The following is a 55,272-nucleotide window of genomic DNA, read 5'->3' as shown; positions in this document are numbered from 1 at the left end:
TGATGATGCTCGGCAGCCAGAAGGTGGCGGCGTAGATGGTCAGCTGGATGCAGAAGTAGATCAGGCAGAACAGCAGGATCTGGCGGTCCTTGAGCAGGCGCCAGGTCGATGGCTTGACCACGCCGACCGCTTCACGCTCAAGCTGCTCGCGATCGATGGTGGCCACCAGTGCGTCCTGCTCGGCCTGGCTCAGCCACTTGGCGTCCTGCGGCCTGGAGTCGAGCCAGAAGAACACGAAGAAGCACAACGTCACCGAGGCCATGCCTTCGATGAACAGCATCCATTGCCAGCCATGCATGCCCAGGCCCTGGATCTGCATCAGCGCACCGGCCAACGGCCCGGAAATCAGCGATGCCAGCGCCGAGCCGCTGAGGAAGATGGCAATCGCCTTGCCGCGCTCGGCGGCCGGCAGCCAGCGGGTGAAGTAGTAGATCACCCCGGGGAAGAAGCCCGCTTCGGCAACGCCCAGCAGAAAGCGCAGCACGTAGAACTGGGTTTCGTTCTGCACGAAGGCCATGGCCGTGGCCACCAGCCCCCAGGTGAACATGATGCGGGTCAGCCACAGCCGTGCGCCGACCTTCTGCAGCAGCATGTTCGAGGGCACTTCGAACAACGCGTAGCCAATGAAGAACAGGCCGGCGCCAAAGCCATAGGCCGCAGCGCTGATGCCCAGGTCGCTTTCCAGATGCGGGCGGACGAAGCCGATGTTGACGCGGTCCAGGTAGTTGACGATGAACATGATGACGAACAGCGGCAGGACGTGGCGCTTGACCTTGGCCACGGCGCTGGCCAGGGCGTCGCCTTCATTCCGGGCAGACGGAGCGAGGGTGTCGTTCACTTGCGGATCTCCCACTAATTGTTTTTGTGCGGGTCGAGGTTGTCTGACATGGCAGTGGGGAAGAGCATATGCGCAGCACAGTTGTACGACAAGGTCGCCAACATCGGCAAAATTACAAAATACAAGCTATCAAAATGCTTATTAGCGTCGATCTTGCATAATACACCAGGCTATTCGCTGACTTGAGCACAGGAAAAAACGGCAAAAAATATTTTTATCCGTTAACTTGTCGTACAAGTACAACAACAATTGGACTACACCATGGCCACCGAGCAAGCCCACAAACGCGGCCACAGCCGCGCCCATGACCTGGTCTCCAGGCTGACGCAACAGATCTTGCTGGGCACCTTCAAGCCAGGCGACAAGTTGCCCTCGGAAAACAGCCTGGTACGCGAGCATGGGGTCAGCCGCACCGTGGTCCGCGAGGCCCTGTCGAAATTGCAGGCCTCGGGGCTGGTGGAGCCACGCCACGGTATCGGTACGTTCGTGATGGAGCGCCAGGGCCAGGCCGGTCTGCGCATAGCTGCGGAAAGCGCGGCGAATGTGCGCGACCTGCTGGAGTTGCGCATCGGCCTTGAAGGCCAGGCCGCAGCCCTGGCCGCGCTACGCCGTGACGAGGGACACCTGACGCGCATGCGCCAAGCGCTGGATGATTACCAGGACCTGGCCGCCGCCGGCGACAGCTGCATCGAGGCCGACCGGCGCTTTCACCTGCTGATTGCCGAGGCCACTGGCAACCTGTACTTCACTGAAATGCTGTTGCAGCTGGGCAACGGCCTGATCCCGCGCAACCGAATGGCCCTGGCCGAACGCAGCGGGGCGAAGCTGGCCCGGCAGGCGTACCTGGCCAACCTCGAGCATGAGGCGATCCTCAATGCCATCCGCCGGCAGGACCCGGACGCGGCCCGGGCAGCGGTGTGCCTGCACCTGTCCAATAGCCGCGACCGGCTACTGCCCGAACAGGCCTGACACGATCCCCTGTAGGAGCGGCCTTGTGGCGCGAAGGGCTGCACAGCAGCCCCTGGATTTCAGCTACAGAATTGCAGGCCGGGGGCCGCTTTGCGGCCCTTTCGCGACACAAGGCCGCTCCTACAAAGAGAACCGCGTCGGGCCCTGCTACCAGGTCAGGCAGATCTTGCCGAAATGCCGGTTGCTCTCCTGATAACGGAACGCCTCGACGATCTGCTCCAGCTCGAAATGCTTGTCCACCACTGGCCGCAGGCCATTGGCATCGATTGCTCGCACCATCGCCTGTTGCTGGGCGCGGCTGCCCACCAGCACGCCTTGCAGGCGAATCTGCCGCACCAGCGCCTGCACCAGTGGCAACTGGCCGGCCACGCCGGTGAGGATACCGATCAACGACACATGCCCGCCAATGCGCGCGGCAATCATCGATTGCTCCAGCGTCGCCGGGCCACCCACTTCGATCACATGGTCGACGCCGCGGTTGCCGGTCAGCTCGCGCACTTTCTCACCCCACGCCGGGGTGCTTTTGTAGTTGATCAGGTGGTCGGCACCCAGGGCCTTCAGTCGCTCCAGCTTGGCGTCGCTGGACGAGGTGGCGATCACCGTCGCGCCAGCCAGCTTGGCAAATTGCAGGGCGAAGATAGACACGCCGCCGGTACCCTGCACCAGCACCGTATCGCCAGGCTTGAGGTGATCGTCGCTCGTCAGTGCACGCCAGGCCGTGAGACCGGCCGTGGTCAGCGTGGCAGCTTCAGCATGGCTGAAGCCCCTGGGCGCCAGGGTGAAGGAGGTGGCGCGAGCGGTGACCTGCTCACGGGCGTAACCATCGATACCATCGCCGGGCACCCTGGCGAAGCCTTCCACATTGGCCTGGCCGTCGAGCCAGTCTGGGAAGAAGGTACTGACCACATTGTCGCCGACCTGGAACTCGGTGACGCCGCTACCCACCGCGACCACTTCGCCAGCGCCATCGGCCATGGGGATGCGCCGCTCGCTCGGGCCCCACATGCCGCTGACCACGGCGAAATCGTGGTAGTTGAGAGAGCTGGCGTGCAGGCGCACGGTGATTTCGCCGGCCTGGGGTGCGAGAGCCTCGCTGGTACCGACCTCAACCTTGTCGTAGCCGCCGCCGGGTTGTACGTAGATGGCCTTGCTGGTCATGGATAGGTCTCCGTTCAGGGAATAGATTGGGGTTCAGCATAGACAGGTCCGGCCCTATCGCCGGCAAGCCAGCTCCCACAGGTATTGCACAGGTCTCAGCTCTAGTGGTGTCCCTGTGGGAGCTGGCTTGCCGGCGATAGGGCCTACATTGCCAACACAAGATTCAGCCCAGCATCACCTTAAGCGCCCGGCAATCGGCCGCATGCCAATCCACCAGCTCCGGCCACGGATTGTCCGGCAGGTTCACCAGAACCGTGCGCGCCCCTGCGGCGCGCCCACAGTCCAGGTCAAACCGGTAATCCCCCACCATCACCAACTCACCCGGTGCCACACCCCAGGCATTGGCAATCTTCAGCAGCCCATCCGGGCTTGGCTTGGGCGCCGCTTCGTCACGCCCCAGAATGTGCTCCACCGGGAAGCAGTCCGCCAGACCGATGGCCTCCAGTGTCACATGCGCCAACTCACGGGCGTTGCGGGTGAGAATGCCCAGCCGGCAACCACGCTCGGCCAGTTCGCGCACCAGTTCCACCGCCCCGGTGGCCGCCGTGGAAGCAATCGCCAGGTCGCGCTCGTGCTCCAGCAGCCAGGCATGCTTGGCTGCCGCTTCGTCCGCCGGCAAGGCCGCCAGGTGGGTGAGGATGTCGTGCTCGGCCGGGATATCCAGCGCCAGGCGGATAGCGGCAAAATCGTGCACAGCCACCGTCAGGGTGCCGTCCATGTCGAACACCCAGTTGCGCACCTCGCCCAGGCTCATGCCCAGTCCTTGCGGTGGCGAATCAAGCCTTCCTGGCAGGACGACGCCACCAGTTGCCCGGCCTGGTTGAAGATGCTGCCTCGGCAGAAGCCGCGGGCATTGCCTGCCCAAGGGCTGTCGGTGGCGTACAGCAGCCACTCGTCGGCACGCAGGTTGCCATGGAACCACAGCGAATGATCGAGGCTGGCAATCTGCATGTCACGCTGCCACACCGATTTGCCGTGGGGCAGCAACGCAGTGGTCAGCAGGCCGAAGTCCGAGGCGTAGGCCAGCATGTATTTGTGCAAGGCCGGGATATCGGGCAGGTTGCCGTCCGCGCGAAACCAGGCGTACTTCACCGGGTCGCCAGGCTTGGGGTTGAACGGGTCGCGCTCGGTGACCGGGCGGATCTCGATCGGCTTGGCGCACAGCACCTTGTCGCGAATTCGCTCGGGCAACTGGTCGGCCATGGCCCGGGCCAGCTCTACTTCAGTGGGCAAGTTTTCCGGGCCGACCACCTCGGGCATCTGCGCCTGGTGCTCGAACCCTTCCTCGTCGTACTGGAACGAGGCGCTGCAGGTGAAGATCGGCTGGCCCTTCTGAATCGCCGTCACCCTCCGGGTGCTGAAGCTGCCGCCATCGCGCACGCGGTCCACCGAATACACCACCGGCAGGCTGGCATCGCCAGGGCGCAGGAAGTAGCCATGCAACGAATGCACATGGCGTGCATCCTCGACCGTCTGGCTGGCCGCCGACAATGATTGGCCCAATACCTGCCCGCCGTACAACTGGCGGAAGCCCAGGTCCTGGCTGCGTCCACGGAACAGGTTCTCCTCGATGGACTCGAGGCTCAACAGGTCGACCAGGTCGTCCAACACATGACTCATCGGGGGTTCTCCTAGCAAGGCAACATGTCTCTACAGCACTCTCATGAAGGCAAATGATACAGGGTTTGTCATTCGCGCCGGGCATGGCCATGAATTCAGGCGTGCAGGGTACGCTCCCAGTGAGCGCGGTCGATGCGATACAGCACATGCGGGCGCAGCGGATGGCCCACGGGCAGGCGGGGGTGTTCGAAACTGCCGTTCAGATCCTGCTGCATACCGATGGCCTGCATGACCTTCTGCGACGGCAGGTTGCTCTCGCTAGTGAACGACACCACCTCTTCCAGGCGCAATTGGGCGAAAGCACAGCGCAGGCAGGTCCACGCCGCCTCGCTGGCGAAACCCAGGCCCCAATGGCGGCGTGCCAGGCGCCAACCGATCTCCACCGCCGGCGCAAAATCGGCATCGAAGGCCACGTGCAGCAACCCGGTCATGCCGATGAAGGCACCGCTGTCCTTGCGCTCCAGGGCCCAAAGGCCAAAGCCATACTCATTGAAATGCCCGCGCACGCGGCCGATCAACGCGGCTGCCTCCAGGCGCGTCAGTGGCGCCGGGAAGTAGCGCATCACCTGCGGGTCGGCACACAAGGCGGCGAATTCGCGCAGGTCGTCGTCGTGCCACTGGCGCAGCACCAGCCGCGCGCTTTCCAGTTGCAGGATAGGGGTCATCGTGCGTGCTCCGGTTTTAGCGTCTTGCAGTTTACAGCGTAGGCGCGGGTGCAGGTTTCACCCAGCCGGCGCGCCCGAATGCAATTTTCACACGCCCTTCACCGCCCCCCGACAGGCCTGTTGGCAGGATGCCAGCCAATACCGCCGCGCCAGCCGCGACCATGCCAACGGAGCAACGCATGCTATCGAGCAACACCCTGGGGCACCCTGCCATCCACGCCCGGCGCAAGCGACGCCTGACCCGCAAAGCCCTTGGTGCCGCTCTTGGCCTGTGCATGGTCGTGGCGGCGTTGAGCACCTGGTTGGCGACGAGGACGCACATCGTGGACCTTGGCAACGAACGGCAATTGAGTAACAGCGGCCTGCTGCAAGACTGGGCCGACGGTACGGTGATCGTGATGATCCGCCACGCCGAGCGCTGTGACAGCGCCCCTGGCCCGTGCCTGGACGACCCCACCGGCATCACCGTGGGCGGCAGCCAGGCCGCGGCTCGCGTTGGCCAAGGACTGCACCAGTTGGGTCTGGACAACGCCGATATGCTCAGCAGCCCGAAACTGCGCACACGGCAAACCGCGCATTTAATCCTTGGCCAGGCGGTGGCCAGCGAGGACTGGCTGGAAAGCTGTGACAGCCGGTTCGCCAGCGAAGCGCTGGCACACAAACGACCGGGGCATAACCTGGTGCTGGTGACCCACAACGGCTGCATCGACCATTTTGCCCGTCAGCAGAACGTTGCGGGGGGCGAGCGTGAGAGCGGCTATGCCAGTGCGCTGTTCGTTTCGGTGGATGGCAATGGCAGGACGCGCATCCTTGGCCGCCTGAACGAGCCGGACTGGCAACGGGTGCTGGCCAGTACCACGAAACAGCACTGACGCCGCTCCTGCCTGCCAGGGCAACTGCCTTTCACTGCCTTTTCTGGCCTCATCGCCGGCAAGCCAGCTCCCACAGGTATCCCATAGCCTTTTAGCCTTGTGCAGTAACTGTGGGAGCTGGCTTGCCGGCGATTGGGCAGCAAAGCTGCCCCAGCCATGGCAAGATCAGCACTGACCCCGATTGCGACCCCACCCATGCCGTTGCCGCTGATCTACCACGAAGACTACAGCCCGGAGTTCCCTGCCGAACACCGCTTCCCCATGGACAAGTTTCGCCTGCTGCACGACCACTTGATCGACAGCGGGCTGACCACCGACCAGGCCCTGCTGCGCCCGGACATCTGCCCCAACGACATCCTCGCCCTGGCCCACGACCGCAGCTACATCGAGCGCTACATGAACGGTGACCTGTCACGCGAGGACCAGCGCCGCCTCGGCCTGCCCTGGAGCGAGGCCCTGGCCCGGCGTACCGTGCGCGCCGTAGGCGGCTCGCTGCTGAGCGCCGAGATGGCGCTGCAGCACGGCATCGCCTGCCACCTTGCCGGCGGCACCCACCACGCCCATTACGAACACCCTGCCGGCTTCTGCATCTTCAACGACCTGGCCGTGATCAGCCGCTACCTGCTGGAGGCCGGCCGGGTACACCGGGTGCTGATCTTCGACTGCGACGTGCATCAGGGTGACGGCACCGCGCGCATCCTGCACGAGACACCAGACGCCATCACGGTATCGCTGCATTGCGAACAGAACTTCCCGGCGCGCAAGGCACAAAGCGATTGGGACATTCCCCTGCCCCGGGGCATGGGCGACATGGCCTACCTGAAAGTGGTGGACGACGCCCTCAACTACCTGCTGCCACTCTATCGACCCGACCTGGTGCTGTATGACGCCGGTGTCGATGTGCACAAGGACGACGCCCTGGGCTATCTGCAACTGACCGATGCAGGCGTTGCCGCCCGTGACGAAGCAGTGCTGCGCCACTGCATGGGCCGCGATATCCCGGTGGTGGGCGTGATCGGCGGTGGATACAGCAAGGACCGTGCAGCCCTGGCCAGGCGCCATGGCATCCTTCATCACAGCGCGGCACGCGTCATCGGTTGTTCACAATGACTGTGGAGCCGCTTGTGGATAACCTGCGGGAAAGGCGCTGCAGCCCTTTACAGGCAAGGCCTGCAAAGCTCTGATCATTTTTTGAGCAGTGCTTCCACAGACCGCGCTGCGCTAGAATGCGCCTCTTTTCCACAGCCTGCTGCCCACCATGCCTGATCTGAGCCCCGCCTCCCCTCCCCTCGCTGTCGTCATCGGCGGCGGCCCAGCCGGCCTGATGGCCGCCGAAGCACTGGCCCAGGCGGGCCTGGCGGTCGAGGTTTTCGATGCCATGCCTTCGGTGGGCCGCAAGTTCCTGCTGGCGGGTGTCGGCGGCATGAACATCACCCATTCCGAGCCCTACCCGGCATTCGTCAGCCGGTACGCCGAGCGCCAGGGCGAAATCGCCGCGCTGCTGCAGGACTTCGATGCCGACGCCTTGCGCCAGTGGATTCACGGCCTGGGCATCGAAACCTTCGTTGGTACCTCGGGCCGGGTATTTCCCACCGACATGAAAGCCGCGCCCCTGCTGCGCGCCTGGCTCAAGCGCCTGCGCGACAGCGGGGTAGTTATCCACACCCGTCACCGCTGGCTGGGCTGGAATGCCGAAGGTGCATTGCGGATTGCTTATCCACAAGGCGAGCGGCTGGTGAAGGCTGCCGTGGTGGTGCTGGCGCTGGGTGGCGGAAGCTGGGCGCGACTGGGCTCGGACGGTAGCTGGCAGCCACTGCTGGCCGCACGCGCTGTGGATATCTCGCCCTTGCGGCCCAGCAACTGCGGTTTTGAAGTGGCAGGCTGGAGCACGCTGCTCAAGGACAGGTTCGCTGGGGCGCCGTTGAAGAACATTGCGCTCAGCGTTCCCGGCAGCGCGCCGCGCAAGGGTGAGTTCATCCTCACCGCACAGGGTGTGGAAGGCAGCCTGGTGTATGCCTGGTCAGCACTGGTGCGCGAGGCTATCAACCGCGACGGCCACGGGGTGTTGCTGCTCGACCTGTTGCCGGAAAAGCCTGTGGACAAGATTGCCCAGGCGCTGGCCAAGCCACGGGGTTCGCGCTCCATGGCCAAGCACCTGCACAGCCAGCTGGGTATTGATGGGGTCAAGGCTGCGCTGTTGCGCGAGCTGACCGATCAGGCGACGTTTGCCGACCCTGGTGCCTTGGCGAGGGCGATCAAGGCATTGCCGATCACGTTGGTGCGTACGCGGCCGCTGGATGAGGCGATCAGCAGCGCGGGCGGGGTGCGTTTCGAGGGGCTGGATGAGGGCTTGATGGTCAAGGGCATGCCAGGGGTGTTCTGTGCCGGCGAGATGCTGGACTGGGAGGCCCCGACCGGGGGGTATCTGCTGACGGCGTGCTTTGCCAGCGGCTTGCGCGCCGGGCGGGCGGCGGCAAGCTGGCTGAAATCCTGACACATACTCGATCCACTGTGGGAGCGGGCGTGCCCGCGAACACGGGCGAAGCCCGTGCCATGCACCGCGGTGCCTGCTTCGCGGGCACGCCCGCTCCCACAGGTGCCAAGCTTCCCCAGGCTACGGCTTACGCTTGCGCGCCCCACCATTGAAGCTCGGCACCTTGCGCACCGCCTTCACCGCCGGCTCGGCACTACCTGATTCAGCGCTGTCCATCCAGCGCCCCAACCCGCGCTTGGCGCTGTTTTCCTTCGGCTTCTTGGGCTTCTTCGGCTTCTTGATCACCTGGCCACTGGCGTCGGTCATCGGCACCCGGTGGTCAGGGATGAAGTCCGGCTCTTCATGACGCGGCAGGGTCTGCCGGGTCAGCACTTCGATTGCCGCCAGCAGCTGTACTTCATCGGCACACACCAGCGAAATCGCCTCGCCCTTGTTGCCCGCCCGCCCGGTACGCCCGATGCGGTGCACGTAATCCTCGGCAACGATCGGCAGGTCAAGGTTGACCACCAGCGGCAGGTCATCGATATCCAGGCCGCGGGCCGCCACATCGGTCGCCACAAGCACCTGGATTTCGCGGGCCTTGAAGCTGTCCAGCGCGCGCTGGCGGGTAGCTTGCGGGCGGTCACCGTGGATGCCGTCGGCATTCACACCCTCGGCCAGCAAACGCTCTACCAGTTGATCGACGCCGTTGCGGGTCTTGGCGAACACCAGCACCTGCTTCCAGCGCTGCTTGCGCAGCAGGTGGCAGAACAGGTCCACCTTGCGTTTTTTATCCACAGGCACCAGCCACTGCTTGACGCTGGTGGCCGTGGCATTGCGAGGGCTGACTTCGATGCTCAGCGGGTCATTCAGGGCCAGCCCCGCCAGCATGCGGATCTGGTCGGAGAAAGTGGCAGAGAACAGCAACGTCTGGCGCTTGCGTGGCAGCGCGGCGTACACCGACTGCAGTTCTTCGGCAAAGCCCAGGTCGAGCATGCGGTCGGCTTCGTCCAGCACCAGGGTCTGCACCTGATTGAACTTCACGGCGTTCTGCCGAAACAGATCGAGCAAGCGCCCCGGGGTGGCCACCAGCAGGTCGACACCACGGCGCAGGCGCATCATCTGCGGGTTGATGCTGACCCCGCCATACACCGCGTAGGTGCTCAGCGGCAGGTTCTCGGCATACTCGCGCACATTGTTGTGCACCTGCTCGGCCAGCTCACGAGTGGGCACCAGCACCAGTGCGCGGATCGAGTTGCTGGCCACCTTCTCGCCTTCCAGCGCCAGGCGCTGAAGCACAGGCAGAGCAAAGCCCGCGGTCTTGCCGGTGCCGGTCTGGGCCGCGGCCATCAGGTCGCGGCCGGCCAGCACGGCGGGGATGGCCTTGGCCTGCACCGGGGTCGGGGTGGTGTAGTCCAGTTGCTGCAGGGTGCGCAGCAGCGGTTCGATCAGGCCGAGTTTGGCGAAATTCATGGCAATACCGTCAGGGGGGTTCAGCGAAGGCGGCAAGTTTACCGCATCACCCCCACCTACTTGCAGATTTCGCCTTTCAATGGCTGCGCCGGCTCTGGTGCCTTGCGCCACTGCGGTAGGCCGATCAGCACCACTGCACCGATGATCACCGCCATGGCCACACATTCTTCTGCACCAATCTGCTCACCGGCAAAGACAATACCCAGCAGAACGGCCACTGCCGGGTTGACGTAGGCATAGCTGGTGGCAGCTGCCGGGCGCACGTGCTTGAGCAGGTACATGTAGGCACTGAACGCCAGGATCGAACCGAAGAATACCAGGTAGGCCAGTGCCCCCCAGCCGGCAGCGGTCGGCATCTGCGTCATGCGCTCGCCAGACAGCACGCTGCCGAGCAGCAGCACGGCGCCACCGACCAGCATTTCCGCAGCGCTGGCCATAGGCCCCTGAGGCAGCGGCAAGGTCTTGCTCCATACCGAGCCGAATGCCCACGACGCTGCCGCAAAGATGATCAGCGCCGCGCCAATCGGGCTTGCCTGCAGGTTGGAGCCCAGGTTCAGCAGGCCGATACCCACCAACCCGAGGGCGATCCCCGCCCACTCCAGCTTCGAATTGCGGTGCCCGAACAGCAGGCCGAACAGCAAGGTGAACAGCGGCACGGTCGCCACCGCCAGCGCCGCCACGCCCGAGGCCACGCCGGCATGCTCGGCCACGGTCACGCCACCGTTGCCACAGCTGAGCAGCAGGAAACCGATCGCCCCCGCAGCCCGCCACTGCGGCCAGGTCGGTGCCGGTACACCGCGCCAGCGCAAGAAACCATACAGCAGGCCCCCGGCAATCAGGAAGCGCACCCCGGCCATGAGCATCGGTGGCCAGCTCTCGACGCCAATGCGAATGAACAGGTAGGTAGAGCCCCAGACCAGGTACAAGGCCAGGAAAGCGCCAATGAGCAACAACGGGAAGCGACGGGAGGCAGGCATGGGAAACACTCGAAATCCGTTTACGGGTGGCTTAGTTTAGAAAGGCCACTGTGTAAACTTAAGTTACAAAGCAGCTTTAAATGACCCGAACACTTTGCATTGCATGGTTATTCGGATGCTTTTCAATCGAATCGAAACCAGGCAGGGAAATTCCATGGACAAGTACGACCGCATGCTGCTCGCCGCCCTGCTCGACAACGGCCGCGCCACCTTCGCCCAACTGGCGCGCCAGGTGAACCTGTCGGCGCCGGCGGTGGCCGAGCGTGTGGCCAAGCTCGAGGCCAGCGGAGTAATTACCGGCTACCAGGCCAAGGTCGACATGAGCAAGATTGGCCTGCCGATCCAGTGCGTGATCGAACTGCGCCTGGCCAGCCACGGCAACCAGCAGGCCTACGAAGCGTTGACCCAGATACCCCAATTGACCGAATGCCATCGGGTAACCGGCGACCCCTGCGTCATCATGCAGGCAGCGGTGGGTTCGATGCCGGAGCTGGAAGAACTGATCAACCGGGTCGCGCAATTCGGCTTCAGCAAGACCTCGATCATTCTCTCCAGCGCAGTGGAGCGACGGGTGCCGCTGGGGCAACTGGAGAAGAAGCCCTAACAGAACCTGGCCAGGGTTTCACGAACCTTCGCGGCAGGTGTTTTCTGCAGGCGGCAGAGCAGGTCGTGCGAGAGTTGCTGTACACCATGGCCCTGGCGCAGCACGCCAGCCAGGTGTTGCAGCAGGTTGGCGGCCATTTCGGCATCGGCCATGGCCCGGTGCGCGGTACCGGTATCCGGCAGCCCGGCCCAGCGGGTCAAGGTGCCCAGCTTGTGGTTCGGCGCCGCCGGCAACAAACGCCGTGACAGCAGCAAGGAGCAGGCGAAGGCCTGGGTGCGGCTACGGCCGATGCGGCCCAGTTCGTAGTCCCAGAACTTCTGGTCGAAGGCGGCATTGTGTGCCAGCAGCGGGGTGCCACCAACGAACTCGGCCACTTCGTTCATCACCTTCTCCACCGGCGGCGCACTGCGCAGCATGGCGGTGGTGATGCCAGTGAGCCCGGCGACGAAGGCCGGTACCGGCACACCCGCGTTCATCAGGCTCTGGTAGCGCTCGACGATGCACCCGCCCTCCAGCATCACCACCGCCACCTCAGTGGCGCGGCAGCCGGCACCGGGGCTGATGCCGGTAGTTTCAAAGTCGATGACAGCGATACGTTCCATGAAAAATCTCAGTGTTTTAGCAACAGCGCACCCTCGATGGGCACATAGCGGGTGGCGGCACGGATCAGCGAGAGTGCGGTAAGCCCGGGCACACCATACACCACTGCTTCGGTGCCATGGCGCTGTCTCACCCGCTCCAGCAGCAGATCGAAATCGCCATCGCCAGAGGCCAGTACCACTTGGTCGACGCGGCTGGCGGCGTCGATCACATCCAGGGTAATGCCCACATCCCAATCACCTTTGGCCGAGCCATCGCTGCGCTGGATGAAGGGCTTTAGGCGCACATCGAAACCGAGGTTGCGCAGGATCTGCTGGAACTGCTGTTGTTTGCTGTCGCCACGGTCGATGGCATAGGCCACGGCCTCGACGATCTGGCCTTCGCGGCTGACGTCGGCCCACAGGGCGGTGTAGTTGAAATGGCAGCCGTGGGCCTGGCGCACGGTGTAATAGAGGTTCTGCACATCGGCGAACAACGCGATCTTTTTCACCTTGGAACCCCTTGGTCGGCCTGGAGTGCTGGGGGCAGCTGTGCAGCCCTTTCGCGACACAAGGCCGCTCCCACAGGGGTTCGCGTACCCTTGTAGGAGCGGCCTTGTGTCGCGAAAGGGGCGCAAAGCGCCCCCAGAATCGCCAGCAGTATGCCAGACCTGTCAGACGTACGAATCGTCGTCCGAGAAGAACCCACCATCATCGCTGCCATAATCGCTGTCGGCATAACCACCCTGGTCGCTGCCCCAGCCACCGTTGTCAGCTACCTGCTGCTGCGCCCCCGAGTCGTTCCAGCCACCGTTGTCACTGGCCGGCGCCGGCTCTTCCTTGATCACCTCGACCACCTCCTCCGGCTGCGAGTTGTGGTTGAACAGGCTGCTGATGCCCTGCGCCAGCAACACGCCACCCGCCACACCGGCTGCAGTCTGCATCGCGCCGCCAAGGAAGCTGCTGGCACCACTGCGTGCCGGTGCAGCGCCAAAGCCAGGCTGCTGCGCTTGTGGCTGGGAAAAGCCCGGCGCCGATGGCTCACGCCAGCCACCGCCAGATGTCACGGGTGCTGCAGCGGGACGCTGCGGTTGCGCGGCCGGGGCCGCATTGCGCCCAGCCGAACCAAAGATGCTGGACAGGAAACCACCACCGCCATTACTCGGCGCACTGCTGGCGCGGGCGGCCTCGGCCTGGGCACGGGCCTGCTTCAGTTCGGCTTCCAGTTGCTTGTTCTGCTCGTCGAGGCGCTTGATCGCTGCCTCCTGCACCAGAATCGCCTGGGCCATGTAATAAGGCGCCGCCGGCTGCTGACGTACATGTTCCTCGATGCATGCCTGGGCCTGCGCATCACGTGGCTGGCTCGGATCCTCGGCTTGCTTGAGGCGGCCGAACAGGCCATCGATCAGGGTTTGTTCTTCAGTATTCATGGGGCGACCTCGTGGGGTAGCGGACAACGGACAGCGTCAAAGATGGGGCGTACAGGCGTGGGATTCAATCACCGGCGGCGTGAAACTTTTTTCAGCAAGTGACAGCCCCAAGCCTGCTTTGGGCTAAAGTTAAGCCCCTGTTTTTACTGCCATGCGATCTTGACTGATGAATCCGCTGAGCGTCCTGCGCGACTCCCTGTACTTCTTCCGCCGTCACCTGCCAAACATTCTCCAGCTGTGCCTGCCGCTGGTGGTGCTGGAAGCCTTGCTCACCCAGTTGCTGTACCGGCAGATGGGCGACCAGGCATCACCAGCCTACGGCATGCTGATCAGCCTGCTGTTCTACCCGCTGTACAGCGCCGCGCTGATCCTGTACCTGGACACCCGCAGCAACGGTCGGGACATCGCCAAGCGCGACCTGTTCGCCCGTGCCCTGCAACTGTGGCCGCAACTGGCCCTGCTGATCCTGATCAGCTCGCTGCTGATCATGGCCGGCCTTGCGCTGTTCATCTTCCCGGGCGTGTGGATCATGATCAATCTGGTGTTCGCCGAATACCTGCTGGTACTGCGCGGCCGCCCGGTGGTGCAGTCGATGCGCGACAGCGCCAGCATGACCACTGGGCATTTCATGCGCATCATGATCTGTGTCGTAGGTGTGCTGGCGCCGATCTGGTTGATCGACGGGCTGCTGCTGATGGCCTTCCCCGAACCCGCACCGGGTGTCGAACTGGCCATGGACAGCCTGAGCGGCTTCCTGCAGCTGTTCAGCACCGTGGTGCTGTATCGCCTGTTCATGCTGCTGGAAAGTGAGGCCGGGGCCTGAGGCATCCGGGAAAGTCTTCGTTCTGCTCGCACGCCCGACGGTGGCATTAAACCAGATAGCCGAAGTCACCGATCACTGGCAGACCGAACCCTTATACCAAGACGGTGACGAGCTGTTTTGCCACCTGCTCGACCAGAGAGGTAATAAGGCAAAGGTCTGAACTATGCACCCAGCTACTGGAATTACCAACAGCCACCGGCCCCGCTGAACGTCTGGGAAGGCGAAGTCGCTACCTTCGCGCTTGAGCTGAGGTCCTGATGCAAAAGTTCAAGGCACGAAGCTCTGTACGATTGGCCTTGATACTCGGTGATGCTGCGTTGAAGTCAGCCTCGGAATGCTCATTTACAACCCGTCTGACGGCTGTATAGCCTCGACGCGCTGGAGGAAGCCATTAAGCCTCCCATCTGGCACACCCGATCCACACGGTGACTGCATTACCACATCAGCCTCTCTGGCAATGCAAATCCAGTACCTGCTGAACACGAAAGAAGGCGAAACACTCACCTTCCTGCTTAAGCAAGATAGCTGAACACTGCCGCTCAGGTGCCGCGCGGCTTCGCCCGTGCGGTAGCCTCAGCCACCAATGGATCATCCGGCCAATAGTGCTTGGGGTATCTGCCCTTCAGATCCTTCTTCACTTCGGCATAAGTCGTACGCCAGAAGTTGGCAAGATCCTGGGTCACCTGCACTGGCCGCCGGGCCGGTGACAACAGATGCAACTTCACCTGCTGACGACCATTGGCGATGCGCGGGGTGTCGGCCAGGCCGAACAGCTCTTGCAAGCGCACGGCAAGGATCGGCGGGTTCTCGCTGTAGTCCAGGCGAATGCTCGAGCCGGAAGGCACCGCCAGATGCGTCGGCGCCCATTCATCCAGGCGCTGTGGCAATGGCCAGGGCAGCAGATTGCGCAAGATCGACGGAAGGTCCAAGGCAGCGAAATGACTCAGCCGCGAGACTTTGCCAAGATAGGGTTGCAGCCAATCTTCCAGGCTGGCCAACAGGGCTTCATCACCCAGGTCGGGCCATTCGCTTTGCCCATCCTTGAGCAGATCCAGCTGACGCAAAAGTGCTATCCGCGCCTGCCACTGACGCAGCTCCGGGGTCCAGCTCAGCAGGTTCAAGCCTTTGCGCCGCACCAGGCCAACCAGTGCCTTCGCGCGGGCTTCATCATTCAGGCCAGGCAATGGTTCGCGGCTCAGCACCAGCTCGCCGACCTTGACTTGGCGCTCGGCGCGCAGCACCTGCTCGCGCTCGTCCCAATCGAGGATATCCACCCGCTCGACCTGCTCGGCCAGCACACCCTCGAGCAGCGCCGGATCGAACTCGGCGGCCAGGTAGATACGCTCTTCGCGCTGGCCCTGCCGGCTGCCCAGGTCGGCAATCACGAGCCACGGGCACTTCATCAGTGCATCGACTTCGGCAAACAGCGCCGCTCGGCCGTTGGCCAGCCGGTATTCCGCACCGCCTTCGCGGCGCTGCTGGGCGACGCGGTCGGGGTAGGCCAGCGCCAGCAGCGCGCCCAGCCAGCGCGGGTGATCGGGGTCCACGACCGGCGCGCGTGGTTTGCCACGCAACAGGCCACGGTACTGGCGAGCCAGTTGGCGCGCACGCTGCACGCCGCCGTGGCTGCCACGGGCAGCCTTGCTTTCACCACTGACCAGCGCCAGCCGGCTGTGCAAATCAGCACCACCGCCGCGCTGGATATCCCGCTCGCCCAGCAGCGCAGCCACATCACAGGCCATCTGCGCCAGGCCAAGGTCCTGGCCGCGCAACAGCAGATGCGCGATACGTGGATGCGCCGGCAACTCGGCCATGGCCTGGCCGTGTTCGCTGAGGTTGTCACGGCTTCCGGGCTTGAAGGCATTGAGCCGTGCCAGCAGGTCCTGGGCCTGAGCGAAGGCGGCAGTGGGGGGCTGGTCGAGCCAGCGCAACTGCTCGGGCGTCACGCCCCAGCGTGCCAGTTGCAGGGCCAGGCCGGCCAGGTCGGCCTGCAGGATCTCGGCGCTGCCGTGTGCGGCCAGCTGTTCATGCTGGGCCTCGGACCACAGGCGGTAACACACGCCGGGCTCCAGGCGGCCGGCACGGCCGGCGCGCTGGGTAGCACTGGCGCGGGAGATGCGCTGGGTGTCCAGGCGGGTCATGCCGCTGCCGGGGTCGAAGCGCGGTACCCGGGCCAGGCCTGCGTCGATCACCACGCGCACGCCGTCGATGGTCAGGCTGGTCTCGGCGATATTGGTGGCCAGCACTACCTTGCGCAGCCCCTCGGGCGCCGGGTCGATGGCTGCACGCTGGGCGTCGAGATCGAGCTCGCCATGCAGCGGGCAAAGCAGGACCTCGGGGCGCTCGCCCAGCGCTTCCTGCAGGCTCTGGTGCACCCGGCGAATCTCGGCTTGACCCGGCAGGAATACCAGCACACTGCCGGTCTGGTCAGCCAGTGCCTGCAACACGCTGTCCACTACCCGTGGCTCGATGAACTCACCCGGTTGGAAAGGCCGCCCCCAACGGATGTCGACAGGGTGCATGCGGCCTTCGCTGCTGACCACCGGGGCATCATCCAGCAGCCGCGAAAGGCGCTCGCCCTCCAAGGTCGCGGACATCAGCAGAATCTTCAGTGGCGGGTCGTCTCGCAGCAATTCCCGGCCATTCAGGCTCAATGCCAGGGCCAGGTCAGCATCGAGGCTGCGCTCGTGAAACTCGTCAAAGATCACCAGCCCCACGCCCTCAAGCGCCGGGTCGGCCTGCAGGCGGCGGGTGAGGATGCCTTCGGTCACTACTTCGATGCGGGTTTTCGGCCCGACCTTGCTGTCCAGGCGGATGCGATAGCCCACGGTTTCGCCGACCTTTTCGCCCAGTTCGCTGGCCAGCCGCTCGGCCGCAGCCCGCGCTGCCAGACGCCGGGGCTCGAGCATGAGAATGTTCTGCCCGGCCAGCCACGGCTCGTTGAGCAGCGCCAGCGGTACTCGGGTGGTCTTGCCGGCGCCAGGCGGCGCCTCCAGCACCGCTTCGTCACGGTTTTCCAGGGCCTGGCGCAGGGCCGGCAAGACAGCATCGATCGGTAATGAAATCATGGTGGTCCTCGAACAGTCTGGCGAGTATAACGGCGAACCCAAGCTGCCCTATCATGGTCTTAGCTTCAGGTGCAGGCGTTTCGCTTGCCCTGCTGAATACCTTTTCGGAGTTTTTACATGCGCATCCCATCCCGCGTCATCGGTGGCGCCCTCATCGTCACCTTGCTGACCCAACTGACGGCCTGCGGCACCATTCTGTACCCGGAACGTCGTGGCCAGATCGGCGGCAAGATCGACCCAGTGGTTGCCGCAATGGATGCCATCGGCATCCTGTTCTATGTGATCCCGGGGCTGATCGCCTTCGGTATCGACTTCGCCACGGGCGCCATCTATTACCCAGGCGGGCGATCCGCCCAGGTCGACCCAGTCAAACTGCGCGAAGCCGTGAGCCCCGATGGCAAGGTCGACAACCTGAAGTTGCAGGCCATTCTGGAAAGCGAATTGGGCCAGCGCCTGCCGCTGAACGACCCACGGCTGATCCAGCATCGCGGCAGCATCGAGCAGTTGGCCAGCCTGGGCCTGGTGCCTGCTGCCTGAAGCACAAGGACGCTACCCACGGATGATGACCACCCCGGCTGAACACCAGCGCCTGCTACGCCTGGCCACTCGCGCATCGCTGGCGGTGGCCAGCATCCTGGTCCTGAGCAAGGCGCTGGCCTGGTGGCTGAGCGGGTCGGTCAGCCTGCTGGCCGGGCTGACCGACTCGGCACTGGACGCTGTTGCCTCGTTCCTGAACCTGCTGGCCGTGCACTACGCCCTGCGGCCAGCCGACAACGACCACCGGTTCGGCCATGGCAAGGCCGAAGCCCTGGCCGGTATGGCGCAGGCGCTGTTCATCGGGGTCAGTGCGGTGCTGATCGGGGTGCAAGCGGTTGACCGCCTGCACAGTCCGCAACCCTTGGGCGATACCGCCGTCGGTATCGGGGTGATGCTGCTGTCGCTGGTGCTGACCCTTGCCCTGCTGGCACTGCAACACAAGGTCATCCGCCTGACCGGCTCCACGGCGGTGCGGGCCGACTCCCTGCACTACCGCTCGGACCTGCTGCTCAACGGCAGCATCCTGCTGGCCCTGCTGCTGGCACGCTTTGGCTGGCCGCAGTTGGATGCGCTGTTCGGCTTGGGTATCGCTGTCTATATCCTCTGGAGCGCGCTGCAGATCGCGCGGGAGAGTACGGCCATCCTGATGGACCAGGAACTGCCCGGCGATGTTGGTGAAGACATGGCTGCGCTGGTGCTGGCCATTCCCGGGGTTGAAGGCGTGCACGACCTGCGCACGCGGGTGTCGGGCAACCAGTGGTTCGTGCAGCTGCATCTGGAGATGCCGGGGCAATTGCCGCTGCATGATGCGCATGCCTTGTGCGAGGAGGCCTCGAAGGTGATCCGCCAGCGTTATCCACAGGCGGATGTGATGGTGCATGCGGATCCGGTGTGAACCTGCAAGGGCCCTATCGCCGGCAAGCCAGCTCCCACAGGCACTAAACATGGCTTCAGGCCGGCGCGGTTACTGTGGGAGCTGGCTTGCCGGCGATAGGGCCGGGACAGGCAGCACATCTGGATCAGTTGATGCTGTAGCCTCGGCCGCTGAAACAAGCGCCCAGCGCCCGCCGGTAGTTGTCCGCCACATTGGCCGGCGGTGCATAAGTCGCCGTCGCCGGGTCGAAGCCTGATTGGTTCACCGCCCAGCGGTGGCACTGGTAACGGTCCTGGTCCTGCTGTTCCTGCCCTTGCCCATACATCGGATAGGCCACCACGTCATACCCACCGCCTACAGGTACCGGCGCCGCAACCGGCGGGTTGACCACCACATACTCGCGGCTGTCGGCCAGGTATTGGTAATAGGTATCGGCCACCAGGAAGAACAGCGCCCCGCCCAGCCAGACTTCCCGCGCATAGGGCGGCAGATAGTCGACTCGCACGCCAAGGGGCGGGGTCACTACCACATAACGGCCACCATGGGGGCGATACCAGTAACCGCCGGAGTAGAAGTAGTCATCGCCACGGTAGGGCACTTTCCAGTAGCGGTCCGGGAAATGATCGATGGTGTGACCCGGGCGATACTGCGGCCCCGGCCCCCAGCCATTGCCATGACCATCCGGGCGCCCCTGCCAGTCACCGCCAGGCCGTTGCCCCGGGCCACCGGCTTCCCAGTGGTGGTTATCGCCATGGCGGCGGGGAATGTCCTGGTAATAGCCTTGGCGTGGCGGCTGGGTCTGCTGCACTTCGTCACGCGAATTGAGCGAGCGGCCCGGCGCCCCTTCGCCCGGCCCTTCGGCCATGGCCCCGAGGCTGATGCTCAACCCCAACACACCAACACCTGCCAACTGCCAGATGCGCGACTTCATGCTGTTCCTCTCGGTAGAAAATACGGCAACCACAGCCAGTCTACCGCGCCTGTCATGCAGGCCAATTAAATTTCCGGACATGAAAAAAGGGAGGCCGCTGGGCCTCCCTTCAGGAATTGTCGTCCGTGCTCGGCACTTGTGGCGCCGGCTCACCTCACACCGTCTTCTGGAAGGTGTGTAGCCCGGGGGCCTGCAGATCCTGTTGGATGGCTGGCCGCGACCGCCCGCCTAGGGCGCGTCGCCGTGGACTGATGTCCGGGCAGTGATTCTGTGGATAAAGATACCGGACAGGCTGCGGCAGATGATTGCGAAGATTGCTTGGATAAATAGCACTTGCGCAATTTTTCACCCTGGATTGATAATTCACCGCAATCCGAACAGAAAAGGCATAACCCATGAGCAAACTTGACCGCTACGACCTGAGCATCCTCGCCGAATTGCAGCGCGATGCGCGCATTTCCAACCAGGAACTGGCCGAACGCATCGGCCTGTCGCCTTCGCCATGCTCGCGTCGGGTCAAGCAACTGGAGGACGATGGCTACATCTCGCGCCAGGTGGCCCTGCTCGACCGCAAGAAGCTGGGCCTGAGCCTGACTGCCTATGTGCTGATCGGCATGGACCGACACACCCCGGAGCGTTTCGAAACCTTCGAGGCGGCCATCCGCAACCTGCCACAGGTGCTTGAATGCAGCCTGGTCACCGGCATGGATGCCGACTACCAGCTGAAAGTGGTGGTGCCAGACATGGACCATTACCAGAAACTGCTGCTAGGCAGCCTGACCCGCATTGAAGGCGTCACCAGCGTGCGTTCGAGCTTCGTGCTGAACCAGGTGCTGGCCAGCACCGAGCTGCCCTTGACCCACCTGCGTTAGTGCCTGCGCCAGCAGGCGTATAATCGGACGCTCAAACCGCCTGGAGAACACCGATGGATCCCGCCGTATTCGAAGAGTGGATGATGATCATCCTGGTCACCGTGTTGATCGGTTTCATGGGTTTCATCGTCTGGGACCTGGCGAAAAAGTCCAAGGCCGGGCGGTTCGGGACCCTGATCCTGTTCTTCGTGCTGGGGCTGGGGGTGTTGGCCTTCATCATCAAGAGCGTGGTGGTGGGGTTTCTCGAAGGGGTGTAAGGCTCAAGAAAGCCGGGAGCGCTTTGCGCTCCTTTCGCGACACAAGGCCGCTCCTACAGGGATCGCACAATGCCTGAGTTTGCGCTGCACCTGTAGGAGCGGCCTTGTGTCGCGATGGGCCGCAAAGCGGCCCCCGCTAGCGCTGCAACTTCGCCGCCACTTCGCGCCAGCACCCCTGCTCCAACCCATCCAGCGCCCAGTCGCCAATCCGCACCCGCACCAGGCGCAAGGTCGGCAACCCCACCGCCGCCGTCATCCGCCGCACCTGGCGGTTACGCCCTTCGCGAATAACCAGCTCCAGCCAGCTGGTCGGCACGCTCTTGCGAAAACGCACCGGCGGGTTGCGCGGCCACAGCTCGGGCTCGTCCAGGCGCCGCGCCTCGGCCGGCAAGGTCGGCCCATCGTTCAGTTCCACGCCATCGCGCAAGCGCTGCAACTGCTCCTCGCTCGGCTCCCCCTCCACCTGAACCCAGTATGTCTTGGCCAGTTTGTGCTTCGGGTCGGCAATGCGCGCCTGCAGGCCGCCATCGTTGGTCAGCAGCAACAGGCCTTCACTGTCACGGTCCAGCCGCCCGGCCGGGTACACGCCGGGGATGTCGATGAAGTCCTTGAGCGTCGCGCGCCCGTCGCCGTCGCTGAACTGGGTCAGCACGTCGAACGGTTTGTTGAACAGGATCAGGCGCGGCTCGGCCGGTGGCGCCTTGGGCTGGCGACGCGGGCCGGTGGCAGGCCGCGCCTGGGGACGGCGCGGCTTGGAACGGGGTGGCAGTGACATGGATCCTCAGCGGAACGGCGGCTCATCGAAACTGCGCAGTTTACGCGAGTGCAGCGAGTTGAGCTCGGTGCGCAGCAGGTCGAGGGCGGCAATGCCGATCTTCAGATGCTGGCTGACCGCCCGGTTGTAGAAGGCGTTGGCCGAACCCGGCAGCTTGATCTCGCTGTGCAGCGGTTTGTCGGACACACACAGCAAGGTGCCGTACGGCACGCGCAAGCGGTAACCCTGGGCGGCAATGGTACCGCTTTCCATGTCCACCGCCACGGCACGCGACAGGTTGATCAGCGGCCGCTCCTGGGCCCAGCGCAGCTCCCAGTTGCGGTCGTCGTAGGTCAGCACGGTGCCGGTGCGCAGGCGCTTCTTCAGCTGTTCGCCACGCTCGCCGGTGACCTGCGCGGCGGCTTCCTGCAAGGCCAGCTGCACTTCGGCCAGGGCCGGAATCGGGATGTTCGGCGGCACCACCCGGTCGAGAATGCCGTCACGGCGCATGTAGGCGTGTGCCAGCACATAATCGCCGATGGTCTGCGACTGCCGCAGGCCGCCGCAGTGGCCGATCATCAGCCAGCAGTGCGGGCGCAGCACGGCCAGGTGGTCGGTGATGTTCTTGGCATTGGACGGGCCGACGCCGATGTTGACCAGCGTGACGCCGTCGCCATCAGCGGCGATCAGGTGATACGCCGGCATCTGGTAGCGGTGCCAGATCACGCTGGCCACCAGGGCCTGGGTTTCACCGTGGTCCATGCCCTTTTCGATCACCACGTTGCCCGGCAGCACCATGCGCACGAAGCGCGGGTCGTCACGCAACTGGTCGAGGCCGTGGCTGATGAACTGGTCGACATAGCGGTGATAGTTGGTCAGCAGGATCCACGGCTGCACATGGCGCCAGTCGCTGCCGGTGTAGTGCACCAGGCGACGCAGCGAGAAGTCGACCCGAGCGGCATCGAACAGCGCCAGCGGCAGGGTTTCGGCACCGCCCCAGTCATACAGCCCGTCGGCGATGTTGTCGGTGGCAGCCGACAGGTCGGTGCTGGGGAACACCCGCGCCAGCTGCGCGGCGGTGATGCCGCTGCCGGCCAGTTCGTCGCCCTGGTCGACCACGTAGGGGTAAGGGATGTTCTGTTCGCTGACGCCGACCTCTACCGTGACAGTGTAGTCGTGCATCAGCGGGCGCAGTTGCTCCAGCAGGTAGCCACGGAAGGCAGCCGGCTGGGTGATGGTGACGCTGTAGGTACCGGCCACCTGGACCTTGGCGTAGGCCCGCGTGGTGGCGGCGACTTCACCGTGACTGTAATAGGTCAGGCGCAGCGCCGGGTAGCGGAACAGGTCGCGCTCTTCGACGCCCGGCTCGGTACGGTCCTTCAGGTAACGCTTGAGGGCCTGGCTAAGGGCCCCGGTGGCCTGTTCATGCAGGGCCGCCAGACGGTCGACGGCCTGCTCGGGGGTATCAACGACTACAAAAGCTTGGCTCACACTGTGCTTCCTGTCTGGACATGCATGTGAACCATCTTGCCTGCCTTCTTGGCTAAATACACCCCCATTGATCGGTGTTGCATCCATTCGCGGGCACGCCCGCTCCCACAGGATCTTCACTGCCCTCAAGTACGACGCAGTACCTGTGGGAGCGGGCGTGCCCGCGAAGAAGCCAGCTCAGTTTGCCCAGGCTGGCGTCGCCCTGGTCACCAATGCCGCCACATCCACACCCCGCGGCAACGCCCCGTACACGCGCCCGCCCCCCGTCAAGCGGCTGTCGATAAACGCATCACTGACCACCGCATTGCCCGCCTCCAGCAACAGCTTGGCCTGCAGCGCCAGGGCAATATCCTCGGTCAGTTGCCGCGCGCGGTACTGCATGTCACCAGTGTCGGCAAACGCCCCCTTGAGGTTGCCGATGTGCGCCGCCAGACGCGGGTCCCCGTGCCCATCGCCCAGCTCGGCGAACAGCGCATCCAGCACGCCCGGCTCCTTGGACAAGGCCCGCAGCACATCCAGACACTGCACATTGCCCGAGCCTTCCCAGGTCGAGTTGACCGGCGCTTCGCGGTACAGCCGTGGCAGGATGCTGTCTTCCACATAACCTGCCCCGCCCAGGCACTCGGCGGCCTCGTTGATCATGGCCGGCGCGCGCTTGCAGATCCAGTACTTGCCCACCGCCGTGACCAGCCGGGCGAAATGCGCCTGCTGCGGGTCTTCCAGCTGTTCCAGCGCCTGCCCCATGCGCAGGCTCAAGGCCAGCGCGGCCTCGCTTTCCAACGCCAGGTCGGCCAGCACGTTCTGCATCAACGGCTGCTCGCTCAGCAGCCGCCCGCCGACCTTGCGGTGCGCGCAATGGTGGGTCGCCTGGGTCAGCGCCTGGCGCATCAGGGCGCTGGAGCCGACCATGCAGTCGAAGCGGGTCATGGCCACCATTTCGATGATGGTCGGCACGCCCCGCCCTTCTTCCCCGACCATCCACGCCAGGGCACCGCGGAATTCCACCTCGCTGGAGGCGTTGGAACTGTTGCCCAGCTTGTTCTTCAGGCGCTGGATATAGAACTGGTTGCGGCTGTCATCCGGGCGGTGACGCGGCAGCAGGAAGCAGCTCAGGCCTTTTTCGGTCTGGGCCAGGGTCAGAAAGGCATCGCACATCGGCGCCGAGCAGAACCACTTGTGCCCGACCAGTTCGTAGGGCTGCCCCGGGCCCGCGGCACCGACCGGATAAGCCCGGGTGGTGTTGGCGCGTACATCGGTGCCGCCCTGCTTCTCGGTCATGGCCATGCCCAGGGTGACCCCGGCCTTGTGACGGTCACCGACGTTACGCGGGTCGTACTCGCAGGCGAGGATTTTCGGCAGCCAGTATTCGGCCAGTTCGGGTTGCAGCCGCAGCGCTGGCACGGCAGCGAAGGTCATGGTCAGCGGGCAGCCGGTACCGGCCTCGGCCTGGCTGTGCAGGTAGGTCATCGAAGCCCGCGCCACATGGGCGCCTGGGCGGGGTTCGGCCCATGGCAGCGACGGCAGGCCGTGCTCGACGGCGGTGCGCATCAGTTCGTGGTAGGCGGGGTGGAACTCGACCAGGTCTATGCGATGGCCGTAGCGGTCGTGGCTGCTGAACTCCGGCTTGTGTGCATTGGCCAGGAAGCCCGCCTGCATCAGCGGGCCGCCGGCCAGTGCCCCGTAGGCATCGATCCGCGATTCGGCCCAACCCGCACCGAAACGCCGAGACCATTCCTGTAGCGGCAGGTCAAGGCGGTAAAGGTTGGCACCGTCGAGGGGCGGTGGCTGGTTGGTGACTTCGTGGGTTTCAGCGTACTGGTGCAGGTTCATCTGGGGCTCCTGGATCCGGGTAGGCTTGAGAGACCCAGTGAAGCACTCCCTGGGAGTCAGTCAAAGTGACATTAATGACTAAAGAGCGTGAAACGCGGTCAGTTGCAGGTGCTGCTTGTGTCGCGAAAGGGCCGCAGAGCAGCAAGAAGACTGATGCACCCTTAGCGCCGGTCAGCGATAAATCGCGTGCGTAGCACAGCCTGCGAAAACCTTTAAAGCGACCGTCGCGCCTGCAGAACATTCGATGCCATCTGCACCTGCGCAATAGCCATGTTCAAACTCAACTCGAACCGGCTCCCCAACCCCCGCGTCGATTCATGCGACAACCGTGCCCCCAGCAATTCCCCCATCTGCCGGCAGATCGACAAACCAATCCCCAGCCCGCCATAACGCCGGGTCATCGAGCCATCGACCTGGAAGAAGCGCTGGTACAGGGTCGCCTGGTCGAGGTCATCGAAGCCGATACCGCTGTCGCTGACCATGAAGGTCAGCGACAGGTCGTCAGGCCCCACCCGGCGCCCGCGCACCTGGATCATCACCCCGCCCTGGTGGGTGAACTTCAAACCGTTGTCCACCAGGCACCCCAGGCAGCGTGCCAGCTTCTGAGCATCGCCCAGCAACCCGTCCGGCACATCGGCCGGGATGTCCAGGCTCAGGTACAAGCCTTTGCCCAAAGCCTGCCCGGCATAACCGGCACGCACGCCCTGCAGCAGATCACGCAGGCTGAACGGCGCCGGCTGCGCACGCAGGCGGCCGGCCTGCAGTTCGGACAGGGTAAGAATGGCATCAACCATATCCATCATGCCCTGGGCCGACCCCACCGCCGTGCGGTGGTACTGGGCCATCTCGGCCTCCATCGGCAGGGTATGCATCAGCTCCAGCGAACCGATCACGCCATTCATCGGCGTGCGCAGTTCATGGGTCACGCTGGCAAGGAATTCGTCTTTCAGCCGGTTGCTCCTGGCCAGTTGCAGGTTCAGTTGCTCCAGTGTGCGCCCGGTGTCACGCAAGGTCTGCGCCTGCTGCTCGCGCAGGCTGTTGATGCGGTCGGCCAGCGCCAGCGACAGTAAAGCCACCTCCAGCGCCGAGCCCAGCTGGCTGGCATACATGGTGATGAACAGGTTCGGAAGGTAGCCCAGCACCATCAGGGTGTTGACCAGGCCACCGAGCAGGAACGCCGTCCAGGCGATGATGAACCAGCGAGCCACGCGCAAACCACGCCACCAGGCGTATAGCCCGGCCGCGAAGATGCTCACGGTAAACAGCAATGCCAGCACCGTAGCCATGCGCAGCGCGACGCCGTAGGGCATGCTCACCGCCAGCACCATGACCAGCGCGCCACCCAGCATCAGCAGCTGCAGCAGCCGGTCGAAACCACGGCTGATGCTGCCCAGTTGCAGGAAATGCCGGGCGAACTGGCAGCCGAACAGGCCAGCGGCACCGATGAACAACGGCGTCGAAGCATTCGCCCACCACGGGCTGTCCGGCCAGAAGTAGGCCACACCGGCGCCATTCACCGACACCTGGTAAAAGCCGAACGAGGCGATATAGAGGATGTAATAGAGGTAGCTGACGTCGCGCACGCTGAGGTAGATGAACAGGTTGTACACCAGCATCACCAGCAGCACGCCGTAGATCATCCCCAGTACATACAGGCGCGTGGGCTGCTCCTCCATGTAGGCCTGGGCGGACCACAGTGCCAGCGGCGCCTGCACCGAGCCCTGGCTGTGCAGCCGCAGGTAGGCAGTGGTCACCTGGCCAGGCGGCAGCTGCAGTTCGAACAGGTAGTTGTTCTGCAGGATCTGCCGGCTTTGGTAGGGCAAGGCGTCGCCGGTGCGCCGGGCCAGGCGGTAACTGCCACTGCTGTCGGGCAGGTACAACTCGAGGTGGTCCAACGGTGGATAGGCCAGCTCCAGCAGCCATTGCCGTGGGGCGGCGCCGGCCGCGGCGACAGGCCGCAGTTCGACCTTGAGCCAGAACACCGAAGTGGAGTAACCGGCGTTCAACACGTCTTCGTGATGGGGGCGAAAATGCTTGGCGAACCCAGGGGCACTGACCTGGTTGATGCTGGCACTGCCATCGGGGTCTTCATAAACCTGCATGGCCTTGCCCAGCGGAAGATGCCGGGTAGCTGCGTCGAAATCGACTGCCCCGGCCAGCACGGGCAGCAAGCCCAAAAGCACAATCAGCAAATAGCGCATACAGCCCCAGCATGGCCTGTCCAGTCGAGTCGCGGTTGCCTCCCATCCGTTTGAGACGACACGATCCGGCAGAACCCGTTTGTAGAGTTATCCGAGCACTCTAGCATAGCTTCGCAACCTGGCAATCGACCATATCCAATCACAAAGAAAAGGCTCTAAATCAATGCTTTCAGAAATTAAACAGGCAAAAACCTGACCTTATGATCAACAAAACTCGTTTGTAGGACGATCCGCCCAAACAGGATTGGTGGTAAGCTCGCCGACCATGAATACCTACAGCTCCCGCCCCGTTGTCCTCTGTCTATCCGGCCACGACCCCAGTGGCGGCGCCGGCCTGCAGGCAGATATCGAAGCCCTGATCGCCCAAGGCTGTCACGCCGCACCCGCGGTGACCGCCCTGACCGTGCAGGATACCGTCAACGTTTCCGACTTCCGCGTGCTCGACCGCGAGTGGGTGCTGGCCCAGGCCAACGCCGTGCTGGCCGACTCTACGGTGGCCGCCGTCAAGCTGGGCATGCTCGGTTCGATCGAAATGGTCGACACTGTCGCCGAACTGCTGGCCGCCCACCCGCACCTGCCGCTGGTCTGCGACCCGGTGCTGCGTGCCGGTGGTGGTGGCCGCCTGGGCAAGGACGAAGTGGGCTACGCCCTGCGCGAACGCCTGCTGCCTCTGGCGACCATCGCCACGCCGAACCTGCCCGAAGCCCGCATACTTGCCGAACTGCCCGAAGGCACCGCCGACGAGTGTGCCGAGAAACTGTTGCCGTTCTGTAGACACCTGCTGATTACCGGCGGTCACGGCGACGAAGACGAAATTCACAACCGCCTGTACAGCCGCGACGGCCAGCGCCACACCTGGACCTGCCAGCGCCTGCCGGGCAGCTACCACGGCTCGGGCTGCACCCTGGCCAGCGCCCTGGCCGGCCGCCTGGCCCTCGGCGAGCAGCTGGAAAGCGCCGTCCGCAGCGCTCTGGACTACACCTGGCGCACCCTGCGTGACGCCGAACAACTGGGCAAGGGCCAATTCGTGCCACGCCGCCTGCCGCTGGATTACTGCTCCTGACACGAGGCCTCCAATGAAGCTACGCGGTCTGTACGCCATCACCGACAGCCAGCTGCTCGCTGGCCGTTTTCTGTCCCATGTCGAGGCGGCACTGGAAGGCGGCGTGTGCCTGCTGCAGTACCGCGACAAAAGTGACGACGCGGCGCGCCGCCTGCGTGAAGCCGAAGGGCTGCTGAAGCTCTGCGAGCGCTACGGCACCCAGCTGCTCATCAACGACGACGCCGAACTGGCCGCGCGCCTGGGCGTCGGCGTGCACCTGGGCCAGACCGACGGCCCGCTGACCCCGGCCCGCGCCCTGCTCGGCCGCCAGGCGATCATCGGCTCCACCTGCCACGCCAGCCTCGAACTGGCCACCCAGGCTGCCAACGAAGGCGCCAGCTACGTGGCCTTTGGCCGCTTCTTCAATTCCGTCACCAAGCCGGGTGCCCCCGCTGCCAACATCGAACTGCTGGAGCAGGCCCGCGCCCAGGTGAAACTGCCGATCGCGGTGATCGGCGGCATTACCCTCGACAACGCCGCCCCGCTGGTCGCCCATGGCGCCGACCTGCTGGCGGTGATCCACGGCCTGTTCGGTGCCGACAGCGCGCAGGAAGTCACCCGCCGCGCCCGCGCCTTCAACGCCTTGTTCGCATCCTGATTCGAGAGAACCCCCATGTCCCGTTCCGAAGCCCTGTTCGCCCAAGCCCAGAAGCACATTCCCGGTGGCGTCAACTCGCCGGTCCGCGCTTTCAAGAGCGTTGGCGGCACGCCGCTGTTCTTCAAGCATGCCGAAGGCGCCTACGTCGTTGACGAGGATGACAAGCGCTACGTCGACTACGTCGGCTCCTGGGGCCCGATGATCCTCGGCCACGGCCACCCAGAGGTACTGGACTCGGTACGCAGGCAGCTGGAGCACGGCCTGTCCTATGGCGCCCCGACCGCCATGGAAACCGAGATGGCCGACCTGGTCTGCTCGCTGGTGCCGTCCATGGAGATGGTGCGCATGGTCAGCTCGGGCACCGAAGCCACCATGAGCGCCATCCGCCTGGCCCGTGGCTACACCGGCCGTGACGCCATCATCAAGTTCGAAGGCTGCTACCACGGCCACTCCGACAGCCTGCTGGTTAAAGCCGGCTCCGGTCTGCTGACCCAGGGCGTGCCAAGTTCGGCGGGCGTGCCGGCGGACTTCGCCAAGCACACCCTGACCCTGCCGTTCAACGACATCGTCGCCGTCGAGAAAACCCTGGCCGAAGTCGGCCAGACCGTTGCCTGCATCATCGTCGAACCGGTCGCCGGCAACATGAACTGCGTACCGCCGGCGCCAGGCTTCCTCGAAGGCCTGCGCGAGCAGTGCGACAAGCACGGCGTGGTGTTGATCTTCGACGAAGTGATGACCGGTTTCCGCGTTTCGCTCGGCGGCGCCCAGGGCCATTACGGCATCAAGCCGGACCTGTCGACCTTCGGCAAGATCGTCGGTGGCGGCATGCCGGTCGGCTGCTTCGGCGGCAAGCGTGAAATCATGGGCTGCATCGCCCCGCTCGGCCCGGTCTACCAGGCCGGTACCCTGTCGGGTAACCCGCTGGCCATGGCCGCCGGCCTGACCACCCTTAAGCTGATCAGCCGCCCGGGCTTCCACGCCGAACTGACCGACTACACCAGCCGCATGCTCGACGGCCTGCAACAGCGCGCCGATGCCGCTGGCGTGCCGTTCGTCACCACCCAGGCCGGTGCCATGTTCGGCCTGTACTTCAGCGGTGCCGACGACATCGTCACCTTCGAAGACGTGATGGCCAGCGATGCCGAGCGCTTCAAGCGCTTCTTCCACCTGATGCTCGATGGTGGCGTGTACCTGGCGCCGAGCGCGTTCGAGGCCGGCTTCACCTCCATCGCCCACGGCGACAAGGAGCTGCAGATCACCCTGGATGCGGCTGAGAAGGCTTTTGCAGCCCTGAAATAACACGCTGCACCGCGCTTTTGTGGGAGCGGCCTTGTGTCGCGAAAGGGCCGCAAAGCGGCCCCAGGACTTCAGCAGTAATGCACAGATTGCTGGGGCTGCTTCGCAGCCCTTTCGCGACACAAGGCCGCTCCCACAGAGGCCGGTACAGGCAACAAATACCCATGCACAATCAGCTGACTTCCCCAACCAAGCAGAAATTCGAGTAAAACTTTGTAAGGTTGGCGCTGCTTATCCCATAATGTGCCACCAGAGACATTGGCCGCAGCTTTGCAGAGGTAAGTCGATCCCCATGAACCGCACCGGCCGCGCCCTGACCCTGGGCTGCCTGTTGCTTCTTCAGCCCCTGCTGGCCCTGGCGGAGGGCGGTAACTCGTTGCTGATTCCGGCGACGGGCCGCTGCACCTTGAATGTCCAGCCTGAAGACTTGGCAAACGCCCTCAAGGCTTGTGAGCAGACGGCAACGGCGGGGGATGCCCAGGCGCAATTCGAACTGGGCGATTACTACTACACGCAAACGCCGAAAAATCTGGGCAAAGCCTTGAACTGGTTCGAAAAGGCCTCGCTGCAAGGCCACGCCGAGGCCCAGTACCGCCTGGGCGCCATGTTCTTCCGTGGTGAAGGGGTCAAGGCCAACAATGTGCAGGCCTACATCCTGCTGAAGATGGCCGCGGTCAACGGCGCCGAGGATGCGCTGGACATGGCCGACGAAGTGACCGAGCAAATGCCCCGCGACGAGCTGGAGCATGCCACCCAGGTGCTCGGCCAGATCTTCCGCAAGTACCTGCTCGAACTGCAGAACGCCGAAGGGCGAACGCCGTTCTCGCCACTCCCCTGAGGGTTACTTTTCCGGCATCGGCATGGGGAACGGCATCACGTTGCCGCCGCCCTTGGCTTCGCTGATCTTAGCTGTGCCCAGTCGCTCCACCTCGTCGATGCGCACGATCGAGTGCATCGGCACGAAGCTGCGGATCACCCCATCGAACTGGCTTTTGAGCTTCTCCTCGCTCGGGTCCACCACCAGCTGCGAACGCTCGCCGAACACGAACTCCTCGATTTCCAGGAACCCCCACAGGTCGCTCTGGTAGATCTGCTTGGCATACATCTCGAAGACCTGCCCCTGGTTGAGGAAGATCACTTTATAGATGGCAGGTTCGCGTTTGCTCATGTTCGTCGGGATAACACATGCGTAAGAAAAGGCGGGCATCATAGCAGACAGGTTTGCTGATCTGTGTTGCCTGTCCCGGCCTCATCGCCGGCAAGCCAGCTTTCACAGGTACTGCGCAAGCTTCAGGCCTGTGCAATATCTGTGGGAGACCGGCTTGCCGGCGATAGGGCCGGAGCAGGCCATACATACCGTTGAACGTTTCAGTGCTTTCGCCACTGGCATTCAAGGGTTATTCTTGAGTTCACATCCATTGCCGTCGAGCGGCTAAAAACGACCTTGAACGCACCCATACAACCTCATCGTTTCATCCTCGAACCTTTCGAGGCCCACCGTTTCGCCAACTTGTGCGGCCAGTTCGACGAGCACCTGCGCCTGATCGAACAGCGCCTGGCCATCGAGATCCGCAACCGCGGCAATCAGTTCGAACTGATCGGCGAACCCAAGACCACCTCCGCTGCCGAACAGCTGCTGCGCCGTCTCTACCGCGAGACCAAGGCCAGCGACCTGTCCCCGGAAACCGTGCACCTGTACCTGCAGGAATCGACCGTCGAGAACATCGACAACCCGGCCGTCAACGAGGTCAGCGTGTCGCTGCGCACGCGCAAGGGCAACATCCGCCCGCGCGGGGTCAACCAGCAACGCTACGTCAAGGAAATCCTGGCCAACGACATCAACTTCGGCATCGGCCCGGCCGGTACCGGCAAGACCTACCTGGCCGTGGCCTGCGCCGTGGACGCGCTGGAACGCGAACAGGTGCGCCGCATCCTGCTGGTGCGCCCGGCGGTAGAGGCGGGCGAAAAGCTCGGCTTCCTGCCCGGCGACCTGGCCCAGAAGATCGACCCGTACCTGCGCCCGCTGTACGACGCCCTGTACGAAATGCTCGGCTTCGAACACGTGGCCAAGCTGATCGAGCGTCAGGTAATCGAGATCGCCCCGCTGGCCTACATGCGTGGCCGCACCCTGAACAACAGCTTCATCATTCTCGACGAGAGCCAGAACACCACACTGGAACAGATGAAGATGTTCCTCACCCGTATCGGCTTCGGCTCCACCGCGGTCATCACCGGTGACATCACCCAGGTCGACCTGCCCCGTGGCACCAAGTCGGGCCTGGCGCACGTCATCGAGGTGTTGAAGGACGTTCCGGGGATCAGTTTCACCCACTTCCAACCCAAAGATGTGGTTCGTCACCCACTGGTGCAGCGCATTGTCGAGGCCTACGACCGCTTCGATGCCCGCCAGGCCAAGCCCGAGGCGCCAGGCAAAGATGCTTGAACTCGATATTCAACGGGCCACGGATGCTGCCGCCCCGGATGACACCGCCTTTCGCCGCTGGTGCGAACTGGCCCTGCGCCAGCGCAGCGCCGATTCGGAAATGACCATTCGCCTGGTCGACGAAACCGAAGGCCGCGAGCTGAACCACAACTATCGGCACAAGGACTACGCGACCAATGTGCTGTCGTTCCCGGCCGATGTCCCCGACGACCTGCTCGATATCCCGCTGCTGGGCGACCTGGTGATCTGCGTGCCGGTGGTCGAGCGCGAAGCCGCCGAACAGGGCAAGTCGCTGGAAGCGCACTGGGCGCACCTGGTCATCCACGGTTGCCTGCACCTGCTCGGCTATGACCACATCGAAGATGAGGAAGCCGAGGAAATGGAAGGCCTGGAACGGGAATTGCTGGCAGAACTGGGTCATCCCGACCCGTACGCCGACGATGAAACCGATACCATCACACACTGATACACGAAGGATCACGAGAACCGCCATGAGCGAAGATCGATCGAGCAACGGGCAGAAGTCCTGGCTGGGTAAACTGACCCAGGCTTTTGCCCATGAGCCGAAAAACCGCCAGCAACTCCTTGAACTGCTGCGCGAAGCCCATCAGAACAAACTGCTGGACAGCGAGGCGCTGACCATCGTTGAAGGCGCCATCCAGGTGGCCGACCTGCAGGTTCGCGACATCATGGTGCCGCGTTCGCAGATGATCAGCATCAAGGCCAGCCAGTCGCCGCGCGAGTTTCTGCCAGCGGTGATCGACGCCGCGCACTCGCGCTACCCGGTGATCGGCGAAAGCCACGATGATGTGCTCGGGATCCTGCTCGCCAAGGACCTGCTGCCGCTGATCCTCAAGGAGAACGGCGACAGCTTCAACATCAAGGACCTGCTGCGCCCAGCCACTTTCGTGCCCGAGTCCAAGCGCCTGAACGTGCTGCTGCGCGAGTTCCGCGCCAACCATAACCACATGGCCGTCGTCATCGACGAGTACGGTGGCGTGGCCGGCCTGGTCACCATCGAGGACGTGCTGGAGCAGATTGTCGGCGACATCGAGGACGAGCACGACGTCGAGGAAGACAGCTACATCAAGCCGCTGCCCAGCGGTGACTTCCTGGTCAAGGCGCTTACCCCGATCGAGAACTTCAACGAGTTCTTCGACAGCGAATTCTCCGATGACGAGTTCGACACGGTCGGCGGCCTGGTGATGAGTGCCTTCGGTCACCTGCCCAAGCGCAACGAAACCACCGAGATCGGCCCTTACAAGTTCCGTATTCTCAATGCCGACAGCCGGCGGATACACTTGCTGCGCCTGACACCGATCACCCGTTAAGGACAAACATGCGTTGGATCACCCGCCCCGGCTGGCCCGGTAACCTGCTGGCCCTGGCGGCCGGTGCCTCCACCCTCCTGGCCCTGGCGCCATTCGACATCTGGCCACTGGCCGTGTTGTCCATCGCCCTGCTCTACCTTGGCCTGCGCGAGCTCAGCCCGCGCCAGGCCATGTGGCGTGGCTGGTGGTTCGGCTTCGGCCTGTACGGTGCCGGCACCTGGTGGATCTACGTCAGCATGAACACCTACGGCGGCGCCTCGCCGCTGCTGGCCATCCTGCTGCTGCTGGCGTTCTTCGCCGCCTTGGCCTGGTTCTTCGCCCTGCCCACCTGGCTGTGGGCCCGCTGGCTGCGTCGCACCGAAGCACCGCTGGCCGACGCCCTGTGCTTCGCCGCCCTGTGGCTGCTGCAAGAGGCCTTCCGCGGCTGGTTCCTGACCGGTTTCCCTTGGCTCTACGCCGGCTACAGCCAGCTGGACGGCCCGCTGGCCGGCCTGGCACCGCTGGGCGGCGTGTGGCTGATTTCCTTCGCCCTGGCCCTGACCGCTGCCCTGCTGTGCAACCTGCACCGCCTGCGCGGCCGCCCCTCGTTCCTGGCGGTGGGCTGCCTGCTGTTGCTGGCCCCGTGGGTGCTGGGCCTGGCACTAAAGGGCCACGCCTGGACCAAGCCGGCGGGCGACCCGCTGAAAGTGGCGGCCATCCAGGGCAATGTCGAGCAGGACCTGAAATGGGACCCGGCACACATCGACGCGCAACTGGCGCTGTACCGTGACCTGAGCTTCAGCTCCAGGCCGGTGGACCTGCTGGTGTGGCCGGAAACCGCGGTGCCGGTGCTCAAGGACCAGGCCCAAGGCTATATCGACGTGATGGGCCGGTTCGCCGCCGAACGGCATTCGGCGCTGATCACCGGTGTGCCGGTGCGTGAAGTGGTGCATCACCAGCGCCGCTACTACAACGGCATCACCGTCACCGGTGAAGGCGATGGCACCTACCTCAAGCAGAAGCTGGTGCCGTTTGGCGAGTATGTGCCGCTGCAGGACATGCTGCGCGGCCTGATCGAGTTCTTCAACCTGCCCATGTCGGACTTCGCCCGCGGGCCGGAAGACCAGCCGCTGCTGCAGGCCAAGGGCTACCAGATTGCGCCTTACATCTGCTACGAAGTGGTCTACCCCGAATTCGCCGCAGGCCTGGCGGCCCGCAGCGACCTGCTGCTGACCATCAGCAACGACACCTGGTTCGGCACCTCGATCGGCCCGTTGCAGCACCTGCAGATGGCGCAGATGCGTGCGCTGGAAGCTGGCCGCTGGATGATCCGCGCCACCAACAACGGCGTGACTGCGCTGATCGACCCGTTTGGCCGTATTACCACTCAGGTGCCGCAGTTCCAGCAGGCGGTGCTGTATGGTGAAGTGGTGCCGATGCAGCAACTGACGCCGTACCTGCAATGGCGGTCGTGGCCGCTGGCGATTGTCTGCGCATTGCTGCTGGTTTGGGCGTTGCTGGCCGGGCGCATTGCCAAGACCGTTTGAGTTTTCCTGTACCGGCCTCTTCGCGGGTAGACCCGCTCCCACGGGGACCGCACAAGCCCATGGCCTGCGGTGTACCTGTGGGAGCGGGTTCACCCGCGAAGAGGCCGGCACAGGCAACACAAGGCTCAATAAAACACCCGGTACCCCACCAACCCCGCGACTTCATTGAGCAACTGCCCGCTCTGCCACATCGCCCGGCTCTCCGGCAGCAACCCGCCGAACGGCCGCGCATGATCGCGCCCGAGGAACCCGACCGGCGCCGGCACCACCTCGAACCCCGCCTGCTCGAAACTCCAGCGCGAGCGCTGCATGTGCCACGCCTGGGTTACCACGACCACCCGGCGAATCCCCAACGGCTGCAACACCTTGGCCGTCAGCCGGGCATTCTCCCAGGTCGTGCGGCTCCCCTCCTCCCGCCATTTCACCTCGACGCCGAAATCTTCACGCAGGCGATCAGCCATCAACTGCGCCTCGCTCGGCGGCGTGCCATAGTGCAACCCGCCGCTGGTCAGCACCGGCAAGCCCGAAGCCTTGGCCAGTCGCGCGGCAAAGCGCATGCGCTCCAGCGCCGTGGCCGTGGGCTGGTCGCTACCCCCCCAAGCCGGGTCACCCCGTTCACGCCCCGCACCCAGCACCACGATGGCATCCGCCCGGCTTGCCAGGCCGGCCCAATCGCCTACCGCCAGCGGCGCTTCCGTCTCCAGTGCACGGGCGGTTTCCTGCACCACCAGCGGCAGGCTCATCAGCCACAGGCCACCAAGGCCCACGGCAAAGCACAGCGCTGCCAGCCTGGGCCGGCGGCGATGCAGCCACCAGGCCACAAGCAGCAGCAGGAACAGGACGCCTGGCGGCATCAGCCATTGTTTGATGAAGTATCGGATCGGCATTGGCCACACCTCCTTGGCAGGCGTGCAGCCTAGAAGGATCGACGCCGGTCAACAAGGGTGCGGCCGGCGCCGATCATGAGTTGTGCAATTTTTGAAGAACCGGCGCGCGATAGCCTGCGCCTGGCGTCCTGAACGGCTAGCGGTGTGGCAGCGTCCTGGATCTCGCCGTGCTGGCGGGGCGTTTCTTGTCCTTGAGCCAGATGATCTTGGCCGATGTCGGCTCCGCTTGTGGGTAACTGCCGACACAGGCATTGTGGCGCTCCGGGAGGGAATCCAGGTAGGCCTTGATCAGTTCGAACTCTGCGTGGCTCAGGCCGCGCAACTCCAGCTCGGCTGGCATTTCGTCGCGCAATCGCACCGATGTCCTGGCCACTTCCAGCGCCAGGCCAAGCCGGTCGATCAGGCGTTCGTATAGCTCCGGTCTGATTGCGGGTAGCTGCGTCTCTCCCATCCGTTCACCTCATTGAAGATAAGAATATCTCCCCCCACACCTGAGCTTAGCGTCGTTGCAAAAAGCAGCCGTGTGCCGCGACCAGCGGGCATTCGCAACGAAGGTTTCCCACGATGCGCGGCGCTGCTGTATGCTACGGCGTTCACTCTAAATGACACCGGAGTGCCGGACGCAGCGAGGTTCCGCTGCCTGGAACAAGGTCTCTTCCCTCTCAGCAAAAAGTAGCCATGCACGAACAATACACGCCCCGTGATATCGAAGCCGCCGCCCAGAAGTTCTGGGACGAGCAACAATCGTTCGCTGTTACCGAACAGCCAGGCAAGGACACCTACTACTGCCTGTCGATGTTCCCGTACCCGAGCGGCAAGCTACACATGGGCCACGTGCGCAACTACACCATCGGTGACGTGATTGCCCGCTACCAGCGCATGCTGGGCAAGAACGTCCTGCAGCCGATGGGCTGGGACGCTTTCGGCATGCCTGCGGAAAACGCGGCGATGAAGAACAACGTCGCCCCGGCCAAGTGGACGTACGAAAACATCGACTACATGAAGACCCAGCTCAAGAGCCTGGGCCTGGCCATCGACTGGGCGCGTGAAGTCACCACCTGCAAGCCCGACTACTACCGTTGGGAGCAGTGGCTGTTCACCCGCCTGTTCGAAAAAGGCATCATCTACCGCAAGAACGGTACCGTGAACTGGGACCCGGCGGACCAGACCGTACTGGCCAACGAGCAGGTCATCGACGGTCGTGGTTGGCGTTCGGGCGCGCTGATCGAGAAGCGCGAAATCCCGATGTACTACTTCCGCATCACCGACTACGCCGACGAGCTGCTGGAAAGCCTCGACGAGCTGCCGGGCTGGCCTGAGCAGGTCAAGACCATGCAGCGCAACTGGATCGGCAAGTCGCGCGGCATGGAAGTGCAGTTCCCGTACGACCGGGCCAGCATCGGCCACGAAGGCACCCTCAAGGTCTTCACCACCCGCCCCGACACGCTGATGGGCGCCACCTACGTCGCCGTCGCCGCCGAACACCCGCTGGCCACCCAGGCCGCCCAGGGCAATCCGGCGCTGCAGGCGTTCATCGACGAGTGCAAGAGCGGCAGCGTTGCCGAAGCCGACATGGCCACCCAGGAGAAGAAGGGCATGGCCACTTCCCTGCTGGTCGAGCACCCGCTGACCGGCGAGAAGCTGCCGGTATGGGTCGCCAACTACGTGCTGATGCACTACGGCGATGGCGCCGTCATGGCCGTACCGGCCCACGACGAGCGTGACTTCGAGTTCGCCCACAAGTACAACCTGCCGGTCAAGGCCGTGGTGCGCACCAGCGCTGGCGACCAAGTCGGCAGCGAGTGGCTGGCCGCCTATGGCGAGCACGGCCAGCTGATCAACTCCGGCGAGTTCGACGGCCTGGACTTCGCCGGTGCCTTCGACGCCATCGAAGCCGCCCTGATCCGCAAGGAGCTGGGCAAATCGCGTACCCAGTTCCGCCTGCGTGACTGGGGTATCAGCCGCCAGCGCTACTGGGGCTGCCCGATCCCTATCATCCACTGCCCGTCCTGCGGCGACGTACCGGTGCCGGAAGACCAGCTGCCGGTCACCCTGCCGGAGAACGTGGTGCCGGATGGCGCCGGTTCGCCACTGGCGCGCATGCCTGAATTCTACGAGTGCACCTGCCCGAAATGCGGCACCGCGGCCAAGCGCGAAACCGACACCATGGACACCTTCGTCGAATCGTCCTGGTACTTCGCCCGCTACGCCTCGCCGAACTATGAAGGTGGCATGGTCGACCCGAAAGCGGCCAACCACTGGCTGCCGGTAGACCAGTACATCGGCGGTATCGAGCACGCCATCCTGCACCTGCTGTACGCGCGCTTCTTCCACAAGCTGATGCGTGACGAAGGCCTGGTCACATCGAACGAGCCGTTCAAGAACCTGCTGACCCAGGGCATGGTGGTCGCCGAAACCTACTACCGTGTTGCCAGCAACGGCGGCAAGGACTGGTTCAACCCGGCCGATGTCGAAGTCGAGCGCGATGCCAAGGCCAAGATCATTGGCGCCCGCCTGAAGACCGACGGCCTGCCAGTGGAAATCGGTGGCACCGAGAAGATGTCGAAGTCGAAGAACAACGGCGTCGACCCGCAATCGATGATCGACCAGTACGGCGCCGACACCTGCCGCCTGTTCATGATGTTCGCCTCGCCGCCCGATATGAGCCTGGAATGGTCCGACTCCGGCGTCGAGGGTGCCAGCCGCTTCCTGCGCCGCGTCTGGCGCCTGGCCCAGGCCCACGTGGCCCAAGGCCTGCCGGGCAAGCTGGATGTCGCCGCCCTGGACGACGCGCAGAAGGTCATCCGCCGCGCCATCCACGCCGCCATCAAGCAGGCCAGCACCGATGTTGGCCAGTTCCACAAGTTCAACACCGCCATCGCCCAGGTGATGACCGTCATGAACGTGCTGGAAAAGGCCCCGCAGGCTACTGAGCAGGACCGCGCCCTGCTGCAGGAAGGCCTCGAGGCCGTAACCCTGCTGCTGGCACCGATCACCCCGCACATCTCTCACGAGCTGTGGCAACAGCTGGGCCACCAGCAGGCAGTCATCGACGCCAGCTGGCCAGCCGTCGACGAGGCAGCCCTGGTACAGGACACCGTCACCCTGGTGGTGCAGGTAAACGGTAAGCTGCGCGGCCAGGTCGAAATGCCGGCCGCCGCCAGCCGCGAAGAAATCGAAGCCGCCGCGCGTAGCAACGAGAACGTCCTGCGCTTCATCGATGGCCTGACCATCCGCAAGGTCATCGTGGTACCGGGCAAGCTGGTCAACATCGTCGCCAACTGATGGCAACGCCCGCCCGCAGCCACTGCGGGCGGGCGAACAGGCCCACAAGGGAGCAACAACATGATCAAACGCAATTTGCTGGTAATTGGCCTGGCGGTCATGCTCAGCGCCTGCGGTTTCCAGCTGCGTGGCACCGGCTCCACCGAGCTGAGCGTAAAGGAAATGGACGTCAGCGCACGCAACGCCTACGGCCCGACCGTGGTCCAGCTGCGTGAAGTGCTGCAACGTAGCGGTGTCAACGTGCACGCTGGCGCACCGTACCGCCTGGTGCTGACCAACGAGCAGGAGCGCGAGCGCTCGGCGACCTACAACAGCGGCAACCGTACCGCCGAATACGAACTGACCACCGTGCTGAACTACAGCATCCAGGGCCTGAACAACCTGGAACTGATGAGCGACAAGCTGGAGGTGCGCAAGATCTACTTGCGTGACGGCTCGAACATCACCGGCTCCGAGCAGGAAGCCAACCGCGCCCGCGAAGAAATGCGTCGCGACCTGGTCAACGCCATGGTCGTTCGCCTGCAGATGCTGACCCCGTCCCAGCTGGACGAGCTGCAGCGTCAGGCCGACGAGCGCGCCAAGGCCGAAGCCGCTGCGCTGGAGGCCGCTCGCCGCCAGCAGGCCGAAACGCCTCAGCAGTCGCCACTGGAAGTACCGGGCAACTAAGCCCGAGCGGGGTACCTTCGGGTGCCCCGCCTGTTTCCCATGAAGCTCGCCCCCGCCCAACTCAACAAGCATCTGCAAGGCGCACTGGCACCGGTCTACGTGGTCAGCGGCGACGACCCGCTGCTGTGCCAGGAAGCCGCCGACGCCATCCGCAACGCCGCGCGCCAGCAGGGCTTTGACGAACGCCAGGTATTCAGTGCCGACGCCAACTTCGACTGGGGCACCCTGCTCCAGGCTGGCGCCAGCCTGTCCCTGTTCGCCCAGCGCCGCCTGCTGGAATTGCGCCTGCCCTCGGGCAAGCCCGGTGACAAGGGCGCTGCTGCGCTGATGGAGTACTGCGCCAACCCCGCCGAAGACACCCTGCTGCTGGTCAGCCTGCCCAAGCTCGACGGCAGCGCGCAGAAGACCAAGTGGGGCAAGGCGCTGATCGAAGGCGCCCACTGCCAGTTCATCCAGATCTGGCCGGTGGATGTGCATCAACTGCCGCAGTGGATCAACCAGCGCCTGCAGCAGGCCGGCCTTTCGGCACAACGTGACGCCGTCGACCTGATCGCTGCACGCGTGGAAGGTAACCTGCTGGCTGCAGCGCAGGAAATCGAAAAGCTCAAGCTGCTCGCCGAAGGCAACCAGATCACCGTGGAGACCGTACAGGCCGCCGTCGCCGACAGCGCCCGCTTCGATGTCTTCGGCCTGGTCGATGCCATTCTCAATGGCGAAGCCGCGCATGCCTTGCGCATGCTCGAAGGCTTGCGCGGTGAAGGCGTGGAGCCACCAGTGATTCTCTGGGCCCTGGCCCGTGAGCTGCGCCAGCTGGCGGGGCTGGCCCAGCAGTTCAGCCAGGGCGTACCTCTGGACAAGGCCTTCAGCCAGGCCCGCCCGCCAGTCTGGGACAAACGCCGGCCACTGGTCAGCAAGGCCCTGCAGCGCCTGTCGGCGCAGCGCTGGGCGCAGTTGCTGCAAGATGCCCAGCGTATCGATGCACAGATCAAGGGCCAGGCCGAGGGCTCGCCGTGGACTGGCCTGGCGCGCTTGTCGCTGCTGATGGCCGGCCAGCGCCTGACACTCCCTCCCGAGTAAACCGTCCACCAGACTGTCCAGGTTGCTCCTACAAGGGTACATCCATGGACCCAGGTATTCGGCCATATACACAATCAATTGGCCCCACCCAGCCCCAAACCCTACAGTGCGCCGCGAAAGCCACCCAACCCGGGAACCTCACCATGAGCAAAAAGCCGAAAAAGCACGGCCCCAACAAGGCCAAGTCGATCATCGCCCAACCGCTGTTCCGCTGCCGCCAGGAGCGGCCGAACAAGGGCAAAGGCAGCTACCGCCGCGAAGCCTTCCAATCGAGAGATTGGGAGGCTTCCTACTTTTTGGCTGCATGAAAGCATCGAAAGCGCAGGCATGGTATGGTCGTCATCTGACCTGCAATTCTGGATCTGTGAATGCTCCTCAGTCTTCTCCCCCGCTGGAAAACCCGTCAGCTGATCGCGGCCTCCAGTTTCATCCTGCTCGTGGCCTGCGCAGAAAAGCCCACCGCCGCCGACGCCCTGCCGCTGGCCCCCGCCCAGCCCGCCCCGGTGGTAACCCTGCCCGGCACGACGCTCGATACCAGCACTGAAATCCAGCCTCTGCAAACCTTCGCGCAATGGCAAGCGGGCTTTCGCCAGCAGGCCCTGCAAGCCGGCATTTCGCAGGACACGTTCGACCGCGCCTTTCTCGGCGTCACCCCCGACATGGATGTGATCAAGGCCGATCGCAGCCAGCCGGAGTTCACCCGCCCGGTATGGGAATACCTCGAAGGCGCTCTTTCCCCCCTGCGCGTGCGCAACGGCAAGAAGCTGCTGGAGCAGAACGCCGAACTGCTGACCCGCATCGAGCAACGCTATGGCGTCGATCGCCAGGTGCTGGTCGCGGTATGGGGCATGGAAAGCAACTTCGGCCAGTTCCAGGGCAACAAGTCGGTGATCCGCTCACTGGCTACCTTGGCCTATGAGGGCCGCCGCCCACAGTTCGCCCAGGACCAGTTGATCGCCGCGCTGCAGATCATCCAGCATGGCGATATCCAGCCTGAGGCCATGCGTGGCTCCTGGGCCGGCGCGATGGGCCAGACCCAGTTCATCCCGACCACCTACAACACCCATGCCGTGGACTTCGACGGCGATGGCCGCCGCGACATCTGGAACAGCACGGCAGACGCCCTGGCCTCGACAGCGCACTATCTGCAGAGCTCGGGCTGGAAACGTGGTCAGCCGTGGGGCTTCGAGGTCCAGGTGCCACCTGGCTTTGATTACTGGCAGGCCGATGGCGCCCTGCGCAAGCCCGTGAGCGAGTGGCTGGCAATGGGCGTGAAACTGCCTGCCGGTACCCAGTTGCCGGCGGGCAGCAACCAGCTGTCTGCCGCCCTGCTGCTGCCAGCGGGCGCGCGTGGCCCGGCGTTCCTGGTGCTGGACAACTTCCGAGCCATCCTCAAGTACAACAACTCGTCGTCCTACGCGCTGGCAGTAAGCCTGTTGGGTGATCGCTTCACGGGCTGGGGCTTCATTGCTGGCAGCTGGCCGAAAGAAGACCTGCCGCTCAGCCGCAGCGAGCGCATGGAACTGCAGAACCTGCTGAACCGCAACGGGCACGATGCAGGCAATGCCGATGGCATCATTGGCGCCAATACCCGCAAGGCGATCCGCAATGCCCAGCAGGGGCTGGGGTGGCCGGCAGATGGGTATCCGACCCACAAGCTGCTCGAGAGCCTGCGTCAGCCGTAAGAATCTTGGGGCCGCTGCGCGGCCCATCGCGACACAAGGCCGCTCCTACAAGCGATCGCGAACCATCGGGGTAACGCGGTCTCCTGTAGGAGCGGCCTTGTGTCGCGATGGGCTGCAAAGCAGCCCCGACAATCTCAAGCCTGGAAAAGATCCTGCTCCAGCAGCAAGCTCTGCCGAGAGCTATCCAGCATTACCCGAGCCCCCAACGGCAAGCACACATTCGGGTCACAATGCCCACTGCGCCACCCTGCCAGTACCGGCACACCCAGCGGTGCGAAGATGTCCTCCAGCAGGGGCGTCAACGCCACAGTGGTAATCCCGGCAAAGTCCCCCACCAGCACCCCCTTCACCCCCTCCAGCTTGCCCGCCAGGCGCAGCTGGGTCAGCAAGCGGTCCACCCGGTACAGCGGCTCGTTGACGTCCTCGATGAACAGGATGCAGCCCTGCGTATCCAGCTCGGCAATCGTCCCCAGGGTCGCGCCCAGCATCGACAGGTTGCCGCCCAGTAGCGGCCCGCTGGCCACACCATGTAACACGCTGCTCAAGGCGAATTCAGCAGGGTGCACGATCTGTTCCCCTGCCCGCACATGCCCACCCAGCTGTGCCAGCAACGAAGCCTCGGTCGGTGGCAACTTGGCCCCCAGCAGGTCGGCATTGAGCATCCCGCCATGGAAGGTGACCAGCCCGGTATGCCGGTAGATCGCCGCGTGCAGCGCTGTGATGTCGCTGTAACCGATCAGCGGCTTGGGGTTGCGCCGGATAAGTTCGAAATCGAGCTGATCGAGCAGGCGCATGCTGCCGTACCCGCCACGCATGCACAGAATGGCGTCGATGGCCGGGTCGGCAAAAGCATCATGAAGGTCCTGCAACCGCTGCCGGTCCGGCCCCGCCAGATAGCCCTGGGCCTGAAGGGCACCCGGGTAGATGCGGCAACTGTAGCCTCGGTCAACGAACCACTGGTTGACCTTGTGCGTATCCAGCCGCGCCGCGCCGGCCGGGGCGACAATGGCAAAACAGGCATCACGCGGCAGCGCGGCGGGCAGGCTGGGTTGGAAGGTTTCGGCGCAATTCATCGCGGCTCCTTTCAGCGCGTGTGGCACAAACAAAAATGCCGATGCCGCCCTTCGGCGTGCATCGGCATGCGTGGCTCTGTGCTTGGCTCAGAGCTTGATCTTGGCTTCGTGAGCTTGCTGGTCGGCGTGGTACGAAGAACGTACCAGCGGGCCGGAAGCAACGTTCTTGAAGCCCATCTTGTAACCTTCCTCGGCGAACCAGGCGAAGGTGTCCGGGTGGACGAAACGCTGCACCGGCAGGTGGCTGCGCGACGGCTGAAGGTACTGGCCGAGGGTAAGCATGTCGATGTCATGCTCGCGCATGCGGTGCATCACTTCGATCACTTCCTCGTCGGTTTCGCCCAGGCCGAGCATCAGGCCCGACTTGGTCGGTACGTGCGGCACCAGCTGCTTGAACTTCTGCAGCAGGTCCAGTGACCAGTCGTAGTCCGAACCCGGGCGCGCGGCCTTGTACAGACGCGGTACGGTCTCGAGGTTGTGGTTGAACACATCCGGCGGCTCTTGCGCGGTGATCTCCAGGGCAATATCCATGCGCCCACGGTAGTCAGGCACCAGGGTTTCCAGCTGTACGCCCGGCGACAGCGCGCGAATTTCGCGGATGCAGTCGGCAAAGTGCTGGGCACCACCGTCACGCAGGTCGTCGCGGTCCACCGAGGTGATCACCACATACTTCAGGCGCAGATCGGCGATGGCAATGGCCAGGTTCTTCGGCTCGTCCAGGTCCAGCGGTTTCGGCCGACCGTGGCCAACGTCGCAGAACGGGCAACGACGGGTGCAGATGTCACCCATGATCATGAAGGTGGCGGTACCACCGGAGAAGCACTCGCCCAGGTTCGGGCAGGATGCCTCTTCGCATACGCTGTGCAGCTTGTGCTTGCGCAGCAGCTGCTTGATACGGTCTACCTCGGGCGACACCGGGATACGCACGCGGATCCAGTCGGGCTTCTTCGGCAGCTCTTCGGTGGGGATGATCTTCACCGGGATGCGAGCCACCTTTTCGGCACCACGCAGCTTGACCCCGGCTTCCACCTTCTTCGGCGCTGGGCGTGGGGTGGCATCCTGGGTAGGTATCAGGTTCGGCACGGCTTCTTGCACAGTTGTCATATTCAGTCGATTCCGCCCGTGAGGGTCGTCTGCTCAGCGTAGTCGAGGTGCTTGACCAGCTGTCCGCGCAGCCTTGTCCTGACCTCGTCGAGTTCGATCGGACCTGCCAGGTCGCGCAGCTGGGTCATCGCCAGCCCCGCATAGCCGCAGGGGTTGATTCGGCGGAATGGCGCAAGGTCCATGTCCACGTTCAGGGCAAGGCCGTGGAACGAACGGCCGTTGCGGATTCGCAGGCCGAGGGAGGCGATTTTCGCTCCGTCGACATAGACACCCGGGGCATCGGGCTTGGCCGCTGCCTGGACATCGTAACTGGCGAGCAGGTCGATGAGGGTCTGCTCGATACGGCTGACCAGCTCACGCACGCCAAAGCCCAGCCGACGCACATCCAGCAGCAGGTAGGCCACCAGCTGCCCGGGGCCATGGTAGGTCACCTGGCCACCACGGTCGGTCTGCACCACAGGGATGTCGCCCGGCACCAGCAGGTGCTCGGCCTTGCCGGCCTGGCCCTGGGTGAAGACCGCAGGGTGCTCGACCAGCCAGACTTCATCCTGGCTTTCCGGGCTGCGCTGCTCGGTGAAGCGACGCATGGCCTCCAGCACCGGTTCGTAGGGCTGCAGGCCAAGCTCGCGAAAACCGAGGCAGGCGGACATCAGAGCACCATTTTCACGATGCCGGTAGCGCGCAGGGCGCTGTTGATATCGTGCAGCTGGTTCTCGCTTTCGGCAACGATGTGCAATTGCACGGTGGTGTACTTGCCTTCCTTGCTCTGGCGCTCGGCCAGGGTGGAAAGGTCGACCTTCGCGTACTTGCTCAGGATCTCGATGACCGTGTCCTTGAAGCCGACAACGGTGTCACCGATGACCTTGATCGGGTAATCGTCGCAGGGGAATTCGATCTTGTGCGACTTGACGTCTGGTTCGCTCATGGCGGAAACGGCCTCGTAAGCCGTGGCAACAACAACGCCCCCGCAGGATACGCGGGGGCATGCAGGTCACGTATCAGTTGAACAACCCGTAGAAGAATAGACGGATGCTATCCCACATACGGCGGAAGAAACCACCTTCCTCGACGCCGTCGAGGGCGATCAGGTCGGCACTGTGAACCACTTTATCGTCCAGTTTGACTTCCACTTTGCCGATCACGTCACCTTTGGCGATTGGCGCTGTGAGCTGCGGATTCATGGTCATCGAAGCCTGCAGGCGCTTCAATTGGCCTTTAGGCATAGTCAGGGTCAGGTCGTTGGCCAGGCCGGCTTTCACTTCACCAGTCGCGCCCTTCCAGACAGGCGATTTGGTCAGCTCGGTGCCCTTCTGGTAGAAGGTCTGGGTTTCGAAGAAGCGGAAACCGTAGGTCAGCAGCTTCTGGGTCTCGGCAGCACGCGATTGCTCGCTGTTGGTGCCGAACACCACGGCGATCAGGCGCTGGCCGTCGCGAACGGCCGAAGCCACCATGCAGTAGCCGGCTTCGTCGGTATGGCCGGTCTTCAGGCCATCGACGGTCTTGTCACGCCACAGCAGCAGGTTGCGGTTTGGCTGCTTGATGTTGTTCCAGAAGAATTCTTTCTGCGAGTAGATGGCGTAGTGGGCCGGATCGACGTTGATGATCGCACGCGCCAGGGTAGCCATGTCGTGGGCGGACGAGTAATGGTCCGGGTGCGGCAGGCCGGTCGGGTTCATGAAGTGGCTGTTGGCCATACCCAAGTCGGCAGCGGTCTTGTTCATCATGTCGGCAAAGGCGTCTTCGCTGCCGGCGATGTGCTCGGCCAGGGCGACCGAGGCGTCGTTACCGGACTGGATGATGATGCCGTGCAGCAGGTCGCTGACGGTCACCTGGCTGCCCACCTTGATGAACATGCGCGAACCGCCGGTACGCCAGGCGTTTTCGCTGACGGTAACCGGGTCGTTTTCACCGATCTGACCGCGACGGATGTCCAGGGTGGCGATGTAGGCCGTCATCAGCTTGGTCAGGCTGGCTGGCGGCAGTCGCTCGTCACCGTTGTTCTCGACAAGCACGTTGCCGCTGGACGCGTCCATGAGTACGTAGGACTTGGCTGCCAGTTGCGGTGGCGCCGGCGTCATCTGCTCAGCCGCGAAGGCGGCAGGCGTGATCATCAGCAGTACGGGCAGGCAAAGTCGTTTGGCAAGGTTGGTGATGTTCATCCGTCTCTCGAAAATCGCTAATGGTCTGATGTTCCCTGGGCAAGATCATGTGCCCAGCGCCAGTCAGTCTAGTTTTTGCGGCCGTAGGCCTGGCTCGCAATGTGCGGCTTTATGTCGCTGCGGGCAAAAGCCGACATTGTACATGCCTGCGCCCGGCAATTCATGACAAAACCGACAGTTTGGTGTTGCCTTCTTCGCAGGCGCGCCCGCTCTCACAGGGTTTCGCATGCCCCTGTGGGAGCGGGCGCGCCCGCGAAGAAGGCAACGCGGTCAGTCTGCTGTGACCAGCTTGGCCTGCCCAAGGTTCGCAAGGCGGATGCTGTCCTGCGCTTGCTGGATCTCGCCCTGGCTGTTGATCGGCCCCAGGCGCACGCGGTGAAGGGTCTGCTGGTTGCGCACGATCGAGCTGATGAACACTGGCGCGCTGACCATGCTGCTGAGCTTGGAGCGCAGCAGTTCGGCGGCGTCCGGGTTGGCGAAGGCGCCTACCTGCAGGAAGCTGCCGCCACTGCCGGCCGGCACGTTGTTGCCAGCCACCTGCACCGGCACCACCGGCGCCGCATGCTGCTGGGGCGGCGGGGTCCATTGCTCGACGCGCCCGGTACTGGCCGGGATTGCCTGGGTCTGGGCTACCTGCGGCTCTTTCAGCACCATCGGTGGCGTCTGGCCACGCTGGGCCCACCATTGCTGCGGGTCGATGCCTTCGACGCGCACATGCGCGGTACCGATCTCGGCATAACCGAGCTTTTTCGCCGCGGCATAGGACAGGTCGATGATGCGGTCCGAATAGAACGGCCCACGGTCGTTCACCCGCAGGATCACGCTGCGGCCGTTGGCCAGGTTGGTCACCCGCACGTAGGCCGGCAGCGGCAGGGTCTTGTGCGCCGCGCTCATGCCGTACAGGTCATACAGCTCGCCGTTGGCGGTGTTCTGGCCGTGGAACTTCGTGCCGTACCACGACGCGGTACCCTCGGCGCGATAGTTGCGCGAGTCCTGCATCGGATAGTAGGTCTTGCCCAGCACCGTGTACGGGTTGGCCTTGTAGTTGCCGGTGTGCACGGTTGGCGTGGCGTCGGGAATCTTGTTCACATCCACATCCCACCACGGCGCGCCGTCCTTGTGCGCCCGGTTGATATCCAGACCGGGCTGGGTGCGCACCACGTTGCCACTGCTTTGCTGGGACGGGCGGTTGGACGAACAGCTGGCCAGCACCACGCCAACGGCGAGGCAGGTGAGCAGCTTGAAAGAGTTGCCAGAGAAGATTGCGCGCATTACTTGACGCCCCGTGCTTGAACCAGCTGTTCCGATAGCTGATGCACCGCCATGGCATACATCACGCTGCGGTTGTAGCGAGTGATCGCGTAGAAGTTCTTCAGGCCCATCCAGTACTCGGGGCCATTGTCGCCCTCGAGACGGAAGGCGGTAACCGGCAGATCATCGCGCAGCGAATCATGAACCGACCAGCCAAGCGTGCGCAACTCCCCAACGGTTTTTACCGGCTCGATGCCGGTAGTCAGGCCTTCGTCGGCGCGCCCACCGTCCACCCAGGCGCGGCTGACCACACCTTCGCCGGCCACCCAGCCGTGGCGCTTGAAGTAGCTGGCCACGCTGCCGATGGCATCGTCCGGGTTGTTCCAGATATTGATGTGGCCGTCGCCGTCGAAATCCACCGCGAAGTTGCGGAAGCTGCTCGGCATGAACTGCGGCAGACCCATGGCGCCAGCGTAGGAACCCTTGAGCGTCAGCGGGTCGAGCTGTTCCTCACGGGCCAGCAGCAGGAATTCGCGCAGCTCCTTGCGGAAGAATTCGGCCCGTGGCGGGTAATCGAAGCCCAGGGTCGACAAGGCATCGATCACCCGGTAGTTGCCGGTGTTGCGGCCAAAGAAGGTTTCCACACCGATGATGGCGACGATGTACTGCGCCGGCACGCCGTATTCCTGCTCGGCACGGGCCAGCACCGCCTCGTGCTGGCGCCAGAAGTCCACACCGCGGGCGATGCGCGCGTCGGTGATGAACATCGGCCGGTAGTCCTTCCACGGCTTTACCCGTTCGGCCGGGCGCGAAATGGCGTCGAGGATCGACTGTTTGCGCTGCACCTCAGCGAACACACCCATCAGCTGCTCAGGGGCAAAGCCATGGTCGCGGCTCATTTCGCCAACGAACTGGGCAACCTGGGGCGAGCCTTGATAATCGCCGGCATGGGCCAGCTGTACAGCGCCGAACAGGCCCACCGCGCCGATCCACGGCGCACAACGGGCAGCCCAGTTACGCACTGCTTGCATGAAATTCTTCACCTTATTCAAACCTGAGCGATCCATTTGCGGTGCGTGTGGATCGACATCAGAACGCCAAACGCTGACAGCAGCGTCACCAACGAAGTTCCGCCATAGCTGATGAAGGGCAGCGGCACGCCCACCACGGGCAGAAGGCCGCTGACCATACCGATATTGACGAACACGTATACAAAGAAGGTCATGGTCAGGCTGCCCGCCAGCAGCTTGCCGAACAGGGTCTGCGCCTGGGCGGTGATCATCAGGCCGCGGCCGATCAGCAGCAGGTAGACGATCAGCAGCAGGCAGATGCCGACCAGGCCGAATTCCTCGCCGAGCACGGCGATGATGAAGTCGGTGTGGCTTTCCGGCAGGAAGTCCAGGTGCGACTGGGTGCCGAGCAGCCAGCCCTTGCCGAACACGCCACCCGAGCCAATGGCCGCCTTCGACTGGATGATGTTCCAGCCAGTGCCCAACGGGTCGCTTTCCGGGTCGAGGAAGGTCAGTACCCGCTGCTTCTGGTAGTCGTGCATCACGAAGAACCACATCGCCACCGCCACGGGCACCGCAGCCGCCAGTACGCTGAGGATCCAGCGCCAGCGCAGGCCGCCCATGAACAGCACGAAAGCCCCGGAGGCGAGGATCAGCAGCGCCGTGCCCAGGTCGGGCTGGCGCACGATCAGGATGAACGGCACACCGATCAGCACCAGGCTGATCGCCACATGCTTCAGATGCGGCGGCAAGGTCCGCTTGGACAGGTACCAAGCGATGGTCGCTGGCATGATGATCTTCATGAACTCCGAGGGCTGGAAGCGGATCACCCCGGGGATGTTGATCCAGCGCGTGGCGCCCATGGCGTTGTGCCCCATCACGTCCACCACCACCAGCAACAGCACACCGGCCAGGTAGGCCAGCGGCACCCAACGGGCCATGAAGCGCGGCTCCAGCTGGGCGATGATGAACATCGACACCAGGCCGATGCCGAACGAGGTAGCCTGCTTGAGCAGCAGGTCCCAGTTTTTGCCACTGGCCGAGTACAGGACAAACAGGCTGCCGGCCGCAAGGGTCAACAGAATGATCAGCAAAGGGCCGTCGATGTGGATGCGCTGCAGAAAGCTGGCGCGCCGACGCATCACATCCTCGCTGGAGAGCATGCGATCGAAATTGTTCATCACAGGGCTGATTCCTGGGTAACGGTGGCAGGCGCGAACTCGGGCTTGAGCCGGCCGTTTTCGTCGAGCAGCCAGGCGTCCATCACCTGGCGTACCACCGGGGCGGCGACGCCCGAACCGGACTCACCGTTCTCGACCATCACCGAAACCACGATCTTCGGGTCCTCGGCGGGGGCGAAGGCGACGAACAGGGCGTGGTCGCGGTGGCGCTCCTGAAGCTTGTTGCGGTCGTACTTCTCACCCTGCTTGATCGCCACCACCTGGGCGGTACCGCTCTTGCCGGCAATGCGATACTGCGAGCCGATGGCCGCCTTGCGTGCGGTACCGCGGGCGTTGTGCATCACCTGCTCCATGCCATGGGTGACCTTGGCCCAGTCGGACTTGTCGCGCAGCACGATGTTTTCCATGGGGTTGTCGTCCACCGGCGGCTGGCCTTCGATGGTCTTGGCCAGGTGCGGACGGTTCCACACGCCCTTGTTGGCGATCAGCGCAGTGGCCTGGGCCAATTGCAGCGGCGTGGCCTGCATGTAACCCTGGCCGATGCCGAGGATCAGGGTTTCGCCGGGGAACCAGGCCTGGCGGCGGGTGGCGCGCTTCCATTCGCGCGACGGCATCAGCCCGGCGGATTCCTCGAACATGTCGAGGGAAACCCGCTGGCCGATGCCGAACTTGTTCATGTAGCTGGACAGCCGATCGATGCCCATCTTGTGGGCAAGGTCGTAGAAGTAGGTATCGTTGGAGCGCATGATCGCGGTATCCAGGTCGACCCAGCCATCGCCCGAGCGGTTCCAGTTACGGTATTTGTGGTCGTAGTTGGGCAGCTGGTAGTAGCCCGGGTCGAACACCCGGCTACCGGCATTGACCACGCCGCTGTCCAGGCCGGCGATTGCCACCGCCGGCTTGATGGTCGAGCCTGGCGGATACAGGCCGCGCAGCACGCGGTTGAACAGCGGTCTGTCGATCGAATCGCGCAGTTCGGCATACGCCTTGAAGCCGATGCCGGTGACGAACAGGTTGGGGTCGAAGCTGGGTTGGCTGACCATCGCCAGCACCTCGCCGGTACGCGGATCGAGCGCCACCACCGCACCACGCCGGCCCCCCAGGGCAGCCTCGGCGGCCTCCTGCAGCTTGATGTCCAGGCTCAGCACGATGTCCTTGCCCGGTTTCGGGTCGGTGCGCTTGAGCACCCGCAGCACGCGGCCACGGGCGTTGGTCTCGACTTCCTCGTAGCCCACCTGGCCATGCAGGTCGGCTTCATAAAAGCGTTCGATGCCGGTCTTGCCGATGTGATGGGTACCGCTGTAGTTCACCGGGTCGAGGGTTTTCAGCTCTTTCTCGTTGATCCGCCCCACATACCCCACCGAATGGGCGAAGTGCGCGCCCTGCGGGTAATGGCGCACCAACTGGGCCACCACTTCCACGCCCGGCAGGCGGAACTGGTTCACTGCCACGCGAGCGATCTGCTCTTCGTTGAGCTCGAACAGGATCGGCACCGGCTCGAACGGCCGGCGCCCCTGGCGCATGCGCTTCTCGAACAAGGCGCGATCGTCGGGCGTCAGTTCCAGCACTTCGACGATGGTATCCAACACTTCCTGCCAGTTACCCGCACGCTCTCGGGTCATCGACAGGCTGAAGCTGGGCCGGTTGTCGGCGACGATCACGCCGTTGCGGTCGAAGATCAGCCCGCGGGTCGGCGGGATCGGCTGCACATGCACCCGGTTGTTCTCCGACAGCGTCGAGTGGTAGTCGTGCTGGATGACCTGCAGGTAGTACAGCCGCGCGATCAGCACACAAATGAGCAGCATGATCGCCACTGCGCCGACCACGACGCGGTTGCGCACCAGGCGGGCGTCTTTCTCGTGGTCCTTGAGACGGATCGGCTGCGACATCGGACTGCTTACAGGCTCATTTATGGTAAGGATGCCCGGACAACACGGTCCAGGCGCGGTAGATCTGCTCGCCGATGAGTATCCTTACCAATGGGTGCGGCAAGGTCAGCGGCGACAGCGACCAGCGTTGCTCGGCGCGCGCACAGACCTCGGGCGCCAGGCCTTCCGGGCCGCCCACCATCAAATTCACCGTGCGCGCATCCAGGCGCCAGCGGTCCAGCTCGGTCGCCAGCTGTTCGGTACTCCAGGGCTTGCCGTGGACCTCGAGGGTGACGATGCGTTCCCCTGGCTGAACCTTGCTCAGCATGGCCTCGCCCTCCTGACGGATCAGGCGGGCAACGTCGGCATTCTTGCCTCGGGTGTTCAGCGGGATTTCCACCAGCTCCAGCGACAGCTCGGCAGGCAGGCGCTTGGCATATTCATGCCAGCCTTCCTCGACCCACTTCGGCATGCGCGAGCCGACCGCGATCAGGCGCAGACGCACAGCGCTTTCCTTATTCCCGGTCCTTGAGCTTGTCGGAGTACTCGTGGGCATGGTCCGGGCTATGGTGCTTGCCATCGGCTGCACGGCTTTGCTCGGCACCCTGCCACAGGCGCTCCAGGTCGTAGAACTGGCGGGCAGCGGCGGTCATCATGTGCACGATGACATCGTTCAGGTCCAGCAGCACCCAGTCGCTGTCGCCTTTGCCTTCTTCACCCAGTGGCTGGGCACCCTTGGCCTTGACCGCTTCGCGGACCTTTTCCAGCATCGCGTTGATCTGGCGGTTGGAAGTACCGGTGGCAATGATCATGTAGTCGGTCAGGCTGTGCTTTTCTCGTACGTCGATGACCTGGATGTCCTGGGCCTTGACGTCTTCCAGCGCTGCCTTGGTCAGGGCGACCAGTTCTTCGCCGTGGATTTTCTGCTTGGTCATATAAAACTCGTTCAACTCGTTGGATGAGGCGCCAGAGGCACCGTCAGTTAGGTGCACGATACAGTTCGTGCGCCTCGATGTAGGCCAGTACGGCGTCCGGCACCAGGAACCTCACCGATTTGCCGCTGGCCAGCAGCTGTCGGATCTGTGTAGCCGACACCGCAAGCGGCGTCTGCCAGACGAACGAAATGTTTCCCGCCGGGCCGGACATGGCGGTGGGATCGCTCTCCGAGCGCGCAGCCAGCAGGTTACGCAGCTCGTCAGGGGGTTCTACGTCGGCATCCGGGCGTTGCAGCACCAGGATATGACAGTGTTGCAGCAATTCTTCCCAGCGGTGCCAGCCGGGCAGGCCACAGAAGGCATCCCAGCCCAGCACCAGGAACAGCTGGTCGTCGGTGGCCAGTTCGGCACGGATCGATTCCAGCGTGTCGATGGTGTACGACGGCTTGTCGCGCGCCAGCTCGCGGGCATCCACGCTCAGGCAAGGCACGCCCTGCACGGCGCTCTGCACCATGGCCAGGCGATCCTGCGCGGCCACCTGCGGGGTGTCGCGGTGTGGCGGCCGGGCGTTGGGCAGCAGGCGCAGCTCGTCCAGCCCCATGAACTCGGCCACTTCCAGCGCGCTGCGCAGGTGGCCGATGTGCACGGGGTCGAAGGTACCGCCAAGAATGCCGATGCGCCGGACTGCCTGGGCCTTGCTCAACTCAGCAGGACTCCTGGCCACGCAGCTGACCGTCGCCGATCACGACGTACTTCTCGCAGGTCAGGCCTTCCAGGCCGACTGGGCCACGGGCATGCAGCTTGTCGGTGGAAATGCCGATTTCCGCACCCAGGCCGTACTCGAAGCCGTCGGCGAAGCAGGTCGGGGTATTGAGCATGACCGACGCCGAATCGACTTCGGCCATGAACTGGCGGGCTTCACCCTGGTGTTCACTGATGATCGAATCGGTGTGGTGCGAGCCATAGTGGTTGATGTGCTCGATGGCCTGGTCCAGGCCGTCGACCACACGGATCGACAGGATCGCGTCCAGGTATTCGGTGTGCCAGTCGGCCTCGGTGGCCGGCTTGGCGTCGATGATCGCCCGGGTGCGCTCGCAGCCACGCAGTTCGACGCCCTTCTCCTGGAAGCGACGGGCCATTTCCGGCAGGAAGCGCTCGGCCACCTGCTTGTCGACCAGCAGCGTTTCCATGGCGCCACAGATGCCGTAGCGGTAGGTCTTGGCGTTGAACGCCACGCGCCAGGCCTTGTCCAGATCGGCGTGCTGGCTGACGTAGACGTGGCAGATACCGTCCAGGTGCTTGATCACTGGCACTCGGGCATCGCGACTGATGCGCTCGATCAGACCACGACCACCGCGAGGCACGATGACGTCGACGAATTCCGGCATGCTGATCAGCGCGCCCACGGCTTCGCGGTCGGTAGTCTCGACCACCTGCACCACGGCTGCCGGCAGGCCGGCGGTGGCCAGGCCACGCTGAATGCAGGTGGCGATGGCGCGG

Annotated in this window: 55 protein-coding genes (2 of these 55 running past the window's edge); 23 read left to right on the top strand and 32 right to left on the bottom strand. The window is 64.0% G+C overall.

What is annotated here, in order from left to right:
* Window positions 1–838, bottom strand: partial view of an MFS transporter gene (locus tag IRZ77_RS06920; protein WP_196173158.1) — the 5' portion only. 515 nt of this gene lie to the left of the window's left edge; only the first 838 of its 1,353 coding nucleotides appear in the window; its start codon is at window positions 836–838; the stop codon falls past the left edge of the window.
* 261 nt (window positions 839–1,099) lie between these two features.
* Here IRZ77_RS06920 and IRZ77_RS06915 point away from each other — a divergent pair, with 261 nt between their 5' ends.
* The gene (locus tag IRZ77_RS06915) at window positions 1,100–1,807 is read left to right on the top strand and encodes a FadR/GntR family transcriptional regulator (protein ID WP_046613718.1); all 708 of its coding nucleotides are present in this window, start codon (window positions 1,100–1,102) and stop codon (window positions 1,805–1,807) included.
* Between the two features lie 147 nt (window positions 1,808–1,954).
* Here the strand turns inward: IRZ77_RS06915 and IRZ77_RS06910 are convergent, their stop codons facing one another.
* From IRZ77_RS06910 to IRZ77_RS06895, 4 genes are all read right to left on the bottom strand, one after another.
* Entirely contained in the window at window positions 1,955–2,965 is a 1,011-nt protein-coding gene (locus IRZ77_RS06910; RefSeq protein ID WP_046613153.1) for a zinc-dependent alcohol dehydrogenase family protein, read from the bottom strand.
* 163 nt (window positions 2,966–3,128) lie between these two features.
* A complete protein-coding gene (locus IRZ77_RS06905; protein WP_046613154.1) occupies window positions 3,129–3,719 on the bottom strand; it encodes an HAD family hydrolase in 591 nt (196 codons plus the stop codon).
* Window positions 3,716–4,585: an acyl-CoA thioesterase II gene (gene tesB, locus IRZ77_RS06900; protein ID WP_046613155.1), complete on the bottom strand. Its 870-nt coding sequence runs from the start codon at window positions 4,583–4,585 to the stop codon at window positions 3,716–3,718. The genes IRZ77_RS06905 and tesB overlap by 4 nt, the downstream gene beginning before the upstream one ends.
* Window positions 4,586–4,680: 95 nt before the next feature.
* The gene (locus tag IRZ77_RS06895; RefSeq protein ID WP_046613156.1) at window positions 4,681–5,250 is read right to left on the bottom strand and encodes a GNAT family N-acetyltransferase; all 570 of its coding nucleotides are present in this window, start codon (window positions 5,248–5,250) and stop codon (window positions 4,681–4,683) included.
* 179 nt (window positions 5,251–5,429) lie between these two features.
* Between IRZ77_RS06895 and pmrG the strand changes: the two genes are divergently transcribed.
* The 3 genes from pmrG (at window position 5,430) to IRZ77_RS06880 (ending at window position 8,616) form a co-directional block, all read left to right on the top strand.
* Window positions 5,430–6,122: a lipopolysaccharide core heptose(II)-phosphate phosphatase PmrG gene (gene pmrG / locus IRZ77_RS06890; protein WP_108480721.1), complete on the top strand. Its 693-nt coding sequence runs from the start codon at window positions 5,430–5,432 to the stop codon at window positions 6,120–6,122.
* 195 nt (window positions 6,123–6,317) lie between these two features.
* On the top strand, window positions 6,318–7,232 hold the full coding sequence (locus IRZ77_RS06885; RefSeq protein ID WP_196173199.1) for a histone deacetylase family protein: 915 nt from the start codon (window positions 6,318–6,320) through the stop codon (window positions 7,230–7,232).
* 148 nt (window positions 7,233–7,380) lie between these two features.
* Window positions 7,381–8,616 carry a TIGR03862 family flavoprotein gene (locus IRZ77_RS06880; protein ID WP_108480720.1) on the top strand — a complete coding sequence of 412 codons (1,236 nt, stop codon included), beginning with the start codon at window positions 7,381–7,383 and terminating at the stop codon, window positions 8,614–8,616.
* A gap of 120 nt (window positions 8,617–8,736) precedes the next feature.
* On the opposite strand, the gene IRZ77_RS06875 is transcribed toward IRZ77_RS06880, so the two are convergent.
* The gene (locus IRZ77_RS06875) at window positions 8,737–10,068 is read right to left on the bottom strand and encodes a DEAD/DEAH box helicase (protein ID WP_013974320.1); all 1,332 of its coding nucleotides are present in this window, start codon (window positions 10,066–10,068) and stop codon (window positions 8,737–8,739) included.
* Between the two features lie 56 nt (window positions 10,069–10,124).
* The gene (gene yedA, locus IRZ77_RS06870; RefSeq protein WP_025340737.1) at window positions 10,125–11,045 is read right to left on the bottom strand and encodes a drug/metabolite exporter YedA; all 921 of its coding nucleotides are present in this window, start codon (window positions 11,043–11,045) and stop codon (window positions 10,125–10,127) included.
* 154 nt (window positions 11,046–11,199) lie between these two features.
* Here yedA and IRZ77_RS06865 point away from each other — a divergent pair, with 154 nt between their 5' ends.
* On the top strand, window positions 11,200–11,649 hold the full coding sequence (locus IRZ77_RS06865; protein WP_013974322.1) for an Lrp/AsnC family transcriptional regulator: 450 nt from the start codon (window positions 11,200–11,202) through the stop codon (window positions 11,647–11,649).
* Here the strand turns inward: IRZ77_RS06865 and IRZ77_RS06860 are convergent.
* The 3 genes from IRZ77_RS06860 to IRZ77_RS06850 form a co-directional block, all read right to left on the bottom strand.
* Window positions 11,646–12,251 (bottom strand): 3'-5' exonuclease, encoded by a 606-nt coding sequence (locus IRZ77_RS06860; protein WP_108480717.1) that lies wholly within the window; start codon window positions 12,249–12,251, stop codon window positions 11,646–11,648. The two genes, IRZ77_RS06865 and IRZ77_RS06860, sit on opposite strands and share 4 nt — an antisense overlap.
* 8 nt (window positions 12,252–12,259) lie before the next feature.
* On the bottom strand, window positions 12,260–12,739 hold the full coding sequence (locus IRZ77_RS06855) for a LabA-like NYN domain-containing protein (RefSeq protein WP_046613162.1): 480 nt from the start codon (window positions 12,737–12,739) through the stop codon (window positions 12,260–12,262).
* Window positions 12,740–12,901: 162 nt separating this feature from the next.
* Window positions 12,902–13,657, bottom strand: coding sequence for a DUF2076 domain-containing protein (locus tag IRZ77_RS06850; protein WP_085599617.1), 756 nt, complete (start codon window positions 13,655–13,657; stop codon window positions 12,902–12,904).
* Between the two features lie 166 nt (window positions 13,658–13,823).
* Between IRZ77_RS06850 and IRZ77_RS06845 the strand changes: the two genes are divergently transcribed.
* Window positions 13,824–14,480, top strand: coding sequence for a YciC family protein (locus tag IRZ77_RS06845; RefSeq protein ID WP_108480714.1), 657 nt, complete (start codon window positions 13,824–13,826; stop codon window positions 14,478–14,480).
* Between the two features lie 539 nt (window positions 14,481–15,019).
* On the opposite strand, the gene hrpB is transcribed toward IRZ77_RS06845, so the two are convergent.
* Window positions 15,020–17,548: an ATP-dependent helicase HrpB gene (gene hrpB, locus IRZ77_RS06840; protein WP_108480713.1), complete on the bottom strand. Its 2,529-nt coding sequence runs from the start codon at window positions 17,546–17,548 to the stop codon at window positions 15,020–15,022.
* Window positions 17,549–17,665: 117 nt separating this feature from the next.
* On the opposite strand from hrpB, the gene IRZ77_RS06835 reads away from it, so the two are divergent.
* Together IRZ77_RS06835 and IRZ77_RS06830 are read left to right on the top strand one after the other, a co-directional pair.
* Window positions 17,666–18,085: a hypothetical protein gene (locus tag IRZ77_RS06835; RefSeq protein ID WP_046613202.1), complete on the top strand. Its 420-nt coding sequence runs from the start codon at window positions 17,666–17,668 to the stop codon at window positions 18,083–18,085.
* Window positions 18,086–18,107: 22 nt separating this feature from the next.
* Window positions 18,108–18,980, top strand: coding sequence for a cation diffusion facilitator family transporter (locus IRZ77_RS06830; RefSeq protein WP_108480712.1), 873 nt, complete (start codon window positions 18,108–18,110; stop codon window positions 18,978–18,980).
* A 124-nt stretch (window positions 18,981–19,104) separates the two neighbouring features.
* On the opposite strand, the gene IRZ77_RS06825 is transcribed toward IRZ77_RS06830, so the two are convergent.
* Window positions 19,105–19,890, bottom strand: coding sequence for a DUF6515 family protein (locus IRZ77_RS06825; RefSeq protein ID WP_108480711.1), 786 nt, complete (start codon window positions 19,888–19,890; stop codon window positions 19,105–19,107).
* A gap of 395 nt (window positions 19,891–20,285) precedes the next feature.
* On the opposite strand from IRZ77_RS06825, the gene IRZ77_RS06820 reads away from it, so the two are divergent.
* Window positions 20,286–20,762, top strand: a complete 477-nt coding sequence (locus tag IRZ77_RS06820; RefSeq protein ID WP_003249795.1) for an Lrp/AsnC family transcriptional regulator — start codon at window positions 20,286–20,288, stop codon at window positions 20,760–20,762.
* A 53-nt stretch (window positions 20,763–20,815) separates the two neighbouring features.
* Complete coding sequence (locus tag IRZ77_RS06815) at window positions 20,816–21,019, top strand: DUF2788 domain-containing protein (RefSeq protein ID WP_013974331.1); 204 nt, start codon at window positions 20,816–20,818, stop codon at window positions 21,017–21,019.
* A gap of 136 nt (window positions 21,020–21,155) precedes the next feature.
* On the opposite strand, the gene IRZ77_RS06810 is transcribed toward IRZ77_RS06815, so the two are convergent.
* The 4 genes from IRZ77_RS06810 to IRZ77_RS06795 form a co-directional block, all read right to left on the bottom strand.
* Window positions 21,156–21,794, bottom strand: a complete 639-nt coding sequence (locus tag IRZ77_RS06810; protein WP_085599635.1) for a pseudouridine synthase — start codon at window positions 21,792–21,794, stop codon at window positions 21,156–21,158.
* Between the two features lie 6 nt (window positions 21,795–21,800).
* Complete coding sequence (amn, locus tag IRZ77_RS06805) at window positions 21,801–23,264, bottom strand: AMP nucleosidase (protein WP_046613207.1); 1,464 nt, start codon at window positions 23,262–23,264, stop codon at window positions 21,801–21,803.
* Window positions 23,265–23,441: 177 nt separating this feature from the next.
* On the bottom strand, window positions 23,442–25,094 hold the full coding sequence (locus tag IRZ77_RS06800) for an acyl-CoA dehydrogenase family protein (RefSeq protein WP_046613208.1): 1,653 nt from the start codon (window positions 25,092–25,094) through the stop codon (window positions 23,442–23,444).
* A gap of 212 nt (window positions 25,095–25,306) precedes the next feature.
* Window positions 25,307–27,295, bottom strand: coding sequence for a sensor histidine kinase (locus tag IRZ77_RS06795; RefSeq protein WP_196173156.1), 1,989 nt, complete (start codon window positions 27,293–27,295; stop codon window positions 25,307–25,309).
* 265 nt (window positions 27,296–27,560) lie between these two features.
* Here IRZ77_RS06795 and IRZ77_RS06790 point away from each other — a divergent pair, with 265 nt between their 5' ends.
* From IRZ77_RS06790 to IRZ77_RS06775, 4 genes are all read left to right on the top strand, one after another.
* Window positions 27,561–28,358 carry a hydroxymethylpyrimidine/phosphomethylpyrimidine kinase gene (locus tag IRZ77_RS06790; protein ID WP_108480709.1) on the top strand — a complete coding sequence of 266 codons (798 nt, stop codon included), beginning with the start codon at window positions 27,561–27,563 and terminating at the stop codon, window positions 28,356–28,358.
* A 13-nt stretch (window positions 28,359–28,371) separates the two neighbouring features.
* Window positions 28,372–28,995 (top strand): thiamine phosphate synthase, encoded by a 624-nt coding sequence (gene thiE, locus IRZ77_RS06785; RefSeq protein WP_046613211.1) that lies wholly within the window; start codon window positions 28,372–28,374, stop codon window positions 28,993–28,995.
* A 15-nt stretch (window positions 28,996–29,010) separates the two neighbouring features.
* A complete protein-coding gene (gene hemL, locus IRZ77_RS06780; RefSeq protein WP_108480708.1) occupies window positions 29,011–30,294 on the top strand; it encodes a glutamate-1-semialdehyde 2,1-aminomutase in 1,284 nt (427 codons plus the stop codon).
* A 289-nt stretch (window positions 30,295–30,583) separates the two neighbouring features.
* Complete coding sequence (locus IRZ77_RS06775) at window positions 30,584–31,129, top strand: tetratricopeptide repeat protein (RefSeq protein WP_046613212.1); 546 nt, start codon at window positions 30,584–30,586, stop codon at window positions 31,127–31,129.
* 3 nt (window positions 31,130–31,132) lie between these two features.
* On the opposite strand, the gene IRZ77_RS06770 is transcribed toward IRZ77_RS06775, so the two are convergent.
* Window positions 31,133–31,459 carry a DUF1820 family protein gene (locus tag IRZ77_RS06770; RefSeq protein WP_013974341.1) on the bottom strand — a complete coding sequence of 109 codons (327 nt, stop codon included), beginning with the start codon at window positions 31,457–31,459 and terminating at the stop codon, window positions 31,133–31,135.
* 276 nt (window positions 31,460–31,735) lie between these two features.
* Here IRZ77_RS06770 and IRZ77_RS06765 point away from each other — a divergent pair, with 276 nt between their 5' ends.
* From IRZ77_RS06765 to lnt, 4 genes are read left to right on the top strand one after another with little or no spacing between them, the layout of a single operon-like run.
* Window positions 31,736–32,734: a PhoH family protein gene (locus IRZ77_RS06765; RefSeq protein ID WP_013974342.1), complete on the top strand. Its 999-nt coding sequence runs from the start codon at window positions 31,736–31,738 to the stop codon at window positions 32,732–32,734.
* Complete coding sequence (gene ybeY, locus IRZ77_RS06760) at window positions 32,727–33,200, top strand: rRNA maturation RNase YbeY (protein WP_085599647.1); 474 nt, start codon at window positions 32,727–32,729, stop codon at window positions 33,198–33,200. The genes IRZ77_RS06765 and ybeY overlap by 8 nt, the downstream gene beginning before the upstream one ends.
* Window positions 33,201–33,225: 25 nt before the next feature.
* A complete protein-coding gene (locus tag IRZ77_RS06755; protein ID WP_046613214.1) occupies window positions 33,226–34,065 on the top strand; it encodes an HlyC/CorC family transporter in 840 nt (279 codons plus the stop codon).
* Window positions 34,066–34,073: 8 nt separating this feature from the next.
* The gene (gene lnt / locus IRZ77_RS06750; protein ID WP_046613216.1) at window positions 34,074–35,591 is read left to right on the top strand and encodes an apolipoprotein N-acyltransferase; all 1,518 of its coding nucleotides are present in this window, start codon (window positions 34,074–34,076) and stop codon (window positions 35,589–35,591) included.
* 125 nt (window positions 35,592–35,716) lie between these two features.
* Here lnt and IRZ77_RS06745 read toward each other — a convergent pair whose 3' ends face one another.
* Together IRZ77_RS06745 and IRZ77_RS06740 are read right to left on the bottom strand one after the other, a co-directional pair.
* Window positions 35,717–36,478 (bottom strand): YdcF family protein, encoded by a 762-nt coding sequence (locus IRZ77_RS06745; protein WP_046613217.1) that lies wholly within the window; start codon window positions 36,476–36,478, stop codon window positions 35,717–35,719.
* Between the two features lie 136 nt (window positions 36,479–36,614).
* Entirely contained in the window at window positions 36,615–36,929 is a 315-nt protein-coding gene (locus tag IRZ77_RS06740) for a hypothetical protein (protein WP_003257582.1), read from the bottom strand.
* A 227-nt stretch (window positions 36,930–37,156) separates the two neighbouring features.
* On the opposite strand from IRZ77_RS06740, the gene leuS reads away from it, so the two are divergent.
* The 5 genes from leuS (at window position 37,157) to IRZ77_RS06715 (ending at window position 43,191) form a co-directional block, all read left to right on the top strand.
* Window positions 37,157–39,763 carry a leucine--tRNA ligase gene (gene leuS / locus IRZ77_RS06735; protein ID WP_135002022.1) on the top strand — a complete coding sequence of 869 codons (2,607 nt, stop codon included), beginning with the start codon at window positions 37,157–37,159 and terminating at the stop codon, window positions 39,761–39,763.
* A 60-nt stretch (window positions 39,764–39,823) separates the two neighbouring features.
* Window positions 39,824–40,429 (top strand): LPS-assembly lipoprotein LptE, encoded by a 606-nt coding sequence (locus tag IRZ77_RS06730; protein WP_003257580.1) that lies wholly within the window; start codon window positions 39,824–39,826, stop codon window positions 40,427–40,429.
* Window positions 40,430–40,468: 39 nt separating this feature from the next.
* Window positions 40,469–41,506 (top strand): DNA polymerase III subunit delta, encoded by a 1,038-nt coding sequence (holA, locus tag IRZ77_RS06725; protein ID WP_039613557.1) that lies wholly within the window; start codon window positions 40,469–40,471, stop codon window positions 41,504–41,506.
* Between the two features lie 143 nt (window positions 41,507–41,649).
* Window positions 41,650–41,814, top strand: a complete 165-nt coding sequence (gene arfA, locus IRZ77_RS06720; protein WP_025340762.1) for an alternative ribosome rescue factor ArfA — start codon at window positions 41,650–41,652, stop codon at window positions 41,812–41,814.
* 60 nt (window positions 41,815–41,874) lie between these two features.
* Complete coding sequence (locus tag IRZ77_RS06715; RefSeq protein ID WP_046613220.1) at window positions 41,875–43,191, top strand: lytic murein transglycosylase; 1,317 nt, start codon at window positions 41,875–41,877, stop codon at window positions 43,189–43,191.
* A gap of 134 nt (window positions 43,192–43,325) precedes the next feature.
* On the opposite strand, the gene IRZ77_RS06710 is transcribed toward IRZ77_RS06715, so the two are convergent.
* From IRZ77_RS06710 to IRZ77_RS06650, 13 genes are all read right to left on the bottom strand, one after another.
* Window positions 43,326–44,264, bottom strand: coding sequence for a S66 peptidase family protein (locus tag IRZ77_RS06710; protein WP_046613222.1), 939 nt, complete (start codon window positions 44,262–44,264; stop codon window positions 43,326–43,328).
* Between the two features lie 87 nt (window positions 44,265–44,351).
* A complete protein-coding gene (gene lipA / locus IRZ77_RS06705) occupies window positions 44,352–45,368 on the bottom strand; it encodes a lipoyl synthase (RefSeq protein ID WP_003257574.1) in 1,017 nt (338 codons plus the stop codon).
* Window positions 45,369–45,370: 2 nt separating this feature from the next.
* On the bottom strand, window positions 45,371–46,018 hold the full coding sequence (lipB, locus tag IRZ77_RS06700) for a lipoyl(octanoyl) transferase LipB (RefSeq protein ID WP_135002020.1): 648 nt from the start codon (window positions 46,016–46,018) through the stop codon (window positions 45,371–45,373).
* A complete protein-coding gene (locus IRZ77_RS06695) occupies window positions 46,018–46,293 on the bottom strand; it encodes a DUF493 domain-containing protein (RefSeq protein WP_043211184.1) in 276 nt (91 codons plus the stop codon). Before IRZ77_RS06695 ends, lipB begins: the two co-directional genes overlap by 1 nt.
* A 73-nt stretch (window positions 46,294–46,366) precedes the next feature.
* Window positions 46,367–47,527 (bottom strand): D-alanyl-D-alanine carboxypeptidase family protein, encoded by a 1,161-nt coding sequence (locus IRZ77_RS06690; RefSeq protein WP_046613224.1) that lies wholly within the window; start codon window positions 47,525–47,527, stop codon window positions 46,367–46,369.
* A 270-nt stretch (window positions 47,528–47,797) separates the two neighbouring features.
* Window positions 47,798–48,799, bottom strand: a complete 1,002-nt coding sequence (locus IRZ77_RS06685; RefSeq protein WP_046613225.1) for a septal ring lytic transglycosylase RlpA family protein — start codon at window positions 48,797–48,799, stop codon at window positions 47,798–47,800.
* Window positions 48,799–49,809, bottom strand: coding sequence for a lytic murein transglycosylase B (gene mltB, locus IRZ77_RS06680; protein WP_039613594.1), 1,011 nt, complete (start codon window positions 49,807–49,809; stop codon window positions 48,799–48,801). Before mltB ends, IRZ77_RS06685 begins: the two co-directional genes overlap by 1 nt.
* Before the next feature lie 17 nt (window positions 49,810–49,826).
* The gene (rodA, locus tag IRZ77_RS06675) at window positions 49,827–50,930 is read right to left on the bottom strand and encodes a rod shape-determining protein RodA (protein WP_046613723.1); all 1,104 of its coding nucleotides are present in this window, start codon (window positions 50,928–50,930) and stop codon (window positions 49,827–49,829) included.
* 38 nt (window positions 50,931–50,968) lie between these two features.
* A complete protein-coding gene (gene mrdA, locus IRZ77_RS06670) occupies window positions 50,969–52,858 on the bottom strand; it encodes a penicillin-binding protein 2 (RefSeq protein WP_015271942.1) in 1,890 nt (629 codons plus the stop codon).
* A 16-nt stretch (window positions 52,859–52,874) separates the two neighbouring features.
* A complete protein-coding gene (rlmH, locus tag IRZ77_RS06665; protein WP_003249722.1) occupies window positions 52,875–53,342 on the bottom strand; it encodes a 23S rRNA (pseudouridine(1915)-N(3))-methyltransferase RlmH in 468 nt (155 codons plus the stop codon).
* A gap of 10 nt (window positions 53,343–53,352) precedes the next feature.
* Entirely contained in the window at window positions 53,353–53,772 is a 420-nt protein-coding gene (rsfS, locus tag IRZ77_RS06660; RefSeq protein WP_013974359.1) for a ribosome silencing factor, read from the bottom strand.
* Window positions 53,773–53,815: 43 nt separating this feature from the next.
* A complete protein-coding gene (gene nadD, locus IRZ77_RS06655) occupies window positions 53,816–54,475 on the bottom strand; it encodes a nicotinate-nucleotide adenylyltransferase (RefSeq protein ID WP_046613227.1) in 660 nt (219 codons plus the stop codon).
* A gap of 1 nt (window position 54,476) precedes the next feature.
* Window positions 54,477–55,272: the 3' portion of a glutamate-5-semialdehyde dehydrogenase gene (locus tag IRZ77_RS06650; RefSeq protein ID WP_085599653.1), read on the bottom strand. It continues 476 nt past the right edge of the window; only the last 796 of its 1,272 coding nucleotides appear in the window; its start codon lies off the right edge, out of view — the gene reads right to left on this strand; it ends in the stop codon at window positions 54,477–54,479.

It is taken from the genome of Pseudomonas pudica (assembly GCF_015680405.1).
In the GTDB taxonomy this organism is placed as follows: domain Bacteria; phylum Pseudomonadota; class Gammaproteobacteria; order Pseudomonadales; family Pseudomonadaceae; genus Aquipseudomonas; species Aquipseudomonas pudica.
The sequence above is the reverse complement of the archived record's forward strand: the minus strand, read 5'-3'. Positions and strand labels throughout refer to the sequence as shown.

Excerpts from the sequence above, each read along its gene's own strand:
- IRZ77_RS06800 (WP_046613208.1), bottom strand. The coding sequence starts at position 25,094 with ATGAACCTGCACCAGTACGCTGAAACCCACGAAGTCACCAACCAGCCA.
- IRZ77_RS06885 (WP_196173199.1), top strand. The coding sequence starts at position 6,318 with ATGCCGTTGCCGCTGATCTACCACGAAGACTACAGCCCGGAGTTCCCT.
- IRZ77_RS06745 (WP_046613217.1), bottom strand. The coding sequence starts at position 36,478 with ATGCCGATCCGATACTTCATCAAACAATGGCTGATGCCGCCAGGCGTC.
- IRZ77_RS06815 (WP_013974331.1), top strand. The coding sequence starts at position 20,816 with ATGGATCCCGCCGTATTCGAAGAGTGGATGATGATCATCCTGGTCACC.
- rsfS (WP_013974359.1), bottom strand. The coding sequence starts at position 53,772 with ATGACCAAGCAGAAAATCCACGGCGAAGAACTGGTCGCCCTGACCAAG.
- IRZ77_RS06775 (WP_046613212.1), top strand. The coding sequence starts at position 30,584 with ATGAACCGCACCGGCCGCGCCCTGACCCTGGGCTGCCTGTTGCTTCTT.
- IRZ77_RS06875 (WP_013974320.1), bottom strand. The coding sequence starts at position 10,068 with ATGAATTTCGCCAAACTCGGCCTGATCGAACCGCTGCTGCGCACCCTG.
- IRZ77_RS06715 (WP_046613220.1), top strand. The coding sequence starts at position 41,875 with ATGCTCCTCAGTCTTCTCCCCCGCTGGAAAACCCGTCAGCTGATCGCG.
- IRZ77_RS06695 (WP_043211184.1), bottom strand. The coding sequence starts at position 46,293 with ATGAGCGAACCAGACGTCAAGTCGCACAAGATCGAATTCCCCTGCGAC.
- IRZ77_RS06910 (WP_046613153.1), bottom strand. The coding sequence starts at position 2,965 with ATGACCAGCAAGGCCATCTACGTACAACCCGGCGGCGGCTACGACAAG.
- leuS (WP_135002022.1), top strand. The coding sequence starts at position 37,157 with ATGCACGAACAATACACGCCCCGTGATATCGAAGCCGCCGCCCAGAAG.
- lnt (WP_046613216.1), top strand. The coding sequence starts at position 34,074 with ATGCGTTGGATCACCCGCCCCGGCTGGCCCGGTAACCTGCTGGCCCTG.
- yedA (WP_025340737.1), bottom strand. The coding sequence starts at position 11,045 with ATGCCTGCCTCCCGTCGCTTCCCGTTGTTGCTCATTGGCGCTTTCCTG.
- IRZ77_RS06915 (WP_046613718.1), top strand. The coding sequence starts at position 1,100 with ATGGCCACCGAGCAAGCCCACAAACGCGGCCACAGCCGCGCCCATGAC.
- IRZ77_RS06690 (WP_046613224.1), bottom strand. The coding sequence starts at position 47,527 with ATGAACATCACCAACCTTGCCAAACGACTTTGCCTGCCCGTACTGCTG.
- IRZ77_RS06740 (WP_003257582.1), bottom strand. The coding sequence starts at position 36,929 with ATGGGAGAGACGCAGCTACCCGCAATCAGACCGGAGCTATACGAACGC.
- IRZ77_RS06860 (WP_108480717.1), bottom strand. The coding sequence starts at position 12,251 with ATGGAACGTATCGCTGTCATCGACTTTGAAACTACCGGCATCAGCCCC.
- IRZ77_RS06825 (WP_108480711.1), bottom strand. The coding sequence starts at position 19,890 with ATGAAGTCGCGCATCTGGCAGTTGGCAGGTGTTGGTGTGTTGGGGTTG.
- IRZ77_RS06730 (WP_003257580.1), top strand. The coding sequence starts at position 39,824 with ATGATCAAACGCAATTTGCTGGTAATTGGCCTGGCGGTCATGCTCAGC.
- IRZ77_RS06710 (WP_046613222.1), bottom strand. The coding sequence starts at position 44,264 with ATGAATTGCGCCGAAACCTTCCAACCCAGCCTGCCCGCCGCGCTGCCG.
- IRZ77_RS06850 (WP_085599617.1), bottom strand. The coding sequence starts at position 13,657 with ATGAATACTGAAGAACAAACCCTGATCGATGGCCTGTTCGGCCGCCTC.
- IRZ77_RS06685 (WP_046613225.1), bottom strand. The coding sequence starts at position 48,799 with ATGCGCGCAATCTTCTCTGGCAACTCTTTCAAGCTGCTCACCTGCCTC.
- lipA (WP_003257574.1), bottom strand. The coding sequence starts at position 45,368 with ATGACAACTGTGCAAGAAGCCGTGCCGAACCTGATACCTACCCAGGAT.
- hemL (WP_108480708.1), top strand. The coding sequence starts at position 29,011 with ATGTCCCGTTCCGAAGCCCTGTTCGCCCAAGCCCAGAAGCACATTCCC.
- IRZ77_RS06905 (WP_046613154.1), bottom strand. The coding sequence starts at position 3,719 with ATGAGCCTGGGCGAGGTGCGCAACTGGGTGTTCGACATGGACGGCACC.
- IRZ77_RS06790 (WP_108480709.1), top strand. The coding sequence starts at position 27,561 with ATGAATACCTACAGCTCCCGCCCCGTTGTCCTCTGTCTATCCGGCCAC.
- IRZ77_RS06810 (WP_085599635.1), bottom strand. The coding sequence starts at position 21,794 with ATGTCACTGCCACCCCGTTCCAAGCCGCGCCGTCCCCAGGCGCGGCCT.
- IRZ77_RS06795 (WP_196173156.1), bottom strand. The coding sequence starts at position 27,295 with ATGCGCTATTTGCTGATTGTGCTTTTGGGCTTGCTGCCCGTGCTGGCC.
- mltB (WP_039613594.1), bottom strand. The coding sequence starts at position 49,809 with ATGCAAGCAGTGCGTAACTGGGCTGCCCGTTGTGCGCCGTGGATCGGC.
- rodA (WP_046613723.1), bottom strand. The coding sequence starts at position 50,930 with ATGCGTCGGCGCGCCAGCTTTCTGCAGCGCATCCACATCGACGGCCCT.
- IRZ77_RS06770 (WP_013974341.1), bottom strand. The coding sequence starts at position 31,459 with ATGAGCAAACGCGAACCTGCCATCTATAAAGTGATCTTCCTCAACCAG.
- pmrG (WP_108480721.1), top strand. The coding sequence starts at position 5,430 with ATGCTATCGAGCAACACCCTGGGGCACCCTGCCATCCACGCCCGGCGC.
- IRZ77_RS06755 (WP_046613214.1), top strand. The coding sequence starts at position 33,226 with ATGAGCGAAGATCGATCGAGCAACGGGCAGAAGTCCTGGCTGGGTAAA.
- arfA (WP_025340762.1), top strand. The coding sequence starts at position 41,650 with ATGAGCAAAAAGCCGAAAAAGCACGGCCCCAACAAGGCCAAGTCGATC.
- IRZ77_RS06835 (WP_046613202.1), top strand. The coding sequence starts at position 17,666 with ATGCGCATCCCATCCCGCGTCATCGGTGGCGCCCTCATCGTCACCTTG.
- holA (WP_039613557.1), top strand. The coding sequence starts at position 40,469 with ATGAAGCTCGCCCCCGCCCAACTCAACAAGCATCTGCAAGGCGCACTG.
- thiE (WP_046613211.1), top strand. The coding sequence starts at position 28,372 with ATGAAGCTACGCGGTCTGTACGCCATCACCGACAGCCAGCTGCTCGCT.
- IRZ77_RS06865 (WP_013974322.1), top strand. The coding sequence starts at position 11,200 with ATGGACAAGTACGACCGCATGCTGCTCGCCGCCCTGCTCGACAACGGC.
- lipB (WP_135002020.1), bottom strand. The coding sequence starts at position 46,018 with ATGTCCGCCTGCCTCGGTTTTCGCGAGCTTGGCCTGCAGCCCTACGAA.
- IRZ77_RS06820 (WP_003249795.1), top strand. The coding sequence starts at position 20,286 with ATGAGCAAACTTGACCGCTACGACCTGAGCATCCTCGCCGAATTGCAG.
- IRZ77_RS06880 (WP_108480720.1), top strand. The coding sequence starts at position 7,381 with ATGCCTGATCTGAGCCCCGCCTCCCCTCCCCTCGCTGTCGTCATCGGC.
- ybeY (WP_085599647.1), top strand. The coding sequence starts at position 32,727 with ATGCTTGAACTCGATATTCAACGGGCCACGGATGCTGCCGCCCCGGAT.
- IRZ77_RS06830 (WP_108480712.1), top strand. The coding sequence starts at position 18,108 with ATGATGACCACCCCGGCTGAACACCAGCGCCTGCTACGCCTGGCCACT.
- mrdA (WP_015271942.1), bottom strand. The coding sequence starts at position 52,858 with ATGTCGCAGCCGATCCGTCTCAAGGACCACGAGAAAGACGCCCGCCTG.
- IRZ77_RS06845 (WP_108480714.1), top strand. The coding sequence starts at position 13,824 with ATGAATCCGCTGAGCGTCCTGCGCGACTCCCTGTACTTCTTCCGCCGT.
- IRZ77_RS06895 (WP_046613156.1), bottom strand. The coding sequence starts at position 5,250 with ATGACCCCTATCCTGCAACTGGAAAGCGCGCGGCTGGTGCTGCGCCAG.
- tesB (WP_046613155.1), bottom strand. The coding sequence starts at position 4,585 with ATGAGTCATGTGTTGGACGACCTGGTCGACCTGTTGAGCCTCGAGTCC.
- hrpB (WP_108480713.1), bottom strand. The coding sequence starts at position 17,548 with ATGATTTCATTACCGATCGATGCTGTCTTGCCGGCCCTGCGCCAGGCC.